Below are 40,621 nucleotides of genomic sequence, written 5' to 3'. Positions count from 1 at the left end.
TCTATAATTTGACAATTTTTAAGCAAAAAATCCACTCCAAATTGAGTGGATTTTTTGAAAATATTTTTTGAAAAAGTAATTTCCAAGGGAAGCCTATTTACGCAAACATCCCGAAAGTTCAGAACTTTCGGGATGTTTCATTTTAGACAGTTTATATGAAGTTCCTACTGTATTGAAGAAAAGAATTGATAAGAACCTAAAAGAAAATCCTGAACCGCCGTAGCGTGGTTTTTACCTTTGAGGGTAATTAGTTCCACATTGGTTGCGCCTCTTGCTTTCATGGCGTTGAAGGCGTTTTGTGAATTGAAATAAAAGACCAAATCGTCGGCATCACCGTGGTACAAACGCGTGGGTGTTTTGGGTTTCCAATCATACACGTCGTTGTCTTTTACTGCATTGGTAAAACCCGTGTCTGTGCCGTCGGTGAGTCCTTTGACAAACGCATCGGTAAAAATGGTATTAAAGCTCACGTTGATATTGGCATTCTCTTTGGACGATTGAATCTGGGCTGCCCAAGGGTCTTTAAAGTACTGAGTCGTGGGGCGGTTGAGGCCATAGATTCGGTCGTAAGTAAGTAAGGTCCACAAATAAAGTTGGTTATAACCCACAACCCCCGTGGTTTTATTGGTGGTAATGTACTTCATAAAAGCCGTTTTATCGTAAGCCCCCGCCCCACAGCTCGATGCTCTCAGGTTAAATTCGGCACTGGCTTCCTCTTCGATTTTCTTTTGAAGCGACATGGTTGCAAAACCACCCGCCGAATAGCCCGCGATGTACAGACGTTCATCCCACTGAATTTTTTCTTGGTTGATAAACTCTTTTGATGCCCGAATCATGTCCAAACAGGCCGATGCCAAACTGGCACGATGCTCGTAAGGATGCGGTACGGTATTAGATGTACCATATCCAATGTAGTCGGGGTAAGCGATGATGTATCCCAACGAAGCAAAAAGCGAGCCTGCTAAACTTGCTTCCGAATTGGCCGCAAAGTACGACGGCGCTTCTTGGTCGGAGCGAATGGTTCCGTGCTGTACGCTGATAAGAGCCGAGGTGGTGGTTTTGGCAGCAGGATAAATCAATGCCCCAGAAGCCTGAATTTCCTTGCCATCGGTGTTTTTCGTTTTGTAAACGATTTTATACACTTTGATGCCGTATTGAAGAAACGGGGCAATTTGCGCAAAAGCAGGGTCGCCTGCCGCTATTCGCTGCACAAGCTGGTCTTTGGTAAATTCTCCAACGAGGGCGCTGCTTACTAAATATTGGTTGGAAGGCGTTGGGTCGCTGTTTTTGGAACATCCACTAACAATGACAACCAGTGCCAGCAACCAGAGGTAAAAAGAATGTTTGATGTGTTTCATACGAAGAGAATATCGCGTTTGGGTTCTGTTTCTAAACGTACAAAATTAGAGAAAGTTGCCCGCCAATTTTGAAAATACCTTATAATTTGTCGAGATGAACGATGAAAACTTGCTTATTTTCTTGTTCTGTTTGTGGTTTTTTTAACGCACGGTTGAAGGCTATCTTTTTTCCATCGTGCGACCATACCAAATTGGAAGGCGAAGGGTTGCTTGAAGGTGTAAGTAGTCGTACCCGATTTTCAAAGGGGGCATTTCCAAGTTTTACTAAAACAATGCTTCCATTCCAAACGTAGCAAAGGTGCTGCCCGTCGGGATGCCATCTAAAATACCCTTCAACATTGGAGGGATGAAAGGTCAGTTGAGTGGGTGTACCCCCAAGTGGCGAGAGGGTGAAAATTTGTTGCACACCTTTGTCGTCTTTGGCCAAAAATGCCAACACGCTACCATCGCCCGACGAACGAACAACGCCCGTACATCCTGGAAAAGCAGTGTCGGCGGTGTGGGTCAGGCGGCGTTGACTTGTGCCTTTGGGCGGCATGGGCATCATGGTGTCGGTGCCTTCGAGCGGCCCCCATGCGCCTGCTTGAGTAATGTCATCAGGAATGTCCACGATAAAAACTTCATCAACGTCTTTGCCATTTTTATCTTTTACTTTTCCCACAAAAGCCCGCGCTATTTGGCGTTGGCCGTCGGGCTTTAGGTACCCATTTAGACCCACCCAACTGTCGCCTGCGGCGTGGCTAATTTCGTCGGAGCCTGCTTGTGGGGTAGGCGTTACCCGAACGACCACCGCGCTAAACCATTCGCTCGATACATCTTCGCCGTTGGTTGTTTTGGAAACGGTCACCGAATGTCCGCGTTTCGACACGCCAATGGTGCGGAGGTTGTGTTTTTGTTGCGTTTTGTCTTCAAGTGCTTTTAGGATGGCATCATTATAGGTATAACCTATCCAATTCCCGTCGCCGCTCCATTCGTGGCGGTGGGTGCCGCCGCGCAGTGCGCCAGCGGTGAAAGGCGGCGTCACATCACGGGCATCCATATAAATAGGAACATTGGGCGCTTGGTCTTTGATGATGATTCCTGTCCGTCGCCATTGTTGATAAGGGTTGGCGGCGGTCACGTTCATTAGACCATGGATAAAGACCACCGAGGCTTCGGTGTGGGCATAACTTACCGCCCCCGCGCCAGGCCCCCATGCGGCGTTGTTGGGCAGGGCGTATAGTACTTTTTTCTCCCCCGTTTGGGTATGAACTTTTTCAATTTTGGCCGATGCCGCAATGCCACCGTCATCGGTGCGGGTGTCATAGACCAACCACTGGTCATCGGGCGAAAAATTGTCGTTGTTGTCCAAATCGTGGTGGTACGAAAGGTCGTTGGTTAATTGCGTTTCTTTTAAATACTGGTTACTGTTGCAAGAAGTCATGGCAAGGGTGGTTAAGCATAAAACGGTTGTTAGAAGACGCATACAAATTGGTTCATTATAAAGTAGGACAATAACTAACGGGTTGGAGCACTGATGACGCCCAAATAGCGCCCCATCCAATAGGGTAATAAAAAGGAATCGCCCGCACTTAACTCACTTTGGCCGTTGGCAAGGCGGTCGAGCTTGAAAAGGTTACGGTTGTGTTTCAATTCTGGACGCTCGTCGGGCGGAAGAACGTGCGTGATGGTTTGTCCCCGAAAATTGGCTGGAACCGACACAAGGTCTTTGCGGTGGCTATTCATAACCTGCCATTCGATCATGTCCAGCGGAAATTCTTTTAAGTACCAAATCGTTTCTTTTTGGTCAAATTGTTGTGCCCCTGTCATGGCATAACACAAATTCCACAAGCCATTCTTCTCAGGACGTTCAAAATTCCAATGCTCTTTGATGGCATGAAGGTATTGTTTTTTTAGCTCTGGAGTAAACGCGTACGGATACAAACACCAGTACGCCAAAAAGTACATTTCGTCGTCGGAGTGATTCCACTCTTCGGAGAGTTCGGCAGCAAGTTTTCCTTGGTTTTCATCAACGCGCCCAATCTCGGCCATCGGGCGCATGAGGTTCTCCAAATAGCCGTGTTTTTGCATCAACTCGTACGCCTTTTCTTTGTAAATCTCTTTTTTGGTAAAATGATAAGCCGTTTGTAAAAAGCCGATAATGTTGGACGCATACAATTTGCGGTCACCAACTGTTTTGGAAAACCCATTGACATACGCAGGATTCCACTTTCCCCAAAGGGTGGGTTTGCCATCAAAATCAATCAAATACCAATCATTTTCGATGATGTAGGTCATCAGTTCGTCCATCAAAGTAATGGCTTTTTGTTTGACTTCGCCGTCCAGGTTTTGTGCCAAAAGGGTCAACGCAAACATTTGCCCCACGGTTTGGTCGCTACTGGTGGTACCGCGCCAATCCCACACGCTGTCTTTGGCCTGCACCCAGCCGTTGGTCATGCCACCATCCCACGGAATGGCCTTAAATTTATGGTGTCCGTGCCGTTCAAAACCTCGGGCAAAGTACCCTTTCATGTTGGTAATACTAAAGAGTCGTTGCATGGCTTCAAACGATTCGAGGCAGTTGTCGAGGGCTACTTTTTCTCCCGTCACTTTGTATCGAAACAGCTGGCTAACGAGGTACATCGACGTCCAGAGGTTGTCGCTGTCGCGCTGTCCCATTTCAAAGGTGGACAAATCGCCATTTTTTAAGGTAGAAACGTCGCAGTTGAAACCATAACGAATGTGGCGTTGGCGCACTTGATTTTCATAGACCATTGCTTTGTCGTGGAGGGTCATTTTGTCAAAATGAATTTCGCCTACGCCTTTGTCGGTAAGTACTTGAACGGTTTGGTTTGGCCCTGCTGCAATGCTCACCACCCGATTACTAGGAATCCAACGTTCGCCATAATAATAGTTAAAGCCACCTTCGGACCGACGCATAAAGGCTCCCGTGGTAGAGCCTAGCCATAGTTTGTCGTTGATGTACGCCATGGCGGTTAGCTGTGGACAAGGTAGTTTTTCTTGAAGCGCAGTGGCCTTGAAAGTAAGGGCCGAAACGGCAAAATAGCCGTTTGAAGTACCTACAAACAGGGAGTCTTTGGCCAAAGCAAAACAGCTCAGATTATTGCCCTGAAATTCGGTTTTAACCGCTTTGGTCGCCACTGAATAGGAGAGAATCTGCTGCGAGGTAAGCATTAAAAAACGGTTTCGAGGAGCATCAAACACCAGCTCCAAAATGGGCTGACTTGGGGCGGGTTTTGTGTCCACAACGGCATTGTTTTGGAGCAATGTAAGCCGTTGAGCATCGGAAACCAGAAACGTAAAGTTGGGCGACGACGCCAGTTTCTGGGCCGAGCCAAGCGAATGTGGCGCATACACTTTTCCTGCCCACGCATTGCTCAACACCGCACGGTCGTCCACAAAAACCAGTTGACCTTGAAGAAGTGCCATATCTGCTATTTTTCGGCTGGCCATTGGAACGTACGAGCGGTCAGGGCGAAGTTGGCCTGGGTACTGGAATTGTCCCCCGTGGGGCTGCATGAGTCCTGCTGAAGTCAAAATTCGTACCCGTCCGTCTTTGTCGGTAAGGATTTTACGAAGCTGCACCGAACTGTCTTGAACATAGTACTTGATGCTATAATCTTGGAGATATGGCTGGTCGGTGTAGGCCGTTGGGCGCAGTTTTTGAGATAGCGAAGGGAATGTTACCCAAAATGTTAGCAATAATGCAAGTGTGGAAGTGAAACGCATAGTTGGCTTATCAGAAAAATAAATATCTATAGTACGACGGATGCGCGAGCGAAGACTATTTCGCTGTCCAAAAGGATATTTTGCCACGGCATAATTTTATACCATAAGCTAATGTCTGAATTGTATATATTGTTTGATAAATAGCCATAACTCTGAAGAAAAAACGCTTGATAAATAATTTTGGAGAATTTATTTAACGGTTTGGAAGTACCAAAAAATAGTGCATAATTGCGCCCTTTAGTTCGTTGTTTGTTAGTCATTTAAAACGAAAGAGACTGGTTTTTTGACATTTGAGAGCGTCAATTGTAGGCATTTAGAAGGTAAAAAAATGACGAATTTTGTACAAAGAAAAAGAGTGTTTGTATGCTCAAAAAGGCATTTTATTTACTTTTTCGTTTCGTATCTTTTTTGCTATTGGATATTTGTTTCTTTTGGGCTAATTTTGATGAAACCATCAGTGGAAGATTGATAATAAAGTATAATTTTGAAATGTCGTTATGAATGCCATCCCGCCAAACCTAACTGGAGAAACCCTTATCATCGAAATTGATAAGGCCAATGTTGCTGAATGTATGGAGTTCCTTATCAAAGCACACATCCCTTTTAAAGTAGAATACAAAGGAACTAGCGCTACTGAGTCTCCCTTGGAGATTGCCTCGTTAATGAGTGATGCCGACCCTGCTTTAACCCCTAGAAAAAAAGAAAAGCGCCTGAAAGAAGCGCAGCTAGTAGAAAACATCTATCGACAGTACATTTCTGACACCGATTTTAGTACCTCGGCCAACATCAAGGACATTGTCAAAGAGTACAGTATCAGTTTGTTAAACTTTCAACAAATCTTTAAAACCGTCTATGGCAAGTCTTTTTACCAATTGTACATTGATAAAAAAATGGACTATGCGGCCGATTTGCTCCGAAAAGGGCATAAAGCAAAAGAAATTGCCAAAATGATTGGTTACGGTGACAAATCGAGCATTAAGTTTAACAAGATGTTTCAAAAGCACTTTGGACTGACGCCCAAAAAGTTTCAGATGGAAGCAAGGGCCGCTTCCTGAGATTGGGGCTGGAATCCAACCTGAGGGGTTTTATTTGCGTCATGGTTGAAAGAAACTTTCCCATGAAAAAAATCTATTTCTTTCTAGCAATCACTTGCTGGTTGATGGGTTGTGGAAACAACCCATCGCCCTTGAATAACATCGGCCCCAAAATCAGCGAGATACGCGAAAATGGGAAACTGCAGATGGCGTTTTTGTACAACAAACAAGGGTATGCGACCGAAATCCAAAAGTACTACTCAGATGGTCGTAACGTCTGGGAATCATGGCGTTATGAATACGACGGGAGCCGAGTCGTCAAACAAGAATATTGGTCGTCGCATCCGCTTCATTTAAGTACTTTTCCCGCGCCAGGGAAGCCGCTTGCCCTGCAATGGGCTACTAAATACGAGTATGCCTCCAACCAGCCTTATCCTTCCAAAATCATCACGTATTCGATGAACAACCCCAAAGAAGTCAGTTCGTATCAACTGAATAGCTACGACAATTCGGGGAGGCTCTTAAAAAGTGAAAGGTTTACGCCTGATGGGCAAACGAATGGTGTATCGGTCTATGAATACGACCAACGCGGAAATTTGCTTTTTTGGGGAGGGTCGTATTGGGAGTATGATGCCAAGCCAAGCCCGTTGAGGAAGCTGAATGTTCCGTATTGGAATCCAAGTTGGCCAAGTCCGAACAACGTAACGGCCAATTTTGGCTTAGATGCCAGCGGAAACAAAGCCAACGTATGGCGGTATGAATACACCTACGACGCTGTTTCGGGTTTTCCTGCAACCTATAAACTGTATGTTGATAACAAATTTATGGCTGATGGCGAATACGTTTATGAGCCATAGGTGGAGAATTGAATACGGATAATCCGTGTGCTCTTATCGACCACTTTAAAATTTGTTTTTTAATTTGCCAAATAATCAAGTAGTTCTCCAAAATGAAAATATACTTCATTGCCCTGATGCTGTGCTGTACGGCTGCGGAATATGCCCGTGCACAATCGTTTAAAGTCGTTGCTTTTTTTACGGGCAAAAACGACCAAGCGCACGTCAGTTTTGTCAAAGAAGCAAATCGTTTCTTTCCAAAAATGGCCGAGAAACACCATTTTCAATACGATACTACGTCCAACTGGGACAACCTAAACGCCGATTATTTGTCTAATTATCAGGTAGTTTTGTTCTTGGATACGCGCCCCGATAAACCCAGTCAACGGCAGGCGTTTGAAGAATACATGAAAAAAGGAGGGGCATGGATTGGGTTTCATTTTGCCGCTTTTGCTCTAACACCGTCTAAGTATCCGCAGGATTGGAATTGGTACCACGAAACATTTTTGGGGGCGGGGCAGTACAAGAGCAATACGTGGCGGCCGACGTCGGCGGTGCTTAAAGTCGAAACCAAAAAGCACTTTTCAACCAAAAAACTCCCCACAACTTTTACCACATCCCCCAACGAATGGTACCGCTGGGAGCATGACTTACGGCAAAATCCAGACATTGAAATTTTGTTGTCGATTGACCCCGCTAGTTTTCCGTTGGGAACGGGGCCTAAGCCGCACGAGATTTGGCACAGTGGCTATTATCCAGTGGCGTGGCGCAATAAAAACTACCGAATGTTGTACCTCAATATGGGACACAACGACATTGACTACGAAAACAAAACCAACAAAGAATTGTCGTTTACGTTTGAAAACGAAACCCAAAACCGTTTTGTAATGAATGCACTATTGGGCTTTGGGAAAGGAAAGTAAACATAACAACGGTGCTGATTTGTTACTCTGACATTTCGTAGATGGATTTTCTGTACTCAATTCCCCATTGAGCTATTTCGTCAATGATACGCTCTAAGGTTTTTCCGTATTCGGTCACTTCATATTCGACCGTAATGGGCTTGGTATCGAGCACGGTACGACGTATCAGATGGTTCATTTCCATGTCTTGCAATTCTTTTGAAAGCATTTTTGCCGCAATACCATCTACTTCTCTCAACAAATCCATAAAACGCATTTTCTCACTTTGCATGAGCGTGCCTAAAATGTGGATTTTCCATTTCCCCGACAGTATTTCCATCGTGTCTTTAATAGCTCCAATACGGGTTTTGCAAATGGCCGTAGTGTTTAGACTTGCTTCTTTTTTCATATTTTACAGTTCAAAATGGTAAAACAAAGGTATCAAAAATGGGGATAGTTTCTAATGGGAAAGTAGTTTCTAAAAGGAAATGCATAACAATTGTAAACTGTCTCGACTTTATCTTTGTATCGGACTTAAAAATCAAGCAAATGAATGTGCTTTTTGGGGTACATACTTCTTGACGATCAACTCAAAATGAAAATATATAGTACCGCAATTGTCTTGGTAGCCGTTTTTTTAAATTGCCAAGCACAACCAAAAAACAAAACAATGGCCAACGAAACAGTAAACAGTAATCCGCTTTTGTGCGATCCCGTAGCGGGAATTTGTGGACTTCCAGACGCGACCGACACCCTGAAAGCTGTCACCACAAAGACCCAAAAACCAGTGAAAGTCGTCTATTTTACTGACCCAATTTGCTCTTCGTGCTGGGGAATAGAACCACAGCTTCGAAAATTAAAATTGGAGTACGGAAACAGTATCGAAATCGAATACCGCATGGGAGGTTTGTTGCCCGATTGGAGCTACAACAGCGGCGGAATTAGCAAGCCCTCAGACGTGGCGCATCACTGGGACGAAGTGAGCGTGCATTATGATATGCCCATCGACGGTGACGTTTGGTTAGAATCTCCTTTGCATTCGTCGTATCCGCCGTCGATTGCTTTCAAAGCAGCGCAAATGCAGAGTAACGAAAAGGCGATTTTATTTTTAAGAGAAATACGGGAAATGGTTTTTTTACAGAAGAAGAACATCACCCAATGGGAGCACCTCGCCACTGCTGCGAAAAAAGTAGGGTTGGACGTGGCGCAGCTAAAAACGGATTTTGAAGGAAAAGCCAACGCACTTTTTGAGGAAGATTTGCGCGTAGCAAAAGCGTACGGTGTCAGGGGATTTCCGACCATGTTTTTTTCAACCAACGGAGGGAGTCAAGAAACCGTGTATGGTACAAAACCTTATATTTTCTACGAAACAGCCGTGTTGAGACTGCACGAAGCAGCGACCAAAAGCGAATACGACAAAACGTGGGAAACCCTCTTTACAAAGTACCAATCGTTGACCGCGAAAGAGTTTTCGGTGCTTTCCAATACCCCGAGGAATGAAAGCGAAAAAGTATTAAATGAGCTTTCTGGTCAAGGAATTTTGACAAAAATCACCACCAAAAACGGGGCTATTTGGAGAAAAGAGCCGTAGTGCGTCTTTCGTCAATTAGAAATCAAGCGCAACTTGGTACCTTTCATTGATGTATTTTTCGAGTGCCGTGATGGCGGTTTCAACGTTTTGGGGGCTTCTTAAATGACTATACGGAGGAGCTTCTACGCCTGTTCCTGCAAAATAAGGCTGCAAAATCGTCCTGTGTTTCTGGATATAAGCCCCCATAACTTGGGGGTTAAAATCTTTCTGGATAAATTCCTTCACGGCTGCTTTGTAATAGGCAAAATAGGCGGGATCATTGACAATATACCGTATCAAAGGCCACTGACTCGTCACCTCTTTCATGTCCATACTGAGGGCAAACCTCGAATTGTTGGAGCCGCCCCGCATCTGAAACGACAAGTTGAGGTCGTAAGGAATCCAGTGCATAACGCCGTCGGTATTGGCTAAGAAATAGTTGTGCGCCAAGACCCCGTATGAATCCCAATTGCCCACAGTATTGTTGACCGCCAAGTACCTCAAAAACTCCTTGACGTCGAATATCGCCTCCAATTCCTTCTTCCATTGGGCATTGTCACTGACGCGTAAAGGGCTATTGAGAGCCGTAATCAGTTGTTTTACGTCCGAGTAGTCAGCCAACGTTTGATTGTTTTGTTTTTCAAATTGGCTACTAATAAACTGCTGCATATTCGACTCAGGCTTATATACGTTGCCCATTTTTTTGCCGCTTTGCGTTTCTATCATGTGCTCCTCCACGGTCTCAATCACCTGATAAACACCACAATTTCTAAAGCCTTGCCCAAAATCAATCACTACCTTGTAATAGGCGACTTTGCAGGCCATGACGCCATTGTTTCGGAAGAGTTGGGTGAGCAGTTTTTCTCTTAGGAAAGAGTCGTCGCCATAGCTTGGCGCAAAAGAGAGTTCTTGAAAGCCATAAAAACGTTGATTTTTGATGTCGGGATTCTGGTCTTCCCATTCATCGAATTTCAGCTTAAACGGCAGTTTATAAATACCACTTCGCCACGAACCGTTGAGAGACGCGTTGCCTTTGAGTCGAAAACCCACCTTTTTCCACGTAAGGTCGCCTTGTTTGATTTGGGCTTGGACAAAGATGGGGTCGCCATACACCGCGTCTAAGGGCGCACCCACGGGAGGAGTAACGCCTGGAATGGTGCTGGCGCTGCCAAATTTGCGCGCCGTACGCCATTCCATATCCTTCTGGATTTTATCCCAGTTTTCTTGTCCAAGTTGGATGGTGATGGTACGCACCTGATCCTCAGGAAAAACCCAAGCGTAATCTGGGGTTTTACTGAATTGGGCAGGGAAAATATCAGCGTCGTTTTTGCAACCGATAAAGACGACAATCAACAAACAAAGGAGAATTTTACCATTCATGTTAGTAGGGGCGAGGCTTGCGGTAGTAAGGAAGCTTGAAGTGTGGGTAATTATAAATTAGAACTTACATCCTTTTATATCAGCTTTAAAAACATTGCCTGTCGTCTCAAATCCAGGCATAAATAAAATAGAGTTCCCAGCCGATAAGCTATTGTTTGAGGCAAAAGGTGTTTTACCTGAGACAGTTAAATGGGTGTGTACATTGATTGACGTAGATTCATTAGCAAGCCCTAGTGAGGTGCTTAAATCGGAAGAAAAAGGGCAAAGTTTAACTTTCCATAATTCAGAATCTTCATTTTGGTTACCTGTAAAGTACCCATTGTTACCAATTCGATAAATAGTTGAAGCAAAGAAATTGGATTTGATGATTTTTAAATTTTTTGGTTCTTTATCAATAAAGCCAATTCCTGATACATAGTAGTTTGTGGAGGGGTCTACTATTGTACCAGTAAATAAAACGTAATTTTCATCCCCAAAAATAATTTGACCTTTTACTGGGTAATTTAAGCGGTCCAAGACATTTGACACACTATTGTCTTTTAGATTGATTCTCCAAATAGGTTTTTCGGTGTTTGATGTATTAAAATAACAATATCCGTGAGAAATGGTGGGGTTACTATATGCCCAATTGAATTCATGTGTAACTTTCCCGAAATCGCTTATGCTTGAAGTTAATAATGAATGAATATCTGTTACCCAAAGTCGATTAAAATAGCTTCCATTTTCTGCATCACTTACACTAAAAAAGATTTTATTTTCGTAAACAGATAAAAAAGAGACGATAGGATTATTAGATGAAGTAGATAGGGAGGCAACTTTAATAGTGCCTTCTAATGTACCGTCAGTGCGCCATAGTTCTGTACCGTTTGAGCTATTAGATGCCCCAAAATATAGGTAGTTCCCTGCTTTAAATAATTTGCCACGGTTCAAACCAGAGTCATAACCAATATTTATATCTTTTAGCATAAATGTACCCGCATCGGTACCATCTGAGCGCCAAAGCTCTATGCCATTTTGAGGCGTTAGTCGATGCTGTGCTTGAAAGTATAAAACGTTATTTAACTCCGCCATTGACCAGATAGATGTAGGTTTTGTTGAAACTAACTCAAGAGAATCTTGCTTATTAATTTTATACAATCTGTCAGAGGCGGAGCTATGTGTACTTGCAGCAAATAGTAGCTCATTATTGACGATCGCAGATGGATAACCAGAAGATAAGGATAGAGGGAAAATAGTAAACCCTGTTTTGTCAGCTTTTTCGTAATAAGTGCTACTAAAAGAGTCGCTTCCGCTAAAGAAAAGCCTGTTTTTAAATATTGTTACAAGGTTTGGAGATTTACTAGTTTCGTCACTTTCAAAAATTAAAGAGAGGCTATCTTTTACGGTATCATACCGATATACATCATTAAAAATAGGATCTGACGGGTCATTTTTTATAAAGGTAGATGCTGTAAAGTAAATTTGATTAGTAGCTACTTTGAAATTAGTCGGTGTAGAACTTTTCGTATTATTATTTTGAATATTTTTCACAATGTGCGCCTCGCCAATATTGTTCTCGTTTGAAGTCCATAATTCACGCCCGTGTATTCCGTCGTCAGCGATAAAAAATATTCTATTGTTAGATACGTTAATATCTCTACAGTTTGATGAGAGAAGGTCCTTACTTTTCTTTCCTTTGGCAACGTTGAAAACCATACGTGTGCTTATTGAATCGGTTTTCCAAAGTTCAAAACCATTGGTATTATTATTCTTTGCATTAAAATAGAAGGAATCACCACTTACAGCACTATTTATATAGGGATATTTAAGGCTTGTGACTTCATTTACTGCAGTAAGGGTTGAATGTCTTGTCCTTATTGAATTGTTCGTAGTATTTACTTCAAAAATTCCACCACTTTCTTTAAAGAATAAAAGTTTATTTCCTGTTTTAACCAAAGGATTAACTGAGCTGACGTTTTGACTAATCAGTACAATATTATTTGTTTCAGTAAAATAACACCAAAGCGTCTTGTATCCGCTAGCAGATTTTGTTGTAAAATACAATACATTCCCAAATACATTATAGTCATCGGGTCGAGGAAAATTTTGTAATGAATTACCTACTTGTTTTTCTATTTTATAGGTTCCCTTGGATGTCCCATCAGTACGCCATAGTATGGCATTGTTGCTATTTCCACTACTAGTACTGTCCGCAGCAAAAAAAACGATATTATTACATTGGGCAATTTTAGGATTGTAGATGGAAACACTTGAGCCTCTACCTGGAGCAATATCTTTTACTATATAAGTGCCGTTTGATGTGCCATCGCTTCTCCATAATTCATTTCCTAATTCGGGAGTATAAACAAAGAAATAAAACTCATTCTCAAAAGAAGTAAAACTTGACATAGTTGTATGAGCGAAGCCAGGATTTATATCTTTGACCAATGTAACATTTAAATTGTAGGGGTTGACTTTATAAAGTTCCGACCCGAATGTACTGTTATCTGCGATGGCGTTTATATAAATGTTGTTTTTGAATAAACATATATGTGGTAATCTATCGTAATAGATATCCGTTCGTAATCCTTCTACTTTTACGGTACCTGCGGTAGTGCCGTCAGTTTTCCAAAGCCCAGTGTTTGAAACTGTGGTGGCCATAAAAAAGATACTAGATTCAACTACTACTTTGTATGAATCCTTGAAGCCACTGTTTTTTCCAGTATAAATATCTTTTAATAGGAATGTACCAGTTTGAGTCCCGTCGCTCACCCAAGGCTCATATCCAGTTGAGTCGGTATAACCACTGAAAATAACTTTGTTTCCAAAATACATTAAGGAGTTTTGGAGGTCTGATTCTGAGATATTTATATTTTTAACTATTTTATTGTCAAAATCAATATTTTGCGCATAGATAGTTATTGAAAAAAATGAAAAAATAAAAAGAAAAATAACTGAACATTTCATGCTGTTTAATTTTAGTAGTGTCGAGGTTGTATCTCTAAGAAAAAGATATTGTATAATTTGCTTTAACATTAATTATGTTTTGTTAAAATCTATAAATGAATTATTTAAATGAAATACTTTCCTTATAATTTATATAAGTAATGTCTATGGTTATGATAGATTTTTGAGGATATTCAATAAATAGAATATTTTCTTTTTGAAGTCTGGAAAATTATCTTTTTCAATTTCATATAACTCTTCGATAAATTCGCTTTTGAAATTAATGAGTGCACCATGATTTTCTTTTTGTACAATGTCAATTAAAAGGTTTTTTGTTTTGTGCAACTCATCAAACAATTCAAATAGCTCCTTTTTTTTCAGCGGATAAATGCCACTCTTCTCCACAAAAATAGCAAAAAATAGCGTCTATCCCTAAAATGTCAGGAATACATGCCTCTCTATTTTAAACCACAGACCTACCGCACCAAAGGCGCCAAAACCGCCATTTCGGAAGGGCAGGAGGAGAGGTGGAGGGCTGTTTTTTGCTACGAAGATGGCACCTCTCTGAGGCTGGTTTGTGGTATTTATCTAATGAACTGCCTCTAAGGTCAGATATCTATTTCGCCCTTTCGTCAAATAGTAAATATGGACCAGAAACTCGATTGGCGTTTTTAAACCACAAACATTCAAGTTAACTGTCTGATTTTCCTTAACATCAATCGATACGTCTGGACTGCTACACCAATCTATTTTTGCTGTTACAGTATGCTCCCCGACTGTCGTAGAAAAGTCTTTTGTTTCTCCCGTTGCAATAGTCCCAACTTGTTGACCATCAATGAATATTTTGTAGTCTCTGAATAAGTTGCTGTATTCGTTTGTTCGTTTGATTCTGATTGTTGCCATATTTTCAGGTTGCTTGTTGGATGGTTGTAATAGGTTGACTGTTAATGTAAAAGGTGTTGTAGAGTGGGTGAAAGTTAGCTATTTTGATAGTCGAATATTGCTCCTTATTCAGGCTTGAAATTTTCATCAAACACTGGTTATACTGGCATTTTGAAGCTGTTCCTATGGTTTGTCATCAACAGCTGGTTGTATAAATTTAATTGCCTCTATTTCAGGTAGTGGCTTCTCAGTATTTGTTGGGAATGTCAAGTTGTCTTTTGATGGATGTAGTTTGAGATGTTTAATTTTTTGCATTAACCATCGGTAAACTGTCATAACGCTGTCGGGCAGACTTGCAGATTGTCCTTTAATATGTTTCACTTTGCCGTTGCCGTAAATATAAATTTCTGTTGAAAGGTCGTCAGAGGTTATCATAAAGTTAATATTAACAGTCTTATACTTTTTGTAGTAGTGGGTTTCGGAGTAAAAAATGGCTAATGTATTATTTCAAACAGGTTAAACGCATAAAAATAGAAAGCAACTATTTATTGCTCCAGAAGAGCCATATCTTAGTAGAAAGCAATAATTGGATTCTTCAGAAAGCCCCATGGGGGTGACCTCTTTCACCGAGTATTGGCCGCCCCGATGGGGCTTTGTGGAGGGGTTTATTTACATTTTCTACAAATGTTTCGCCTCTCCGAGGCTGTTTTTTAAAATGCGTTTAACCTGTATTCCAAACATAATCGTGGTTTATGCGAAGTAAAATGTTCATTTAACCAGATACCATTGGTTTTCTAAAAAGTTTAAGTCGCCCTTAGCGAAGTAAAGAAAATAGAAGTCATATTAGTATTTTTCATAGCCAAGTTTGATACAAACGAGTGGTTATTCACTTGTTTCCCCCACAAAAATAACAAAAAAACGGCGTCTATTCCTGACATTTCAGGGATAGACGCCATACTATTTTAAGCCTAATCTACCGCACTACAGGCACCCAAATCGTCATTTCCGATTGGCCTCGGTTAGCCCAGGCGTAGTAGGGGATGAGCTTTAGGGGGATGGTTTTCTTGGCTTGGGAAAGGGGGCGGTAAAGTTGCTTGTCCCAGTTTTTGTCGTTGATGAGCAGGCCGTTGGTTTCTAAAGCCGTCAAGGTGGTGTTATCCAGTTTCGTTGTTACGGGCTTGAAAGCGGCGGTGCTGGGAAGGGCTACGTCAAAAACGCGGGTAGCAGCGGGCATGTCGGGCGATTCCAAACAATACACCATCGGTCCGCGCTTCACCGCCACTTGGTTACGGTTTTCTTCTACCAACGGGTTTGATTCCAACAGTTCCGTCGGCATGGCCATGTTCCACGTCACCACGTCTCCTTTTTTCCAAGCGCGTTCAATGGTCACGTAGCCGCGGTCGTTGGTGTAAGGAGTGGCTTTGCCGTTGATGAACAATTTGGCCTCTGAACACCAGCTTGGCAAACGCAATTTGAGGCCAAAGCTGCTGGCGGGCAACTGCTCCACCGTGATTTTTACGTTGCCGTCCCACGGATAGTTGCTTTCTTGGCGTAGGGCGATGGCTTGGCCGTTTTTGAGGGTCGTTTGTAGCTGACTGCTGCCGTAGAGGTTGCACCAAACGGCGTTGTCGCTGAGGCTGTAGGTGTAGTCGCTTACCTCCGTGATGGTGCGCACCGTGTTGGGCGGGCAACAGTTGGAAATACGGATGTAAGGAATGCGGCCACCCATCCAGCGGAGTTGATACGGAAAATCGTTGGAAGCCGCTAAGGGGTTGGTATAAAAGAACTTATCTCCAGAAAGACTAATGCCTGACAACACGCTGTTGTACAATGCCAATTCCACCACGTCGGTGTAGCGGGCGTCGCCCGTGAGGGTAAACATCCGCCAGTTGAACAAGACGTTGCCAATGTTAGCGCAGGTTTCGTTGTGGGCGCTGACGTTGGGCAGTTGGTAGTCGCGACCAAAGGCTTGGTGCGTTTTTTGGACGTCATTGGGTTTGTAGGAAGTTCCGTAGGGCGAAACGCCGTCGAACAGTGCCCCACAAGCCCCCGTAACGTACATTTTGCGTTGGGTGAGGTTGTCCCAAATCAAATTCAACGAACGCATCAACGAATCTTCCCCCGTTTCGGCATACACATCGGCAACGCCCGCGTAAAGGTAGGTACCGCGCACGGCGTGCCCCATGGCCACCGTTTGCTGACGAAACGGAATGCGGTCTTGGTTATCGTCGGTGCCTTCGGTGGTGCCTTTGATGTTGATAAGGTACTTCACCAGTTCCAAGTATTTCTTTTCGTTGGTGGTGCGGTACAGCTCCGTCAGACCCATGTAGTGCGCGGGACAAAGGGCGTTGCGGGCTTGTTCGGGCGTGGCTATTTTGTAAAAACCAATCAAGAAATCGGCCGATTTTTTGGCAATATCGAGGAGGTTGGTTTTGCCAGTCGCACGGTGGTGTACGCAGGCTGCCGTCATCAAGTGGCCAAAATTATAGGCTTCAAAACTCAGTTTGTCGTCAAACAGCTTCGCGTTCCCCGTTTTCTTTTGTTCGATAATGGCTTTGGTATAAACGTAGCCGTCTTCGCGCTGGGCCTTTGCCATCACGGCAATGGCTTTTTCCATGAGGGCGTCTAGTTCGGGGTCTTTGGTGGAGGCGTACAAACTGGCCACGGCCTCAAACGTCTTGTAAAAATCACCGTCGTGAAACGAAGGGCCTTTAAAGTTGCCAGTTTCTAACCCCGCCGCTATTTCAAAATTCCGAAAAGAATGGCTGATAGTGGGGTCGGTGTAGGTTTTCCAAAGTTGCGGTACCATGGTTTCTTTGGCTACCCGAAAGCGGTCGCCCCAAAAACCGCCCGTCCAACGAACGTCGGTGATATTGGGAGAATATACTTTGGCGTAAGGGCTATGGGTGGTGTTGGTAATGCCTTTATTTTGAGCCACGGCAAAGACCGTCGTTGCAAGGGCACAAAGGGCGGTGAAAGAGAGCTTCATTTTTAATTACGAATTACGAATGAGGAATTACGAATAACGAGTTATGGATAAAGAGCTAGGAATGACGAGTTGCGGATAACGGATAACAAATAACAGATAACAGACAATAAATCACTTCTTCTTCGGTGGAGGCGGAGCTACAAAATTCAGGGTGCTTTTGCCTACGTCTTTTGAAGTGGCCACGGCGATACCGCGTTGGTCGTGTTTATTGACCGCGCAATAAAAGTGATAGACGATTCCTTTGTGTTTGATAACGTACGATTTATGGGCGTACATACTATCGTAGGGTTCGGAGGTAGCAATGAGGTCGGCTCCTTGCCATTTGGTCCAGTTGACGAGGTCGTACGAACAGGCAAAGCGGTTGTAGGCATCTTTTCGGTCGTTCCAAAAAGCCCCGAAATAAAACATGACCCACAAATCCCCCATTTTTTGCAACACAGCATCCCCCGAAATCCCCGATTGGTGGTCGATGACGGGGTCTTGGCCAAAGCGTTTCCAGGTTTTCATGTCATTAGAAACTGCCATACCAATGCGCTCAATCAAGCGGTATTTGGGATTGTTGTTGCTAGTATCACCGTTTGCATTGTAGTACAGTACAAACGGATAACCCGTGGTTTTCTTTTTGTCCCAAATCACCGTGCTTTTATAGAGCTTTTTATTTTCCCACCAGCGCACATCGGGGTCGTCGGGAGTGAGGGTAGGTTTGGGAAGGCGCTGCCACTCCGCGACTTTATGGGGAGGATGGGTGGTAAAAGCCATTCCCAACGACAATTTGCCTTCTTCGTAGCCACGGGTATTACTGCCCAAATACGGCATCCAGTAGCGGCCATCGTATTTTTGAAGCTTGTAGTTGCCGCCCCATTTGGTATTTTGAAGCGCTACATAGCCCGCTCGTTGATTGCTGTCCCAATGCGTGGTATCGGTATCGGCAAACGACAGCAAACGCCCCAAGGTTGTCCAGTTGAGCAAGTCGTTGCTTTTGGCAAGCCATGTTTCGTAGCCACGCCCGTCGTAAATGAGGTAGGTCATGTACCAACCTTTGCCTTTACGAAAAACCGTTGGACAATCGAGCTTTTTCTCATTGGTAGTTGGGGTGATGATAAGGCCATACTTATGCGGCGTCTTGATTTCTTCATACACCTGCTGCATCCGTTCAGGAGATACCGTTTGTGCCGTGGCGTTTTGGAGAAAGAAGAAAGAAAGTAGGAAATAGAAAATGTGGATAACCTCACCCCAACCCCTCTCCTTCCAGGAGAAGGGCTTCAAAAATCCTCCTCCCCTAAAAGGGGAGGGGGATTTAGGGGGTGAGGTTACTATGCTAAGCGTGCTCATCATTTTTTTGTCGTTTACGCCAATAATTGGCCAAAATAGACCCCGAAATGTTCATCCAAGGGCTAAACACCGTCGCAGGGAGTCCTACTGTACCGAGTTTACCCATGCTTCCTGCCAAGCCCGAGGCCATGCCACCGTTTTGGAGTCCTACCTCAAAAGCAACAGTACGGCTAGAATTAACGTCCAAGCCAAACAAACGACTCAACCAATACCCAAAGAAATAACCAGCGGCGTTGTGAATGACCGAGCAGATAAACAGCAGAAAACCTACTTTCATCAAATTCTCACGCCCCGCAGCCGTAGTCACCGTTGTGAAGTAAATGATGCCAAACATCGAAAAATAAGGCATTAGACTGTCCAGTTTTGGAAACCGAAGCGTAAGCAAATGATACAACACACCCACGACAAACGCCCCCGCAAAAAAGCCCAAAATCTCAAGGGATTGGAGCAGGGGTGTGGAGGTAATTGTTTCTTTGAAAAAAGCCCATGTTCCAAGTGGCAACGCAAGCAGCCACACTAGGCAACCACCAAAAATGAACCAAATTTTTTGCCAACTAGCGGGTGTCGCGTTTTTGAGGTAATCGTGTAAAAGGGCCGCGCCAATGGGTACAATGATGATTTTGATAATTTCCATCATCATGTCCACAAAATGAACCTCAATGAGCGTTCCTGCCAACAATTTCATCAATAAGGGTGTCAAAAAGGGTGCAACCAAGGTCGCCATGGCGGTTACTATAACAGATAAAACCAAATTGGCTTTGGCTAAATAGACCATGACGTTGGAAGCTAAACCGCTTGAACATGAACCAATCAGAATGATGCCAGCGGCGATTTCTGGGTCAAAGTCAAAGATTTTGGTGAGTAATAGACCCATCAAAGGCATGACCGAAAAGTGACACAAAAGCCCGATAATTACGCCTTTGCCCGTAGTGGCCAAACCTGCAAAGTCGCGAACGCTCATGTGGATTCCCATTCCAAACATGACGGTCTGGATAATGACCAAAATGAGCCATTTGTTACGTAAATCAAAATCTCCCCACTTGGTGAAGGCCGAGGGGTAAATCATGCCCGCTACCACGGCCGCGATGATCCAAGTGGTGTATTGATACCCCTTTAACGAAGGAATTGCACCCATGCCAATGGCCAAACAAACCGCCAACGCCACAGCCGCAGGTTGCCAAAGGGTATCGGTGGAAGTGAATAGCCCAGCACCGAGTAGCACCACTGCCAAGCCACTGAGGTACAAGGCTATTTTTGAAAATTGTTTCATAATACGGTTGCCAAATACGCCATCGCAATCGGTGGACTTGCCAAAATGGGGACTATTTTTTCTGATTCTGAAAGGGTATCTACAACCCGCGCCATCGAGGCTTGGGCCAGCACAATAACATCGACTTGGGTACTCAGCTCTTTCAGCGCTTTGGCCACCATTGTGTCGTGAAGGGCGGGGTTTCCGCCCATCAACGCCTCAAACGCGCCTTCGCACAAGACGGCCTTTAATTGAATATCTTTTCCTACAACCGCCGCACGACGTTGCACTAAATCTGACGTGGGGGCGAGGGTAGTTGGTAACGTAGCGATGACTCCAATGCGCGACCCCGTTGCTACGGCTTGGTCGGCCATGGGCTGGTCCACACGGAGGACAGGTACTTGGGTGAGGTCGGCAGCTGCTTCCACGGCAGCACCAATGGACGAGCAGGTAAACATAATATAATCTGCCCCTGCGCTTTCAGCTGAGCCTGCGTAGTTAACTACCCGCCGTGCCGTATCAGCCCGCAGTTCGCCGCGACTAATCACTTGTTTGATAAGGCTATCGTCAACGATGTTAAAGACGTTAACGTGCGGAATATATTGTTTGCAAAGTTCTTGAAAAACAGGTACTAAGGTTGCGGAGGTGTGAACCAATCCTAATGTTTTTGTCATAATTTTGTATTAGTTAGCGTTGTCTGAGTGCACGCGGTTACTTCTAACCGCGGTTAGGTTTCTCAAAACCTAGTGTTTGATGTCGTCGTGGTTTTGAGAAACCCCTTTCACTGTTAGAAACCCTTTCACGTGTCGTGTGCCCGCGGTTACTCCTAACCGCGGTTAGGTTTCTCAAAACCTAATGTTTGATGTCGTCGGGGTTTTGAGAAACCCCTCCCACGGCTAGAACCCCTCTCATGTGTCGTGTGCCCGCGGTTACTCCTAACCGCGTCTAGGTTTCTCAAAACCTAATGTTTGATGTCGTCGGGGTTTTGAGAAACCCCTCCCACGCTTGTAACCCCTTTCACATGTCGTGTGCCCGCGGTTACTCCTAACCGCGGTTAGGTTTCTCAAAACCTAGTGTTTGATGTCATCGGGGTTTTGAGAAACCCCTCCCACGGCTACAACCCCTCCCACGGCTACAACCCCTTTCACGGCTAGAAATCCTTTCCACGGCAAGACACGTATTCATAATAATTCTCAGCACCTACTTGGCCTCCTTTGAAAATAACTTGTTTCCCATCTAACGTCGATGAAGGGGCATGAGCGACACAAATGGGCGCACCTGGCGTTAGTGGAGCGAGCATTTCAACGGCTTCAATGCCCATCGCACGAGCGGCATAGCTGGAGGTATCGCCACCTGCCACGACCACGCGTTGCACGTTGGTTTGAGCCACCACTTCTCGCGCTACTGTTCCTAAAGCATTCCCAAAAATCAGCCCTGTCTGCGAACGAATTTCTGCAGGCGTCAGCCCTTTTTGTTCAAAAATAGCATTCGTTTGAGCGATGCGGGGGTCTTGGTTATCTTTGCTGGTATGGACAATAGCCGATTGGCCTTGACGAATTTTTTGGATAGCTTCTTGGATGATAATTTCTAAAACTTCTAACGTATTTTCGGCTTCCACCACGGCTGCGGTGTCAATACCCAAAGAGGCAAATCCGTGCTGCTCCGCCCACGCAATTTGTCGTGCTGATACGGGAGAGCAACTGCCCGAAATAACCAAAATAGGGGTATCAATGTCAACCGATTCCCAATCGGTACGGGCTTGAAGCTGCCCCGTTTGCTGCCAATACGCTCCCAATGCACTTCCAACGCCCGACGAACCTACCGAAAAAAGTGGCCTGTGTGAAGGAACATTTTCTTCCAAAAGCTTGCCAATGCGTGGTAAGTGATGATCGTACAAGGCATCAAAAAGGATATTGTCAAACCCCTTTTGTAGCACTTCTTGAAAGGGAACCGAGGGCTCAGGTTGTTCAATTTGCAAAATATCAAAAAGCCCCGTCGTGCGTTCCGTTTGTTGAGCTAAATGCAAGCGCAAGTCGCTTTCGTGGGCGGGGGTAATGGGATGAACACTCATCGACGGATGGCGGTCGAGGCGGTGAATAACTCCTTGACTACCAATACCCATGCGCGCAAACAGATTTCCAAAAGTACAATAACGCCCCAATGAAGGTGCCGCGACCAAAATGGGAACCCACGACGATTGAAACACTTCTGCGCCGATTTCAAGGGCTTTGCCAATGCTGCCAATGCTGGGAGAGGAGTCGAACGTGGAGCAAACTTTGTAATGAACGTGCCTTGGAGAAAGCGCTTGAAGGGCTTCAAACGTAGGCTGAAGCTCCCGCTCCATGTCGGCAAGCGAAAGCGAACGCGAAAGCCCTGCAATGCCAATGGCTTGCAAACCTTCGTACTGGCAAACTTGCTGGAGGGTAGGAGGCTCAATAAACAACACCGTACGCGCTCCCGACCGACTCAGGGATTCGAGCGCATCGGTCGAACCCGTAAAGTCGTCACCGTAAAAAGCCAATAAGAGTTCTTTTTGTAATGTCATTGATAACTTAAAGTCAGGGCTAAAGCCCTTGATTTGCTGCTTTCAATTGTCCGCCCCAGCCTAAAGGCGTGGGGTTAAAAGACAAAACAACGTTATGGGTTAACTGTTATTTATGTATCAACTAAGGAGTTTCAAGTATTCCAGCTTTATATCCTCTAACTCCAGCCTTTAGGCTGAGGAAAAGTAGAGTGTACTTGAGTGATGGGCTTTAGCCCTGATTACCTTTATGACACTGATTGCAACTTCAAAGACTTCCCAAATTTCTCTACCGATTTCCCAAATTCAGGATAAAACTGCGCGGCTTCTTCTACGCTCCAGCCTTTCACGGCTGCTTCCCATGCTTGTTTGAGGGCTACTACACCCGCCGATGGGCCGCTGGGATGCGCCATAATACCGCCACCTGCCATGTAGAGTAAGTCCACCGTTTGGGTACGGCGGTAGGTTTCGGGTGCTTGCCCTCCCCATTGCCCCGAAGAAACGACGGGGAGTACCTCAAAACCTCCCAACAAGGGTCGGCGGCAGGCTTCGATGGAACGTACGACGGAATCATCGCTTTCCCAAAATTTATTCTGAATGCCATTGACGTGAATTTGGTCAACGCCCACCATGCGCCAAAGTTTTTGGTATGCTACAAAATCAATTCCCAACAACGGATGTCGGGTCAACATGCCCCAGCCGTTGCGGTGAGCATGAACAGGAAGCGCTCCTTGGTCACAGATTTTTTTGACGCCCGCCAGCCCCACCGTGTTGATACTCACCATCGCACAGGTTGCCCCTGCTTGGAGGAGGTATTCGTACCGCCGAAGCATAACGTCCAGTTCACCGCTGAGGTTGAAGGCGTACATAACTTTTTTGCCCGTGGCGTCGGCGTGGCGGTTGATGACGTCCATGACTGCATCCACGCGCGCTTCAAAAGCAGAGTTGGCGGCAGAAGACATGAGTTCGTCGTCTTTGACAAAATCAATGCCTGCCTCGGCCAAGGTTTTTACCAAAGTCGCGGTTTGCTCGGCGGCCAATCCTATGCTAGGCTTGATGATGGTACCAATGAGCGGACGGTCATACACTTGGGTCAGTTGACGGCAGCCTTTTATTCCAAAACGAGGCCCTGCAAAGTGCGCAGCAAAAGAGTCGGGGACGTCTAAGTCCATGAGTTTTAGTCCCGTGAACTGAGTCAGTTCGTATAGATTTCCTTGTAAGGTCGAAATCATCACGGGCAAATTATACCCAAAGTTTTCAACCGACCAAGATACGTTGAGTTTAGCGCGGTGGTATTCGTCGTAGCCTTCAGCACCAGGCAAAGCGGGCTGTGAGACCGTTTCCAACAGTTCGATTGATTCTACCTTGGCAGCAAAGCGCTCTTTTAACTCATCCGTTTCGCCAGGAATAGCCACAAAAGTGCCGCTGGATTGTTCACCAGCCAACACGTTGGCAGCCTTTTCAACGTCAAAAGGCGTTTCAATAAAATAAGTAGCAGATATGCGTTCCATTCAAAACGGAGGCTATTTAAGTGGTTAAATGGGGGATAAACGTTGGCTAAAACGCTCTGAATTTCAAAGGTTTTAGCCAGCGTCTCCTACTTGTAACTCTATGATTTAATACCCTGCATTTTGGGTAATCTTACTGTTTTGATCTCTGACTACGTTAGGAATTGGAATCAGCAATTTGGCTTGAGAAACACTTTTACCCTTGGCCGCCAATACAGTGAGGGCGCGATTGGTACGTTTGAGGTCAAACCAGCGTTGAAATTCAAAGGCAAGCTCCACGCGTCGCTCGTGCTCGGTAGCTGCTTCGATGGTGCTGTATTTTGAAGGATAGGCTGCCGTACCGAACTCTGGCATTCCTGCTCTTTTTCTCACTTGGTTGAGGTATTGAGCGTCGCCCGTGGCTTCGGTCAACAGTAATAACACGTCGGCATAGCGCAATACCATAAAGTTGTTGTTGGCCGCAATGCGTTGTCCGATGATAGGAGCCGTTTTGTCTTGCCATTTTTTAGGAAATTTGACGCGGGTAAACGTTCCTTTGGCATCCGTGAAGCCCGTATCAATCGAAGCCACCCGTCGTGCGTCACCCGTTTCGTATTCGTTCCAAGTATCGTCCACAACTTGATTCATGCCGCTTCCATAAAACCCAAGGGCGTTGGAGTTGGGGAAAAAGCCGAGGTAATAGTCGCTGAATGGCGCCGTTGACGAACCTCCTAGGTATTGAATTTCAAAAATAGATTCTTTGGTGTTTTTATTGGTAGGGCTCCATAAAGTGGCATAGCTGGGAAGCAATTGGTACTGACCGCTGCTCACTACTTCTTTTAGGGTGGTAGCGGCGTTGGTTTTATCTCCCATCGTCAAATATACTTTACCCAACAACGCTTGTGCCGCTCCTTTGGAAACCTTGCCAGCGCCAGCAGCTGAGGCTAATGGAAGTTTACTGGCCGCAAACTGCAAGTCTTTGACAATTTGAGCATACACTTCCGTAACGGGAGAGCGCAACACGCCGTAGCTTTCTTCGGCTGTGATGGGCTTAGTCACGAGCGGAATTTCTCCCCAAATCTGGACCATTTGGAAGTAATAAAGTGAGCGTAAAAACATCATTTCACCTTTTACTTTGTCTTTGTAGGCTGCGTCCACGTCGGCCGTTTCGATTTTATCGAGTACAATGTTAATGTTGTACAAAGAGCGGTAAAAATCTTGCCAAAACTGGTACACCATTGTATTGGCAGGTGCGAGGGTATAATCGCGAAACTGCCATTTGTCGGCCATGTTACCCGAAATGTTCAGGATTGTCACGTTGTCGCCCATTAACTCACCCGTGTACGAAACAGGCCCTTCGGGGTTATAAATCGTGTAAAGGGTTGCGTAAGCGGCATTGGAAGCCAAGTCAAAATCGGCTTTGGTTTTGAAAAAATTACCTGCGTTGGGGTTGGAAACAGGCGCTAATTGAAGAAAAGAATCCCCGCAACTGCTCATCACAACTCCAGTGAGGCAGGCTGCTATTATATGTTTGAACTTGTTCATTGTTTTGTGTTTTTTTGATTACCACATAGGTACATAGGGGATTTTCACAGTAGAAAACATAGAAAAGGCTATGTGTTTTTATGTGTAAATTCTATTGATAACTATGTGGTAAATAAATTAAAAATCAACCTTGACACCTACTGTAATCACGCGTGGAAGTGGGTACGAACCGTAATCAACGCCTTGGAAAGCACCAGGAACGGGAGCGTTTCCGCTGGTGTATGAGCCCGAAGTCTCCATGCTGCTGCTGTACGAGGTGGTTCCGTAAGTGGTATTTTCTGGGTCGTAGCCGTCTTTGTATTTAGAAAGGATAAACACGTTTTCGGCGTTGACATACACTCGTGCCGACTTCATGTTCATCTTGCTCAACATTTTGCTCGGAATGGCGTACGAAACACGGATGTTTTTCATGCGCAAGAACGAAGCATCACTTACCCAATACGACGAAAACTGCTTCTGCAACCCTTGGTAACTTACGTTGGGTTTGAAGTGAATGCCGTCTCCTGGGTCGCTTTCTGAACGCCAGTAGTTGTACATGCTGGCGTAGAAGTTACGGCCGTTGTCCCACGTTCCTAAGTAACGGATGTTATTGTTGGCGATTTCGCCGCCGTACGCCCCTTGAAGCATAAACGAAAAGTCAAAACCCTTGTAAGTGAAGGTGTTGGTCATCCCCGCAATAAAATCAGGTTGGTTGTTGCCAATGATAGTGCGGTCGGCGTCGGTGATTTTGCCATCGCCGTTTACGTCGCGTACTTTCGGATCGCCTGGGGTAGTGCTGGCGTGGTGCGGATAGGCATCCACTTCGGCTTGGTTTTTAAACACGCCGTCGAAAATATATCCGTAGAAATTAGAAACGGGTTGGCCTACTTCGGTACGAACCGTCACGACGTTGTCAACGTACTGGATAGGCGCGTTGCCTGGGCCGAGTTGAAGTACTTTGTTGCGGTTGCGAGAGAAGTTAAAATCTGTTGTCCACTTAAACTCTCCTACGGTGTTTTTGGTTGAAATGTTCAACTCAATCCCACGGTTACGCATTTTTCCGATGTTGGTCAATTGAGACGAGAAACCTGTGATGTCAGGCACGGGAACAAACAGGAGCATGTCGCGGGTAAGGGAGTTGTAATACTCTACCGAACCAGAGATACGGTTGTTCAATATTCCCAAATCCAAACCGAGGTTAAACATGTTGGTTTTTTCCCATTTCAAATTGGGGTTGGCGATGCTGCTGACGCGCAAACCGTTGTTCATAGTGCTTCCATAAACGTAGTTGGAGGCAGCCAACAAACTCACCGCTCCGTAGTTCGGGATTTGGTTGTTGCCCGTTACACCGTAGCTGACGCGGAGTTTGAGGTTGTTGATGTTTTTCAAATTGCTCATAAAGGCTTCATCCGAAATCAACCAACCTGCGGATACCGATGGGAAATAGCCCCATTTGTTGTTGTCCCCAAAGCGCGACATTCCATCGCGGCGAATCGTTCCTGTTAAGAAATAGCGATTGTTGAAATTGTACTGCAAACGTGCAATGTACGACAACAACGACCATTCGCTGGCGGTGGTGTTTCCTGCCGTGACAGTACCCGCATTAAGCGTGTGTACCAAGTCGTTGGGGAAGTTGTTGGCCGCTACGTACATGGTTTCGTCGCGCTGCTTTTGCGATGTATAACCTACCAAACCCGTGAGTGAATGGTCGCCGATTTGTTTGTCGTACGTCAATGTGTTCTCACTCAACCAGTTGAACATGTAGCTGTTGCCTGCGTTGGCTTGCGCGGCCAAGACGGCTGAATAGCCATATTTTTGTTTGTCGTTCCAATAAAAGTGGTTGCGCGTGTTGAAAAGGTTACCGCTGAGGCTGGTACGGAACTTGAGGTTTTTCAAAATATTGTATTCCAAATAGGCTGTTCCCAACGTATTGAACGACTTGGTGCCTTTGTCCACCTCGCGGGTGAGCGAGTAAGGATGCCAAAGGTTCATGTCGCCAAAAGACGTAAAACGAAACCAAGTAGAGTTGGGGTCGCGGTAGCCGAGGTTGCCATTTTCGTTGTAAACGGGAAAATGCGGGTTGCTCTGCAAGCCTAAGCTAATGACGTCGCTTTTGCCTTTTGTGCCTTCGGTGCGGTCAAAAATGCTCGTTACACCTAAGTTTAAGCCAATGGTCAATTTGTCAGTGACCATCGTTTTTACGTTCGAGCGGAGCGCCAAACGCTTGTAATAGTTCATGTCCAAAATGGCCGTTTGGTCCAAATACGCCCCCGAAAACATGTACTGCGTTTTTTCTGTCCCGCCCGATACCGAGATTTGGCCGTTGTACATCGGGGCCGTTCTAAACATTACGTCTTGCCAGTTGGTACCTGCACCAAATTGCTGTGGATTGGTCAAGAAGTCTTCAGGGATTTTTAATAAAGTGGGACGTAATGCGTTGCCATCGGTAGCTTTGCCGCCTGCCGCAATCCATGCGTTGTTTTTGGCGTCGATGTACGTACGGATAAATTGCTGCGCATCCATCATTTCGATTTGGCGGGCTACTTTTTGCGAGCCATATTCGAGGTTTACACTGACACTTGGCTTGCCTGCTTTGCCGAGTTTGGTGGTCACAATCACCACCCCGCTCGACCCGCGTGACCCGTAAATTGCCGCCGACGAAGCATCTTTTAGCACTTCTACCGACTCAATATCTTGCGGGTTAATCATATTAAGGTTGAAGTTTTCCAACGGAACACCGTCAACCACCAACAGCGGGTTCGTCCCTGCCGTAATCGAGCTTACCCCGCGAATTTTAATGAACGGCGACGAGCCTGGAGCACCTTGTGCTTGGGAGATATTGACCCCCGCTACTTGCCCTGCCAACGACTGCGCCACGTTGCTAAACGAACGGTCTTGGAATTGCTTATTGTTGATGGACGCAACGGCGCCTGTTACGGCACGTTTGCTTTGTGTACCATAACCAACTACCACTACTTCGTTTAAGATTTTGCTGGAAGGCAACAACGAAACGTTGATGATTGAGCGCTTATTAATGGCGATTTCCTGCGTTTCATAACTCACTGAGCTAAAAACCAACGTAGCGTTTTCGGGAGCAGCGAGGCTATAAGCACCTTCTGCGTTTGAGATGGTTCCTGTCGTGGTTGATTTTACCACAATCGAGACCCCTGGAACGGGCTTGCCTGTTTCGTCGGTAATTTTTCCCGTGACGGGTTTGTTTTGGCCAATGGCTTGGCTAAAACAAAATAAAAGCAAAACAAAAGAAATGTACCTCGAATACTTTGGATACAAACAGGGTAGATAAAGGTTCATGACGGTAAGATTGAGGCTGGGAATGTAGAATTGTTACTATAAAATCAATGAAAAGTGAAACAAAAATAGATTTGTGACAACGTATCCCCGTCCTGAGCCGTCCTGATGAAACAAAAGTAAACGAAAGTGTATAATGTTTTTTGAATAAGTAAAGTACAAATTGTTGTAAAACGAATACTAGGCAAGAAAATGTGATTTTGGCTCTGTTTTGCTCTTTTTGGTAAGTGAAAAGCCGATTTTGGAAAAATTAATATTTGAATAATTCAATAAACACTTCTTTTGTTTTGTTGCTAAAAATAAAAATATTTTTCTGTTTTCTTTCATTTGTTTTTGTTTTGTTTAGAAATTTGCAAAAAACAAAAGAGTTTCGTCCCCGTTTAAAAAGAGCAATTCCTACGGATACTGCTGATTAGGAGCGTTTATGTTGAGAAAAGGGGCAAGGCGTTGTTTTTTGTTTTCTTATTATTTCTTTTCTTTGAAGGAAATCAATCTGTTCAAATGCCTTAAAAAGTAAAACAATGCTTCCAAATCAAAGAAGAGAAAAAATATTAGAGCTGTTGTACGAAGACGGCTCTGCCAAAGTAGTGGACTTAGCCCATTTGTTCAAAGTAACCGAAGTAACGATTCGGCAAGATTTAGAAAAGCTTGAAAAAGAGGGGATTGTGGTGCGCGAACACGGAGGGGCGTATTTGAAAAGTGTGCGGGAACAAGTAAGCTCGTTTTCGTTGGCCCACCAAGAAAATATGGATAAAAAAGAAATTATTGCGGCCACCTGCCTCGACTTTATCGACAACGGCGATACGATTATTTTGGATTCGGGAAGCACAACCACCGAAATCGCAAAAAAAATAAAAGGAAACCGCCGCCTGACGGTTATCACCAACGCCATGAACATTGGCTTGATGCTGGGGGCGGAACAAAACATCGAAGTGATTCTGACGGGAGGGGAGTTTAAGCCACCTACCTTGTCGCTAACGGGTCAGAAAGCCGCCGATTTTTTCAAAGGGATTCACGTCCAAAAATTGTTTTTAGCCACGGCAGGAATTTCGCTCAAAGCGGGACTTACCTACCCTAGTATCAGCGACTTAGTGGTAAAAAAAGCAATGATTGACGCCGCCGAAACCACCTACTTAGTCGCCGATTCGAGCAAGGTGGGAAAAAGTGCGTTTGCGAGCCTTGGAGCGTTATCGCTGATTAATTATTTGATAACCGACAGTGGCATCGAAGATGGTCATTTACAGCTTTTTAAGCAAAACGACATTGAAGTTATTATTGCGAAATAATAGTCAGGGCTGAAGCCCTTGTTGTAAGAAATATCGGGTTATCCCCATGCTAAAGCATGGAGTTATAAGAGAAATAAACTCTCCTTTAACTACGCCCTTCAGGGCGTGGAAAAGAAGGTCAAGATAATTAAGAAGGGCTTTAGCCCTGACAAACCTCATTTAAAAAGAATTGATAGAAAATGGCAAGTATTGGTATCATCATCGGAAACAGGGATTTTTTTCCAGATAGTTTGGTAGAAAAGGCAAGAACCGAAATCATTGATGTTTTTGCGAAGTTGAAACTTACCCCTATCCTTTTGGACAGCAACGACACCAAACTGGGCGGGGTCGAGACGTTCAAAGAAGCCCAAAAATGTGCCGATTTGTTCAAAGCTCACCGCGAAGAAATCAGCGGAATTTTGGTGCTTTTACCCAACTTCGGTGATGAAAAAGGAGTGGCTGATACGCTGAAATTAGCGAATTTGAACGTGCCTGTGTTGATTCAGGCATATCCCGATGATTTGAGCAAGATGAACGTCGTCAATCGCCGCGATTCGTGGTGCGGAAAGATTTCGGTTTGCAATAATTTGTACCAATACGGAATCAAATACACCCTTACCAGTCAGCACGTTAGCTCACCGTCTTCGGCGGAGTTTCAGAAAGATTTGACGGATTTTGTGGCCGTTTGTCGCGTGGTGAAAGGGTTGAAAAATGTGCGTATTGGCGCCATTGGCGCACGACCTGGGGCGTTTAATACGGTACGCTATTCCGAAAAAATCCTTCAACGAAACGGCATTACGGTAACGACCTTCGACCTTTCGGAGATTCTTGGTCGTGCCAACAAATTGACGGCCGATAGCGCCGTTGTAAAACAACATTTGGAATCCATCAATGCCTACGCCCCCAAAGGAAAAACGCCGAATGAAGCGATGCTTCAAATTGCGAAACTAGACGTGGTATTGAAAGAAATTATGGAAGAAAATGCCCTCGACGCCACTGCCATTCAGTGCTGGACGAGTTTGCAACAAAACTACGGTTGCAACGTCTGCACAAGCATGAGTATCATGAGCGAAAACATGCTTCCAAGTGCGTGCGAGGTGGACGTAACGGGTACGTTGAGCATGTACGCCATGCAGTTGGCATCGGGCTCGCCGAGTGCGTTGGTGGATTGGAACAACAACTACGCCGACGACGAAAACAAGTGCGTGCTTTTTCACTGTGGCAACTGGGCGAAATCGTTTTTGCCTGATATTCAAATAAGTAATGCACCGATTTTGGGCACGTCGGTAGGGGTTGAAAATACCTACGGAGCCTTGGACGGCCGTACGCCTGCCATGCCGCTAACCTACGGGCGTATCAGTACCGACGACCCGAAAGGCATCATCAAAGCGTACATCGGTGAAGGTGATTTAACCAACGACCCGCTGACGACCTTTGGAAACCGTGCCGTGGCTCAAATTGCTGATTTGCAGGGGTTAATGAAATATATTTGTCGCAATGGTTTTGAACACCACGTCGTGATGAACGCCTCAAAAACTGCGGACATTCTAAAAGAAGCGCTGGAGAATTACATGGGTTGGGAGGTATATCAGCATATTTAGCGATGAGGATTTAGTGATGAGTTATGAGAGATTAGTGATGAGAAAGTTACTTCCTTAGGACTTCCTCACCCCACACTCTCATCTCTTTCAACTCATCTCTTATCACTCATCTCTTATAACTTATAAATCATCTCTTACAACCCATAACTAACAAAAATATGGAGAGCCCGTTGAGAGTGAAATCAACCGATTTTGCCATTAGAATTGTACGGTTGTATCAATATCTGACATTGCAAAAGAATGAATATGTGTTGAGTAAGCAAATTCTTAGATGTGGGACAAACCCTGGGGCAATGGTTAGAGAAGCTGTTAATGCGGAATCTGGAGTAGATTTTGTACACAAATTGGGAATTGCTCAAAAAGAGATCGGAGAGACCCAGTACTGGTTAGAAATTTTACATCGAACTGACTACATAACGCTGATTGAACATGATTCTCTTTATAAGGACGCCGAAGAGCTGATGAAGATGATTAGAAGCTCAATCTTGACAAAAAAGAAAAACCTTAAAGGTGATAAATAAAGAATGGAAGCTACAAAAGACGTAACACTTACTCTGCACAATTCCTTGCTGACCGATGACTCATCACTCATCACTCATCACTTATCACTAAAATCAAGAGAATACCGCCGTAACATCCTCAAATACATCTACAAAGCCAAGGCGGGGCATACGGGAGGGTCGTTGTCGTGTATTGATATTTTGAATGTGTTGTACAACGAAGTCCTAAATGTTTCGCCCGAAACGTTCACCTCGCCCGACCGCGACCGCTACATTCAGAGCAAAGGGCACTGTGTGGAAGCATTGTTTGTGGTGCTGGCCGACAAAGGTTTTTTCCCAGAGTCGGACCTTGAAACGCTTTGTAAATACCAGTCGCACTACATTGGCCACCCCACGCGAAAGGTAAATGGCGTAGAGCAAAATACGGGAGCATTAGGGCATGGCCTTCCGATGAGTGCGGGCGTGGCTTTGGCGGCAAAAATGGATAACCGCGATTATCGGGTGTTTACGTTGATGGGCGATGGCGAGCTACCCGAAGGCTCCAACTGGGAAGCGGCACTTACCGCAGCGCATTACAAATTGGACAACCTCTGTGCGATTGTGGATTTGAACGGTTTGCAAATCACGGGGCCCACCAAAGACGTCTGTAATACCGAACCTTTGGACAAAAAATTTGAGAGTTTTGGCTGGGCAGTGCGCCACGTGGACGGAAACGATGTCGTCGCGCTGAAAGAAGCGTTTGATGCTTTGCCGTTTGAAAAGGGAAAGCCGAGCGTGATGATAGCGCATACGGTGAAAGGAAAAGGAGTGAGTTTTATGGAAAACGAACTCAAATGGCACCACGGCGTCCCTTCCGAAGAGCAATATAAAATAGCAATGCAGGAACTAAGCCCAGCTCCCTGATCCCAATGGGGGATTTAAAATTGAACTATATTAATTAGTTGTTTATCAGCTGTTTAACGAATAACAATTAACGGATAACAGTGGCTCGCCACTTAAAATAAAATGGGTAATGAATTAATACAAGCCCCTCTCGCGGGGACGGGGGCTGCCAATCAGGACGTGTTTTCAGAAACACTGCAAGCATTGGCTGCGACCGACCGCAACATCGTGGTCGTCACCAGCGATTCGCGTGGGTCGGGGAAATTGGTGCCGTTTGGTAAAAAATACCCCGCGCAAATCGTAGAAGTAGGCATTGCCGAACAAAACTTGGTAGGCATGGCAGCGGGATTAGCTTCGGCGGGGAAGAAAGTATTTGCCGTGTCGCCCGCCTGTTTCTTGACCGCAAGGGCGTTGGAACAAATCAAAAACGACGTCGCCTACTCCAATAACCCCGTAAAACTCATCGGAATCAGCGCGGGAGTGAGTTACGGAGCGTTGGGTTCAACGCACCATAGTTTGCACGATTTTGCAGTGCTTCGTGCCATCCATAACATGACGATTGTTGTCCCTGCCGATAGCTTTGAAACCACTCAGGCAGTACAGCAAGTAGCCGCATCGGAGCAGCCGTATTACCTGCGTTTTGGCAAGAAACCCATGCCTTTGTTGGACGAAACGGGCGAAACAACTTTCCAAATCGGCAAAGGACGCGTGATTCGACGGGGGAGCGACGTGGCCATTATTGCCAATGGCGAAACGGTGTATCCCGCCCTACAAGCCGCTCAAAAATTAGCAACTGAAAATGGCATCGAAGCTACGGTAGTAAGTATGCACACCATCAAGCCTTTGGATGAAAAATTGCTATCCGAACTTGCTCTTGAATGCAAAGCCATCCTGACCGTAGAAGAACATAGCGTGAACGGAGGCTTGGGCGAAGCGTGTGCGTCTTGGTTGTTGAAAAATCGTTACCACAAACCGTTTGATATTCTCGGCATCCCCGACGAATACACCGTTACGGGCTCACAAGTGGAAATTTTGAATCATTACGGAATTTCGGAAAGTGGGATTACCTCACGAGTAAAAACACTCCTAAACACCTTGACATGAAACGCCTTTTGTTATTTCTAACCCTGTCGCTTACCCTGGAACTCTACGCCCAATCACCTGAAAAAAGGCGTGTATTGGTGCTGACCGACATCGAAAACGAACCCGACGATACCGAGTCGATGGTGCGGTTTTTGGTTTATTCCAACCAATGGGACATTGAGGGCATCGTTGCCACGACCTCCGTTCACCAGCGCGAGCGTGTCGCCCCTGAAAGCATTCGGAAGATTGTCAATGCCTACGACAAAGTGCGGAGTAACCTGCTTTTGCACGAAAAAGGGTTTCCCGAAACCAGCTATTTGTTGAGTAGTATCAAATCAGGACTTCCTAAATTTGGTATGGAAGCCATTGGCGAAGGAAAAGATTCGGAAGGCTCCGAATGGATTATTCGCCAGGCTGATAAAGCCGACCCACGCCCGCTGTGGATACCCGTTTGGGGTGGCGCCAATTGCCTCGCGCAAGCCCTTTGGAAAGTAAAAATGACCCGTACGCCCGACGAAGTGGCCAAGTTTGTGGCCAAACTTCGGGTTTATACCATTTCCGACCAAGACGACACGGGACCGTGGATTCGCAAAAATTTCCCACAGTTGTTTTACATCGCAAGTCCAGGGTTTCATGCCAACGGCGCGTACCATTATTCTACGTGGACGGGCATCAGCGGCGATAAGTTTCATGGACGATTTTCTGGTGGTAACTTTAGCATTGTTGATAATCCTTGGCTGGAGCAAAACATCCGCAAAAACCACGGGCCGCTGGGCGAAGAATATCCTGCCGTGAAGTTTTTGATGGAAGGCGATACCCCTACGTTTTTATACTTAATGGAAAACGGCCTAAGCGACCCCGAGCATCCCAATTGGGGCAACTGGGGCGGGCGTTATGAATTGTACACCCCACGTACCCAAAAATGGTTTTACGAACCCGAAACCCGTCCGATGTGGGCCGATGCCGTGGACGAAGTCTTGGGCGCTGATAGCGTTTATCATACAGGAAATCAGGCCACGATTTGGCGCTGGCGCGAGGCGTATCAGTACGATTTTGCGGCCCGTATGGACTGGTGCGTAAAGCCTTACAAGGAAGCAAATCACCCGCCCGTGGCGAAATTGGGCCATGCCAACTTGCTCAAAGCAAAAAGCGGCGAAAAAGTACAATTGAGCGCCCAAGGCAGTACCGACCCTGATGGCAACAGCCTGCGTTACGATTGGATGTATTATGCCGAGCCAGGTACGTACGGAAACAAAAACGGAATTCAACTCGCCGCCCGCAAGAAAGCGGAGACATCGTTTGTCGCTCCCAAAGTGACCCAACCCGAAACCATCCATATTGTGTTGGCTGTCACCGATAATGGTACGCCTGCCCTGACGCGTTATCAACGGGTAATTGTAACTGTTTTTCCTTAAAAAATGATGATATGTTTCACCAAAGACAATTAAGGAACGCTAATCAGCAAACAAGCCTCGGTGTGACTCCGTGCCAAACTCCGCGCAACTCTGTGTCCGAAAAAAGTGCAGCATGGCTTATGCTTCGATTAGGGGGCTTTTTTCTCTTTCTGCTACTTGTGGGTTGTGCAGAGAAAAAAGACTCAAACGCCCCGAAAAAGATGGCGATTATCATTTCGACCCTCAACAACCCTTGGTTTGTGTTTTTGGCCGATAATGCCGCCGCCAAAGCCAAAGAATTGGGCTACGAAACCAAAATTTTTGATTCTCAAAACAACACGGCGTTAGAATCTGACCACTTTGAAAATGCGTTGGTGTCGGGGTACAGTGCTGTTTTGTTTAACCCTACAGATGCCGAAGGCTCGGTCGTAAATGTGCGAAAAGCCAAAGCCGCGGGCGTTCCCGTGTTTTGTATGGATCGCGAAATCAACGCCACCGATGCCGCCACCTCGCAAATTTTGTCGGATAGCTATTCGGGTTGTGTAGAATTGGCCAAGCTTTTTGTGCAACAAACCAATAAAAAAGGAACGTACGTCGAGCTGCTTGGACTGGTGGGTGATAATAACACTTGGGCGCGTTCGCAAGGGTTTCACAGTGTGGTGGATAATTACCCAAGTCTCAAAATGGTGGCGCAGCAAAGTGCTGATTTTGACCGAAATAAAGCCATGGACGTCATGGAGTCGATTTTGCAGGCTAATCCCAACATCGACGCCGTTTTTTGTGGCAACGACGCCATGGCGATGGGAGCCTACCAAGCCCTTGCGGCAGCGGGAAAAGCCAGCAAAGTAAAAGTATTTGGCTTTGACGGTGCCGATGACGTGGTTTCGGCCATTAAGGACGGAAAAATTGTGGCGACGGGGATGCAGTTCCCGAAAGTAATGGCGCAAACGGCTGCCATTTATGCCGACGAATATTTAAAAGGCAAACGCGAATTTGCCCAAAAACTACCCGTAGCAGTGGAATTAGTCACCAAAAAGAACATCGAAAACTATGCCGCTTTTGGAAAAAAAGAACAATAAAACGCTGTCGTGGCTCAAGTACGGAATTGGGAGTGCTGTGGTGCTGCTATTGGTGTACAATTCGGTGTATTTTAGGAAGTTAGACGAAGTAAAAGCGGAGGCTTCGGGGAAGTTTGATGCCGCAGCTTTTGCCAAAACCTTTTTGGAAAAACAGCTTACGCCAAAACTGGCTACCGCTCCTGATATTGACGAACTGACAACCTTGCTTTCGACCGATAAAAACAAGGCGTTTGAGATGTATTCACACGCGACGGCGATTGGGAACATTCGTTATTTTTTGGTGAAAGGCCAAGGAACCATTACCCAAATCAATGAAAATGACCTGACGATTCAGACCCCAAAACAACAGTTGACGCTTGCCATGGAGTTTATTTACGGCAATGCCTTGCGGGATGCCTCGGGAGAGTTTGATATTACGAAATTTACCAAAACAGCGGACATCAACAACGTCTCGTCTGAGCTCAATAAGCTCATTCGGGCGTCGGTGGTATTTCCGTTTCGTCCCAAAGCCAAAGTAGGTGATACCGTGCAGTTTGCGGGAGCGATAGCTCTCAATAAAGAGCACCTGAATTTGACCGAAATCGAGGTTGTACCTGCGTCGTTAAAATAAGTTATTGCAATAGGTTTTATATGTTAGTTGCCGAAAACATCACCAAGCGATTTTCGGGCGTCACGGCCCTCGACAATGTGTGCCTCGAACTCCACGAGGGCAAAGTCAATGCTATTTTGGGGGAAAATGGCGCGGGAAAGTCCACCTTGATGAAAATCCTTTCGGGAGTCTATCCAGATTACGAAGGGCAACTCCTGTGGAACGGACGCCCCGTCCGTTTTGCCAACACCAAAGAAGCTCAAGAGGCAGGAATTGCCATCATTCACCAAGAACTCAACCTGATTCCGTATCTAAGCATCACGGAAAATATCTTTTTGGGGCAAGAAATTGAGACGATTTGGGGGACGTTGGATAAGAAAAAAATGCGCCAAACGACCACCGAGTTACTCCAAAAACTCAAACTCAATGTTGCTCCTGAAACAAAAATTAATGAGTTGAAAGTAGGGCAACAGCAGTTGGTTGAAATTGCGAAGGCGCTGTTGCTCAGCCCTCAAGTGATTATCATGGACGAACCCACTTCGGCCATTACCGACCAAGAAGTGGAGACGTTGTTTGACATCATCAATGAGTTGAAGCAAGAAAATAAAACCATTGCCTACATTTCGCACAAGCTCGATGAACTGTTTCGGATTGCCGACCGCTACATTGTGCTGCGCGATGGCAAGTCGATTGACTCGGGCGAAATGGCAGGCATGAATCACGACCAATTGATTCAAAAAATGGTAGGGCGGGAGATTTTTGTACACCAAAAACCTGCGTTGTCGGTGCCCCAAGAGGAACTTCTGAGCGTCCAACATTTTTCGCTCAAACGCTCGACCAAACGCCCTGAGTTGGTGCTCGACGACCTATCGTTTACGCTGAAACGGGGCGAAATTTTGGGTATTTTTGGCTTGATGGGAGCGGGGAGAACGGAGCTTTTTGAGGCACTTTTTGGCCTATATCCTTCCCTGACCACGGGTACGGTGCGAATTGAGGGCAAAGAAGTGAAAATTACTTCGCCCGTTGAGGCCGTAAAAGAAGGATTGGCATTGGTACCCGAAGACCGAAAACGAGACGGCATCGTGCCCATCATGGATGTAAAACAAAACATCAGTTTGGCGTCGTTGGCATACCATGTCGAGAAAAATGGCGTACTGAACACCCAAGCAGAAACTGAATTGGCCACTAAGTACATCCAAGAATTAGGAATAAAAACCTCGTCGTCGGGGCAATTAATCAAAAACCTGAGCGGCGGCAATCAACAGAAAGCGATTTTAGGAAAATGGCTGGCCACTCATCCCAAAATTTTGCTCCTCGACGAACCCACGCGAGGCATTGACGTACACGCCAAAAGCGAGATTTATAAGTTGATACTTCAGTTGGCGGCGTCGGGATTGGGGATTTTGATGGTTTCCTCCGAACTCCCCGAAATTTTTGCGGTTTCGGACCGAGTTTTAGTGTTGTCGGAAGGCACATTGACCCTCGAAACACCCGTCGAAAATGCCACCGAAGACAAACTTTTAAAAGCAGCCATTTCAAAGAAGTGTTAATAGTTAATCCGTTAGCTGCTATCCGTTATTTGTGAATCGCAGATTATAAGACGTGTAAGCATAATTGCGAAACAAAAAATAATCTCCTAAAACCACGTCCTTTAGGGCGTGGCACAAAGCGAAATAATGAGTATGGGCTTTAGCCCTGAACCAACTAAGGATATTGATGTGCTATTGAGCAAATAGAAAAAGTATGCAAACGACCCTTGAAACTCAAAAACAGCGTTTATCCAAGCTACAACCCCTGATTGCACTCTTTGTGTTGTGCCTCATCATCGGGTTGTTGTCCGACAAATTTTTCACAGTTTCTAATTTTTGGAACGTCCTCCGCCAAATCTCCGTCAACATTTGCTTGTCGGTGGGCATGACCCTCGTGGTGCTAATGGCAGGAATTGACCTGTCGGTGGGTTCGGTCTTGGCCTTGTGCGGGGCGATTACGGCGGGTTTGTTCAAAATGGGCATCGAATTACCTTCCCAAAATCTATACATCGGATTCACACTTTTGGGGGCTTCTTTAGCGGGAGTTCTGACGGGTGCGTTGTTAGGGTTTTTCAACGGTTTTGTCATTACCCGCTTCAAAGTCCCCTCTTTTGTGGCTACGTTGGCCATGCTGACCGTCGCTCGCGGTCTTACCATGCTTTGGACCAAAGGCTTTCCCATCAGTGGCTTGGGCGAGCAGTTTGCCTACATGGGAACAGGCTGGTTTTTAGGCGTTCCCGTTCCTGTTTGGATCAGTGCGGTGGTGGTGGCATTGGCGGTTTTTTTATCGGACAAAACCAAATTAGGGCGTTACATCTACGCCATTGGTGGCAACGAAAACGCCTCGCTTTTATCAGGAATTAACATTAACAAAGTCAAAATCATTGTTTATACCATTGCAGGCGCATTGGCGGCCGTAGGAGGACTCATGGTGACTTCGCGCCTCGATTCGGCCCAACCCAACGCAGGAACGGGCTACGAACTGGATTCCATCGCTGCCGTTGTGATAGGTGGAACATCGCTTTCGGGGGGCAAAGGAAGCATTTGGGGAACGGTGTTGGGAGCCATTATTATCGGGGTTTTGAACAACGGCTTAGTCTTGTTGAACGTTTCCCCTTTTTGGCAACAAGTGGTCAAGGGTTTCGTGATTTTGTTGGCCGTCATTATTGATAAAGCAAATTCCAAAAACGGATAAGTAAATAAGACCCTCCAAGTCTCCAAGACTTTGAGGGTCTATCTCTATAAAACGGATAAGTGAAACCCTCCCAAGGTTTGGAACCTTGGAAGGGATAGCCACACCAAATAGCATACTAAAATGGCTTATATTCTCTCCATCGACCAAGGCACAAGTAGCACCAAAACGTTGATTTTTGATGCAGCGGGCAATGCCGTCGCACGGGCATCAGAACCTTTAAAAACGCATTATTTTGGCGACGGTTTTGCCGAGCAAGACCCCGAAGAAATCTATCAAAATGTACTCACCTCGGTACGGAAGTGCGTGGCAGCGTTTACGTCAAAAGGAGGAAAAATAGCCGATATACAGTCGGTGGGGATTTCAAACCAACGCGAAACGTTTGTGCTTTGGGATGAAAACGGACAGCCGCTGCATAATGCCGTGATATGGCAATGTAAACGCTCCGTTCAAGTTTGTGAATCGTTGAAAAACAAAGGG

The 40,621-nt window shown here is 45.5% G+C and carries 32 protein-coding genes (1 of these 32 running past the window's edge); 16 read left to right on the top strand and 16 right to left on the bottom strand.

Annotated features, from left to right (window positions below):
* Positions 1 to 164 precede the first annotated feature (164 nt).
* The 3 genes from FHS57_RS28755 to FHS57_RS28745 form a co-directional block, all read right to left on the bottom strand.
* A complete protein-coding gene (locus FHS57_RS28755; RefSeq protein WP_183979783.1) occupies positions 165 to 1,358 on the bottom strand; it encodes an alpha/beta hydrolase family protein in 1,194 nt (397 codons plus the stop codon).
* Between the two features lie 79 nt (positions 1,359 to 1,437).
* Positions 1,438 to 2,823 carry a DUF3748 domain-containing protein gene (locus FHS57_RS28750; RefSeq protein WP_229601481.1) on the bottom strand — a complete coding sequence of 462 codons (1,386 nt, stop codon included), beginning with the start codon at positions 2,821 to 2,823 and terminating at the stop codon, positions 1,438 to 1,440.
* Positions 2,824 to 2,855: 32 nt separating this feature from the next.
* A complete protein-coding gene (locus FHS57_RS28745; RefSeq protein WP_183979782.1) occupies positions 2,856 to 5,087 on the bottom strand; it encodes a hypothetical protein in 2,232 nt (743 codons plus the stop codon).
* Positions 5,088 to 5,584: 497 nt separating this feature from the next.
* On the opposite strand from FHS57_RS28745, the gene FHS57_RS28740 reads away from it, so the two are divergent.
* The 3 genes from FHS57_RS28740 to FHS57_RS28730 all read left to right on the top strand — a co-directional run bounded on the left by FHS57_RS28740 (position 5,585) and on the right by FHS57_RS28730 (position 7,880).
* Positions 5,585 to 6,142 (top strand): helix-turn-helix transcriptional regulator, encoded by a 558-nt coding sequence (locus tag FHS57_RS28740; protein WP_183979780.1) that lies wholly within the window; start codon positions 5,585 to 5,587, stop codon positions 6,140 to 6,142.
* Positions 6,143 to 6,204: 62 nt separating this feature from the next.
* On the top strand, positions 6,205 to 6,978 hold the full coding sequence (locus FHS57_RS28735; RefSeq protein WP_183979778.1) for a hypothetical protein: 774 nt from the start codon (positions 6,205 to 6,207) through the stop codon (positions 6,976 to 6,978).
* 116 nt (positions 6,979 to 7,094) lie between these two features.
* A complete protein-coding gene (locus FHS57_RS28730) occupies positions 7,095 to 7,880 on the top strand; it encodes a ThuA domain-containing protein (RefSeq protein ID WP_229601482.1) in 786 nt (261 codons plus the stop codon).
* Positions 7,881 to 7,902: 22 nt separating this feature from the next.
* On the opposite strand, the gene FHS57_RS28725 is transcribed toward FHS57_RS28730, so the two are convergent.
* The gene (locus FHS57_RS28725) at positions 7,903 to 8,268 is read right to left on the bottom strand and encodes a winged helix-turn-helix transcriptional regulator (protein WP_183979774.1); all 366 of its coding nucleotides are present in this window, start codon (positions 8,266 to 8,268) and stop codon (positions 7,903 to 7,905) included.
* A 261-nt stretch (positions 8,269 to 8,529) separates the two neighbouring features.
* Between FHS57_RS28725 and FHS57_RS28720 the strand changes: the two genes are divergently transcribed.
* Positions 8,530 to 9,450 carry a ClpXP adapter SpxH family protein gene (locus tag FHS57_RS28720; protein ID WP_183979772.1) on the top strand — a complete coding sequence of 307 codons (921 nt, stop codon included), beginning with the start codon at positions 8,530 to 8,532 and terminating at the stop codon, positions 9,448 to 9,450.
* Positions 9,451 to 9,465: 15 nt separating this feature from the next.
* Here FHS57_RS28720 and FHS57_RS28715 read toward each other — a convergent pair whose 3' ends face one another.
* Positions 9,466 to 10,809, bottom strand: coding sequence for a CotH kinase family protein (locus tag FHS57_RS28715; protein WP_183979769.1), 1,344 nt, complete (start codon positions 10,807 to 10,809; stop codon positions 9,466 to 9,468).
* Positions 10,810 to 10,866: 57 nt separating this feature from the next.
* Complete coding sequence (locus FHS57_RS28710) at positions 10,867 to 13,755, bottom strand: 3-coathanger stack domain-containing protein (protein WP_183979767.1); 2,889 nt, start codon at positions 13,753 to 13,755, stop codon at positions 10,867 to 10,869.
* 429 nt (positions 13,756 to 14,184) lie between these two features.
* On the opposite strand from FHS57_RS28710, the gene FHS57_RS28700 reads away from it, so the two are divergent.
* Complete coding sequence (locus FHS57_RS28700; RefSeq protein ID WP_183979763.1) at positions 14,185 to 14,340, top strand: hypothetical protein; 156 nt, start codon at positions 14,185 to 14,187, stop codon at positions 14,338 to 14,340.
* Here FHS57_RS28700 and FHS57_RS28695 read toward each other — a convergent pair.
* The 10 genes from FHS57_RS28695 to FHS57_RS28650 all read right to left on the bottom strand — a co-directional run bounded on the left by FHS57_RS28695 (position 14,323) and on the right by FHS57_RS28650 (position 29,030).
* Positions 14,323 to 14,637 (bottom strand): hypothetical protein, encoded by a 315-nt coding sequence (locus FHS57_RS28695; RefSeq protein WP_183979761.1) that lies wholly within the window; start codon positions 14,635 to 14,637, stop codon positions 14,323 to 14,325. The two genes, FHS57_RS28700 and FHS57_RS28695, sit on opposite strands and share 18 nt — an antisense overlap.
* 162 nt (positions 14,638 to 14,799) lie before the next feature.
* Complete coding sequence (locus FHS57_RS28690) at positions 14,800 to 15,051, bottom strand: hypothetical protein (protein WP_183979759.1); 252 nt, start codon at positions 15,049 to 15,051, stop codon at positions 14,800 to 14,802.
* A 538-nt stretch (positions 15,052 to 15,589) separates the two neighbouring features.
* The gene (locus tag FHS57_RS28685) at positions 15,590 to 17,605 is read right to left on the bottom strand and encodes an aceric acid hydrolase (RefSeq protein ID WP_183979757.1); all 2,016 of its coding nucleotides are present in this window, start codon (positions 17,603 to 17,605) and stop codon (positions 15,590 to 15,592) included.
* Positions 17,606 to 17,716: 111 nt separating this feature from the next.
* Entirely contained in the window at positions 17,717 to 18,940 is a 1,224-nt protein-coding gene (locus FHS57_RS28680) for a glycoside hydrolase family protein (protein ID WP_229601480.1), read from the bottom strand.
* Positions 18,924 to 20,207, bottom strand: a complete 1,284-nt coding sequence (locus FHS57_RS28675) for a bile acid:sodium symporter family protein (protein ID WP_183979755.1) — start codon at positions 20,205 to 20,207, stop codon at positions 18,924 to 18,926. The genes FHS57_RS28680 and FHS57_RS28675 overlap by 17 nt, the downstream gene beginning before the upstream one ends.
* The gene (locus FHS57_RS28670; protein WP_221225757.1) at positions 20,204 to 20,860 is read right to left on the bottom strand and encodes an aspartate/glutamate racemase family protein; all 657 of its coding nucleotides are present in this window, start codon (positions 20,858 to 20,860) and stop codon (positions 20,204 to 20,206) included. Before FHS57_RS28670 ends, FHS57_RS28675 begins: the two co-directional genes overlap by 4 nt.
* A 476-nt stretch (positions 20,861 to 21,336) precedes the next feature.
* Entirely contained in the window at positions 21,337 to 22,731 is a 1,395-nt protein-coding gene (locus tag FHS57_RS28665; protein ID WP_183979753.1) for a four-carbon acid sugar kinase family protein, read from the bottom strand.
* A gap of 224 nt (positions 22,732 to 22,955) precedes the next feature.
* Complete coding sequence (locus tag FHS57_RS28660) at positions 22,956 to 24,218, bottom strand: ribulose-bisphosphate carboxylase large subunit family protein (protein ID WP_183979751.1); 1,263 nt, start codon at positions 24,216 to 24,218, stop codon at positions 22,956 to 22,958.
* Between the two features lie 105 nt (positions 24,219 to 24,323).
* Positions 24,324 to 25,739 carry a RagB/SusD family nutrient uptake outer membrane protein gene (locus FHS57_RS28655; RefSeq protein ID WP_183979749.1) on the bottom strand — a complete coding sequence of 472 codons (1,416 nt, stop codon included), beginning with the start codon at positions 25,737 to 25,739 and terminating at the stop codon, positions 24,324 to 24,326.
* Positions 25,740 to 25,856: 117 nt separating this feature from the next.
* Positions 25,857 to 29,030, bottom strand: coding sequence for a SusC/RagA family TonB-linked outer membrane protein (locus tag FHS57_RS28650; protein WP_183979748.1), 3,174 nt, complete (start codon positions 29,028 to 29,030; stop codon positions 25,857 to 25,859).
* A gap of 518 nt (positions 29,031 to 29,548) precedes the next feature.
* Here FHS57_RS28650 and FHS57_RS28645 point away from each other — a divergent pair.
* The 11 genes from FHS57_RS28645 to FHS57_RS28595 form a co-directional block, all read left to right on the top strand.
* Positions 29,549 to 30,313, top strand: coding sequence for a DeoR/GlpR family DNA-binding transcription regulator (locus FHS57_RS28645; RefSeq protein WP_183979746.1), 765 nt, complete (start codon positions 29,549 to 29,551; stop codon positions 30,311 to 30,313).
* A gap of 179 nt (positions 30,314 to 30,492) precedes the next feature.
* Complete coding sequence (locus FHS57_RS28640; RefSeq protein WP_183979745.1) at positions 30,493 to 31,893, top strand: L-fucose/L-arabinose isomerase family protein; 1,401 nt, start codon at positions 30,493 to 30,495, stop codon at positions 31,891 to 31,893.
* Positions 31,894 to 32,069: 176 nt separating this feature from the next.
* Positions 32,070 to 32,414, top strand: a complete 345-nt coding sequence (locus FHS57_RS28635) for a four helix bundle protein (protein ID WP_310587022.1) — start codon at positions 32,070 to 32,072, stop codon at positions 32,412 to 32,414.
* 3 nt (positions 32,415 to 32,417) lie between these two features.
* Entirely contained in the window at positions 32,418 to 33,296 is an 879-nt protein-coding gene (locus tag FHS57_RS28630) for a transketolase (protein WP_183979741.1), read from the top strand.
* A 102-nt stretch (positions 33,297 to 33,398) separates the two neighbouring features.
* Positions 33,399 to 34,379, top strand: a complete 981-nt coding sequence (locus FHS57_RS28625) for a transketolase family protein (protein WP_183979739.1) — start codon at positions 33,399 to 33,401, stop codon at positions 34,377 to 34,379.
* Positions 34,376 to 35,773 carry a DUF1593 domain-containing protein gene (locus FHS57_RS28620; RefSeq protein ID WP_183979737.1) on the top strand — a complete coding sequence of 466 codons (1,398 nt, stop codon included), beginning with the start codon at positions 34,376 to 34,378 and terminating at the stop codon, positions 35,771 to 35,773. The genes FHS57_RS28625 and FHS57_RS28620 overlap by 4 nt, the downstream gene beginning before the upstream one ends.
* A gap of 200 nt (positions 35,774 to 35,973) precedes the next feature.
* A complete protein-coding gene (locus FHS57_RS28615; RefSeq protein ID WP_229600174.1) occupies positions 35,974 to 36,831 on the top strand; it encodes a D-ribose ABC transporter substrate-binding protein in 858 nt (285 codons plus the stop codon).
* Positions 36,812 to 37,441, top strand: coding sequence for a DUF2291 domain-containing protein (locus tag FHS57_RS28610; RefSeq protein WP_229601479.1), 630 nt, complete (start codon positions 36,812 to 36,814; stop codon positions 37,439 to 37,441). Before FHS57_RS28615 ends, FHS57_RS28610 begins: the two co-directional genes overlap by 20 nt.
* A 20-nt stretch (positions 37,442 to 37,461) precedes the next feature.
* Positions 37,462 to 38,970 carry a sugar ABC transporter ATP-binding protein gene (locus FHS57_RS28605; protein ID WP_183979732.1) on the top strand — a complete coding sequence of 503 codons (1,509 nt, stop codon included), beginning with the start codon at positions 37,462 to 37,464 and terminating at the stop codon, positions 38,968 to 38,970.
* Positions 38,971 to 39,163: 193 nt separating this feature from the next.
* Complete coding sequence (locus tag FHS57_RS28600; protein ID WP_183979730.1) at positions 39,164 to 40,144, top strand: ABC transporter permease; 981 nt, start codon at positions 39,164 to 39,166, stop codon at positions 40,142 to 40,144.
* A 120-nt stretch (positions 40,145 to 40,264) separates the two neighbouring features.
* Positions 40,265 to 40,621, top strand: the start of a protein-coding gene (locus FHS57_RS28595) for an FGGY family carbohydrate kinase (protein WP_183979728.1). It continues 1,125 nt past the right edge of the window; only the first 357 of its 1,482 coding nucleotides appear in the window; the start codon lies at positions 40,265 to 40,267; the stop codon falls past the right edge of the window.

Origin of the sequence: Runella defluvii, from assembly GCF_014195535.1 — a bacterium.
GTDB classification, from domain to species: domain Bacteria; phylum Bacteroidota; class Bacteroidia; order Cytophagales; family Spirosomataceae; genus Runella; species Runella defluvii.
Note: the sequence above shows the minus strand (reverse complement) of the source record. Positions and strands in the feature narration are given on the sequence as shown.

What these genes read in the sequence shown, in the direction of transcription:
- FHS57_RS28755 (WP_183979783.1), bottom strand. Translation starts at nt 1,358, where the DNA reads ATGAAACACATCAAACATTCTTTTTACCTCTGGTTGCTGGCACTGGTT.
- FHS57_RS28750 (WP_229601481.1), bottom strand. Translation starts at nt 2,823, where the DNA reads ATGCGTCTTCTAACAACCGTTTTATGCTTAACCACCCTTGCCATGACT.
- FHS57_RS28745 (WP_183979782.1), bottom strand. Translation starts at nt 5,087, where the DNA reads ATGCGTTTCACTTCCACACTTGCATTATTGCTAACATTTTGGGTAACA.
- FHS57_RS28740 (WP_183979780.1), top strand. Translation starts at nt 5,585, where the DNA reads ATGAATGCCATCCCGCCAAACCTAACTGGAGAAACCCTTATCATCGAA.
- FHS57_RS28735 (WP_183979778.1), top strand. Translation starts at nt 6,205, where the DNA reads ATGAAAAAAATCTATTTCTTTCTAGCAATCACTTGCTGGTTGATGGGT.
- FHS57_RS28730 (WP_229601482.1), top strand. Translation starts at nt 7,095, where the DNA reads ATGCTGTGCTGTACGGCTGCGGAATATGCCCGTGCACAATCGTTTAAA.
- FHS57_RS28725 (WP_183979774.1), bottom strand. Translation starts at nt 8,268, where the DNA reads ATGAAAAAAGAAGCAAGTCTAAACACTACGGCCATTTGCAAAACCCGT.
- FHS57_RS28720 (WP_183979772.1), top strand. Translation starts at nt 8,530, where the DNA reads ATGGCCAACGAAACAGTAAACAGTAATCCGCTTTTGTGCGATCCCGTA.
- FHS57_RS28715 (WP_183979769.1), bottom strand. Translation starts at nt 10,809, where the DNA reads ATGAATGGTAAAATTCTCCTTTGTTTGTTGATTGTCGTCTTTATCGGT.
- FHS57_RS28710 (WP_183979767.1), bottom strand. Translation starts at nt 13,755, where the DNA reads ATGAAATGTTCAGTTATTTTTCTTTTTATTTTTTCATTTTTTTCAATA.
- FHS57_RS28700 (WP_183979763.1), top strand. Translation starts at nt 14,185, where the DNA reads ATGCCTCTCTATTTTAAACCACAGACCTACCGCACCAAAGGCGCCAAA.
- FHS57_RS28695 (WP_183979761.1), bottom strand. Translation starts at nt 14,637, where the DNA reads ATGGCAACAATCAGAATCAAACGAACAAACGAATACAGCAACTTATTC.
- FHS57_RS28690 (WP_183979759.1), bottom strand. Translation starts at nt 15,051, where the DNA reads ATGATAACCTCTGACGACCTTTCAACAGAAATTTATATTTACGGCAAC.
- FHS57_RS28685 (WP_183979757.1), bottom strand. Translation starts at nt 17,605, where the DNA reads ATGAAGCTCTCTTTCACCGCCCTTTGTGCCCTTGCAACGACGGTCTTT.
- FHS57_RS28680 (WP_229601480.1), bottom strand. Translation starts at nt 18,940, where the DNA reads ATGATGAGCACGCTTAGCATAGTAACCTCACCCCCTAAATCCCCCTCC.
- FHS57_RS28675 (WP_183979755.1), bottom strand. Translation starts at nt 20,207, where the DNA reads ATGAAACAATTTTCAAAAATAGCCTTGTACCTCAGTGGCTTGGCAGTG.
- FHS57_RS28670 (WP_221225757.1), bottom strand. Translation starts at nt 20,860, where the DNA reads ATGACAAAAACATTAGGATTGGTTCACACCTCCGCAACCTTAGTACCT.
- FHS57_RS28665 (WP_183979753.1), bottom strand. Translation starts at nt 22,731, where the DNA reads ATGACATTACAAAAAGAACTCTTATTGGCTTTTTACGGTGACGACTTT.
- FHS57_RS28660 (WP_183979751.1), bottom strand. Translation starts at nt 24,218, where the DNA reads ATGGAACGCATATCTGCTACTTATTTTATTGAAACGCCTTTTGACGTT.
- FHS57_RS28655 (WP_183979749.1), bottom strand. Translation starts at nt 25,739, where the DNA reads ATGAACAAGTTCAAACATATAATAGCAGCCTGCCTCACTGGAGTTGTG.
- FHS57_RS28650 (WP_183979748.1), bottom strand. Translation starts at nt 29,030, where the DNA reads ATGAACCTTTATCTACCCTGTTTGTATCCAAAGTATTCGAGGTACATT.
- FHS57_RS28645 (WP_183979746.1), top strand. Translation starts at nt 29,549, where the DNA reads ATGCTTCCAAATCAAAGAAGAGAAAAAATATTAGAGCTGTTGTACGAA.
- FHS57_RS28640 (WP_183979745.1), top strand. Translation starts at nt 30,493, where the DNA reads ATGGCAAGTATTGGTATCATCATCGGAAACAGGGATTTTTTTCCAGAT.
- FHS57_RS28630 (WP_183979741.1), top strand. Translation starts at nt 32,418, where the DNA reads ATGGAAGCTACAAAAGACGTAACACTTACTCTGCACAATTCCTTGCTG.
- FHS57_RS28625 (WP_183979739.1), top strand. Translation starts at nt 33,399, where the DNA reads ATGGGTAATGAATTAATACAAGCCCCTCTCGCGGGGACGGGGGCTGCC.
- FHS57_RS28620 (WP_183979737.1), top strand. Translation starts at nt 34,376, where the DNA reads ATGAAACGCCTTTTGTTATTTCTAACCCTGTCGCTTACCCTGGAACTC.
- FHS57_RS28615 (WP_229600174.1), top strand. Translation starts at nt 35,974, where the DNA reads ATGGCGATTATCATTTCGACCCTCAACAACCCTTGGTTTGTGTTTTTG.
- FHS57_RS28605 (WP_183979732.1), top strand. Translation starts at nt 37,462, where the DNA reads ATGTTAGTTGCCGAAAACATCACCAAGCGATTTTCGGGCGTCACGGCC.
- FHS57_RS28600 (WP_183979730.1), top strand. Translation starts at nt 39,164, where the DNA reads ATGCAAACGACCCTTGAAACTCAAAAACAGCGTTTATCCAAGCTACAA.